This is a genomic window from Streptomyces sp. NPDC047869, from assembly GCF_040704065.1.
Taxonomy (GTDB): Bacteria; Actinomycetota; Actinomycetes; order Streptomycetales; family Streptomycetaceae; genus Streptomyces.
In genome coordinates this window covers 57,672-115,342 of record NZ_JBEYRK010000024.1, presented here as the reverse complement: position 1 = coordinate 115,342, position 57,671 = coordinate 57,672, and the positions used below count along the sequence as shown (strand labels likewise).

The window sequence follows — 57,671 nt, the reverse complement described above, 5'->3', positions numbered from 1 at the left end:
GAAGTGGTTGGCCGGGCCGGACGAGTAGTGGACGTCGACGCCGCCGATCCCCGAGTACCAGCTGTCCTTGGACGCGCCGTCCTTGCTGGGCTTGTCCATGTAGCGCAGCGGGGTGCCGTCGCCGTTGATGTCGATCTTCTCGCCGATGAGGTAGTCGCCGACGTCGGAGGAGTTGTTGGCGAAGAACTCCACGCCGGTGCCCATGATGTCGCTGGTGGCCTCGTTCAGGCCGCCGGACTCACCGCTGTAGTTCAGGTTCGCGGTGTTGGAGGTGACGCCGTGGCTCATCTCGTGCCCGGCGACGTCGAGGGCGGTCAGCGGGTCGGCGTTGCCGGAGCCGTCGCCGTAGGTCATGCAGAAGCAGCTGTCGTCCCAGAAGGCGTTCACGTACGAGTTGCCGTAGTGGACGCGGGAGTAGGCGCCGACGCCGTTGTTCTTGATGCCGCTGCGGTTGAAGGTGCTCTTGTAGAAGTCCCAGGTGACCGCGGCGCCGTAGTGGGCGTCCGCGCCCGCGGTGGCGGCGTTGGACGTGGTGCCGTTGCCCCAGGTGTCGTTGGTCTGGGAGAACAGCGTGCCGGTGCCCGAGCTGCCGTGGTTCAGGTTGTACGTCTTGTGGCCGCCGCGTGCCCCGTCGGTCAGCGTGTAGTTCGAGCCCGACTGGGTCGTGGTCAGCGTGACCTGGCCGCTGTACTGGGTGTTGCCGATGCCGTTCTTGATCCCCTGGTACTCGAACAGCTTCTTGCCCGTGGCCGCGTCGGTGACGACGTGGAGCTGGTTCGGGGTGCCGTCGTCCTGGAGCCCGCCGACGACCGTCTCGTAGGCGAGGACGGGCTTGCCGGAGCCGGCCCAGACGACCTTCCGCACGCTGTCCGCCGCCGACCGGGTGCCGCCGAGGCTCCTGGCCCGCTGGACGGCCTGCTTCTCGGCCGCGGCCTTCGACACGGACGGGGTGAGGTCCGCGATCCTCAGTGTGGCCCGGGTGGCCTTGACGACCGACTTCGTGGCACCGGACCCGGCCGTGTCGACGACGAGGTCGCCGCCGAGCACCGGCAGTCCGGCGTAGGTGCGCTCGTAGCGGGTGTGCAGGGTGCCGTCGGCGTCCTTGACGACGTCCTTGACGACCAGCTTCTCCTTGGCGCCCAGGCCGATCGCCCGGGCCGTCGCGGCCCGCTGGGCGTCGGCGTGCCGGATCAGCTCGGTGCGCTGCGACGGCGTGAGCCGGAGGGCCACATGGTCCGGATTGACCTTGCCGGCCCGCGGCTGGGCGGGGGCGGCGGTCGCGGCGCCGGACTGGACGGCCGCGGCGATCAGGGCGGCGACGCCGGCGAGGGCGACGGTGGCGGTGCGGTGGTGCCCGGTGTGGGGGGTGCGTCTGCGAGAGGTGCTGCTCACCACTGACTCCTTCTGCATGACCGCGGGTCGCGCGGCCAGGGGAGACCGGACGGTGGGTTGGGACGTCCGGGCCGAACAGGGCGTTACGCGGAACCACGTGCAGGTGCGCGGCGGGCTCACCCGGTGCGTGCGAAGCTGTGCGTTCGCTGTGGGCCGGCCGTTGTGAAGAGTGACAGGGAATCACCTGACCTGTCAGGACCACGTCACGAACTTGGCCGGAAATCGTACGTAGTCCGGATATTCGTGTTCGATATACGAACCGTTGGCCGCGTGGCGGAACGCGGCCCGGCCGGATCGTGCAGGGACGCGTCCCCGGCCGTGCCGTGCGGGGACGCGGGCCGTGCGGGGACGCGGGCCGTGCGGGGCGCGGCCGTGCAGCCGTACGTACCGTCACGGGCCGCCCGCGTCCCGCCGGATCAGTCCGCCGCGGCGTCCCCGTGCCAGGTCCGCCACAGGGACGCGTACGCACCGTCCGCCCGCACCAGCTCCTCGTGCGTGCCCAGTTCACTGAGCCGGCCGTCCTCCATCACGGCCACCCGGTCCGCGTCGTGCGCGGTGTGAAGGCGGTGGGCGATGGCGATGACCGTACGGGACTCGAGGACCGCGGCCAGGGCGCGTTCGGCGTGGCGGGCGGTGCCGGGATCGAGCAGGGCCGTGGCCTCGTCGAGGATCAGGGTGTGGGGGTCGGCCAGCACCACGCGCGCCAGCGCCAGCTGCTGGGCCCGCGAGCCGTCGGTGGGGTGGCCGTTCGGCCCGAGCACGGTGTCGAGCGAGGCGGGCAGGCCACGCACCCAGTCGTCGGCGCCCACCGCGGTCAGGGCCGCCCACAGCGCGTCGTCCGTGGCGTCCGGTTCGGCGATCAGCAGGTTGTCCCGGACCGTGCCGAGGAACACGTGGTGCTCCTGGGTGACCAGGACGACCTGGCGGCGCAGCAGCTCCGGTTCCAGGGACGCGATGGGCACCCCGCCGACCGTCACCGAGCCGGCTCCGGGGGTGTCGATGCCCGCGAGGAGTCTGCTGAGGGTCGTCTTCCCGGCGCCGGACGGGCCGACCACGGCCAGCCGTTCACCCGGCCGCACCGTCAGGTCCACCCCGCGCAGCACCTCACCGCCCCGCTCGTAGGCGTACCGCACCCCGCGCACGTCGATCCGGTCGTCCCCCGGGGCCGGGCAGGCGGCTCCCGGATCCGTCCGGGGGGCCCGCGCCAGACCCTCCACGCGTGCGAACGAGGCGCCGCTGCTCTGCAGTTGCTCCACCCGCATCAGGATCTGGTCCAGCGGCTCCGTGAACTGCCGCAGATACAGGGCCGCCGCCACCACCGCGCCGACCCCCACCGCCCCGCGCTGGTGCAGCCAGCCGCCGAGCAGCAGCACGCCCACCACGGGGACGGTGTACGTCACCTCGACCGCCGGGAAGAACACGGTCCGCAGGTAGAGGGTGTGGAAGCGGGCCCGGCGGGACCGCTCCAGCGCGTCCCGGCTCGCGGTGATCCGCCGCCCGCGCAGCCGGAACGCCTCGACCGTGCGGGCCCCGGCCGCCGTCGACGCCACGATCTCGGCCACCTCGGAGTTGGCCGCGCCCTCGGCGAGGTAACCGTCCCGGGCCCGGCGCAGATACCAGCGCAGCGCCGGCCAGATGGGCGTCAGGCACACCACGCCGAACAGGCCCAGCAGCGGATCGAGCGCGAACACCGCGCCCAGCACGAACAGCGCCTGCACGGTGCTGACGAGCAGCTCCGGGCCGACGTCCCGCAGGGTGGTGCCGACCGTCGCCACATCGGCCGTGCCACGCGCGGTCAGATCACCCGTGCCGGCCCGCTCCACCGCCGACGCGGGCAGCGCCAGCACCCGGTCGACGTACTCCTCGCGCACCCGGGCCAGCGTCCGCTCCCCGAACCGGTGCCCCACGTACCGCGCCCAGCGCGCCAGCAGCAACTGGGCGAGCGCGCACACCAGGATCAGCAGCGCGGGCCCGTCCACCGCGTCCACCCCGTGCCCCGCCCGGACCTCGTCGATGATCCGCCCGACCAGCCACGGCCCGGCCAGCCCCGCCGCGGCCGCCAGCGCGTTGAGCACCAGCGCGGCGGTGAACGCCCGCCCGTCGGCCCGCACCAGCCGCAGGGTCGCCCGCCGTACCCCGGCCCGGTCCGCGACCGGCAGCAGCCCCTCGCCCGCCGTCACCGTACGGCCTCCTCGGTGTTCTCCGTGCTCTCGGTGTTCTCGACGTCGCGCGCCACCAGCGCCCGGTAGCCCGGCTCCTCGGCCAGCAGCCGCCGGTGCGGGCCGCCGGCCGCCACCTTGCCGTCGGACAGGAACAGCACCGTGTCCGCGCGGTCCAGCACCAGTGGCGAAGTGCTCGTCACCACCGTCGTACGGCCCTCGCGCGCCGTCCGCAGCCGCTGTGCGACGGTGGCCTCCGTGTGCGCGTCCAGCGCCGAGGTCGGCTCCACGGCGAGCAGCACCTCGGCGTCGGCCAGCAGCGCCCGCACCAGCCGGATCCGCTGCCGCTGGCCGCCGGAGAGGCTGCGGCCCTGCCCGGCGACGGCCGAGTCCAGACCGTCCGGCAGCCCCCGTACGACGTCCTCGGCGGCGGCCGCGTACACCGCCCGGCGCAGCGCGGCCTCATCGGCCGGCTCCGCGGTGGCCACCGTCTCCCTGAGCGGCCCGGCGAACAGGTCCGCCTCGTTGTCGGCGACCAGGATCCGGGACCGCACCTCGGCCAGCGGCACCGCGTCCAGTCGGACCCCGCCCCAGGTGGCGTCGGTCGCCCCGTACCGGCCGAGCCGGTCCACCACCGCCGCCGCCTCGGCGGGACGCGCGGCGGCCAGCACGACCAGCCGGCCGGCCGGAACCCGCACCCCGGACGCCGGGTCGTGCAGTTCGGCCGGACCGTCCGGCGCGGGCAGCGAGCCCTCGTCCGGCTCCGGCTCCAGCCGCAGCAGCGCCACCACCCGGCGGGCCGCCACCACACCCCGGTTCAGCTGGTAGGTCAGCTCGATGAAGAACGCCACCGGCACGATCAGCACCGCGACATAGCCGTACACCGACACCAGCTCACCGATGCTGATGCCGCCCTCGGCCGCCTGCCGCGCCGCCAGCCAGGTCACCACCGCCAGGAACAGCGTGGGCACGCCCATGCCCAGCGCCTGCACCCAGCTCGCCACCGCCCCCACCCGGTACCCCTGGGCGCGCAGCCGTTGCGAGTCCCGGCGGAAGGCGTCCGCGAACAGCCCCTTGCCACCGAAGCCGTTGAGGACCCGCAGCCCGCCCGCGAGATCCCCGATACGGGCCGCCAGCACGCCCTGGCGCTCCCGGTACTCGCCCTCCGCGCCCTGCAGCCGCAGTGTCAGCGGCCCGGTGAGCAGCGCGATCACCGGCACCCCGAGCAGCACCACGGCGGCGAGCGGCGCCGAGATGGACAGCAGCACCCCGGCCACCACCACGTAGACCACCAGCGAGCCCACCCCGGGCCCGACCACGGTCAGCGCCTGCGCGATGGTCTGCACGTCACCGACCCCGATGGTGACGACCTCCCCGGCCCCGGCCCGGCGCGGCAGCGCCGCCCCCAGCCGCGCCGCGTGCTCCACGACCAGCTTCACCGTGCGGAAGTTGGCGTCCATCCGCACCCGGGTCATGGTGCGGTGCCGCATGATGCTCACCCAGGAGTTCACCCCGCCGACCACCAGCATCACGCCGGCCCACGCGGCCAGCACCCCGGTCCGGCCGGGCACCAGACCGTCGTCCACCGCCCGCGCCATCAGATACGGCTGCGCGGCCATCAGCACCATCCACACGCTGCCCAGCAGCGCGCCCACCAGCGACCGCACCTGCTGGCGCAGCACCAGCCAGCCCAGGAAGTGCCAGCCGCCGCGGATGTCCGGTGTGCCCGGATCCTCGTACGCGTCGATCAACCTGCCGCCCCCGTCCCGTCCGTCCCGCTACGCCAGACTGTCCCGCCACGCCTTGTGCAGATCGGCGAACCTGCCGGTGCCCGCGATGAGTTCGCCCGGGCTGCCGTCCTCGACAATCCGGCCGTGCTCCATCACCAGCACCCGGTCGGCGATCTCCACGGTCGACAGCCGGTGCGCGATCACCACGGCGGTACGGCCGCGCAGCACCGTGGCCATGGCCCGCTGCACGGCGCGCTCGCCCGGCACGTCCAGGGAACTGGTCGCCTCGTCCAGGATCAGGACCGCCGGATCGGCCAGCAAGGCGCGGGCGAACGCGACGAGCTGGCGCTGTCCGGCTGAGATGCGGCCGCCGCGCTTGCGGACGTCCGTGTCGTAGCCGTCGGGCAGGGCGCTGATGAACTCGTGCGCGCCGATCGCCTTCGCGGCCCGCTCGATGTCCTCCCGCGTGGCTTCGGGCCGGCCGATCGCGATGTTGTCCGCCACCGTACCGGAGAACAGGAACGCCTCCTGCGTCACCATGACGACCCCGCGCCGCAGCTCGGGCGTCCCCAGTTCGCGCAGGTCGACCCTGTCGAGCAGCACCCGCCCGTCGGACGGGTCGTAGAACCGGGCGAGCAGCTTGGCCAGCGTCGACTTGCCGGCGCCCGTGGAGCCGACGACGGCGACGGTCTGCCCGGCCGGCAGCGTCAGATCGAAGCGGGGCAGCACCTCGCCGCCGGTGCGGTAGGCGAAGCGGACCCCGTCGAAGACCACCTCGCGGCCCGGGAACTCGCTTTTCGGAGCCGGTAGTTCGCGCGGCTCCGACGGCTCCGGCACGGACGGCGTCTGCGCCAGCAGCCCGGCGATCTTCTCCAGGGACGCGGCCGCGGACTGGTAGGAGTTCAGGAACATGCCGAGCCGGTCGATCGGGTCGTACAGCCGCCGCAGGTACAGCACGGCCGCCGCCAGCACACCCAGCTCCAGCGAGCCGGACGCCACCCGGTAGGCGCCCCACAGCACGATCCCGGCGACCGCGGTGTTGGCCACCAGGCGGGAGCCGACCACGTAACGGGCCATCTCCAGCAGGGCGTCGCCGTTGGTGCGTTCGTGCCGCTGGTTCAGCACGGCGAACTCGGCGTCGTTCGCCGCCTCCCGGCGGAAGGCGCGCACCGGGCGGATGCCGTTCATCGTCTCCACGAACTTCACGATCACCGACGCGATGGCCGTGGACCGCGCCCGGTACACCCGTCCCGCGCGCCGCTGGTACATCCGCACCAGCAGGTACAGCGGCACGAAGGAGGCCACCGCGACCGCGCCGAGGCCTAGATCCAGCCACAGCAGCATCGCCGCGATGTAGACGAAGGACAGCACGACGGTCACCAGCTCCTGCAGCCCCTCGTCGAGGAGCTCGCGCAGCGATTCGACGTCCGTCGTGGAGCGGGAGATCAGGCGGCCGCTCGTGTACCGCTCGTGGAAGTCGACGCTGAGGGCCTGCGCGTGCCGGAAGATCCGGCCCCGCAGGGCCAGCAGCACGTCCTGGTTGACCCGCGCGGAGGCCTCGATGAACGCGAACTGCAGTCCGCCGGAGAGCAGCGCGCACAGCAGATAGCCGGCGCCCACCGCGATCAGCGGCCCGTGGTCGTGGTCCCGGAACGCCGGAACGGCGTTGTCGAGGGCGTACGCCACCAGCAGCGGGCCCGCCTGCACGGCCGCCTGCTGGAGCAGCAGCAGGAGCGTGGTGACGGCGACCCGGGACTTCATGGGCGCGAGCAGCGAGTGCAGCAGCGCGGCCGTCGCACCGGGCGGGGCGGGCAGGACGTCGTGGTCGAACGGGTCGCCGTCGCCGGTGTCCCGCGCCCGTGGTGGCCGGTCGTCGTCCTCCGTGGCCGGGGCGGCGGTCGTCGTGCTGGTCATCGGTGGTCCTCCCGGTCCCCGGCCGCAGCGCCCGACATCAGGTGCGCGTACTCGGCGTTCGTGCGCAGCAGTTCCTGGTGGGTGCCGACGGCGGCGATCCGGCCGCCCGACAGCAGGGCGACCCGGTCGGCGAGCAGCACCGTGGACGGCCGGTGGGCCACGATCAGCGCGGTGGTGTCCGCCAGCACCTGCCGCAGCGCGGCCTCCACTGCTGCCTCCGTGTGCACGTCCAGCGCGGACAGCGGGTCGTCCAGCACCAGGAACTCAGGCCGGCCGACCACCGCGCGGGCCAGGGCCAGGCGCTGGCGCTGCCCGCCGGACAGGCTCAGCCCCTGCTCGCCGACCTGGGTGCCGGTGCCCTGCGGCAGCGCGTGCGCGAAATCGGCCTGGGCCACCGCGAGCGCCCGGTCCAGGTCCGCCTCGCCGGCGCCGTCCGCCGCGCCCATCAGCACGTTCTCGCCGACGGACGCCGAGAACAGCGTGGGTTCCTCGAAGGCCACGGCGACCCTGGCGCGCAGCTCCTCACGGGGCATGGCGGCGATGTCCACGCCGTTCAGGCTGATGCGCCCCGAGGTCACCTCGTGCAGCCGTGGGACGAGCGCGGTCAGGGTCGTCTTGCCGCTGCCGGTGGCCCCGACCAGCGCCATGGACTCACCGGGGCGGATGTGCAGGTCGATGCGGTCGAGCAGGGGCGGGGAGTCCGGGGGCGCGTCGGGGTAGCGGAACCGGACGTCGTGGAAGCGCAGTCCGGGTTCGGACCCGGCGCCTGCGCCGACCGCGGACGCCCCGGCGCTCTCCGGTTCCTCGTCCATCACCTCGAAGTACCGCTCGGTGGCGGTCGCCGCCTCCTGGCTCATGGCCAGCAGGAAGCCGATGGAGTCCACCGGCCAGCGCAGCGCGAGCGCCGTGCTCAGGAAGGCGACCAGCGTGCCCGCGGACAGCTCGCCGTCGGCCACCTGCAGCGCGCCGACCACCAGCGCGGCACCGATCGCCAGCTCCGGGAGCGTCACGATGACGCCCCAGATGGTGGCCAGCAGCCGCGCCTTGCGCAGTTCCGTGCCGCGCAGCCGGCCCGACAGTTCGTGGAACGCCCGCGCCTGGCTGCGGTGCCGGCCGAAGCCCTTGATGATGCGGATGCCGAGCACGCTCTCCTCGACGACCGTGGTCAGATCGCCGACCTGGTCCTGGGCGCGCCGCGCCACCTCGGCGTAGCGCCGCTCGAAGACCACGCAGGTCCACAGCACCGGAATCGCGGGCCCGAGGACGATCAGGCCGAGCACCCAGTCCTGCATCAGCATGATCACCACACCGACGAGGATCGTCACGCCGTTGACCAGCAGGAAGGTCAGCGGGAACGCCAGGAACATGCGCAGCAGCATCAGATCGGTCGTGGCCCGGGAGAGGAGCTGGCCGGACGCCCACCGGTCGTGGAAGGACACGGGCAGCCGTTGCAGCCGGCGGTACAGGGCCGCCCGAAGCTCCGCCTCGACGTGCGACAGCGGCCGGGCCACCAGCCAGCGTCTTATGCCGAACAGGACCGCCTCGGCGATGCCGAGCAGCAGCAGGCACAGCGCGCCGAGCCAGACGCCCGCCGGGGTCCGGTCGGCGACCGGGCCGTCGACCATCCACTTCAGCACCAGCGGGATCACCAGGCCCACGCAGGAGGCCACTATCGCGACGAACGCGGCCGTGAACAGCCGCGCCCGCACGGGCCGCACGTACGGCCACAGGCGCAGCAGGGTGCGGACGGCCGACCGCTCGGGGCGGACTTCTTCTGCGGTGGTTGCACGTGTCGTGGGCATCAGGAGTGAGCCTACGGATCGCCACTGACATCGCCCACCGAGTTTTGGCCGGACCCGGCTCCGCCGCTGGACCTACGACCTGCGGCTTCGGCCGGCCGGACCCCGCCGGGGCCGCGCCCGGCCGGTGCTCACCCCGCCCTCAGGAACAGCACCGACCGGGCGGGTACCGTGACCGCCGTGCCCGCCGGGTGGACCGTGCCCGGCGCCTCGGACTGCTCCTCGTACGAGGTGTCGACCACGACCTCGTAACGCTCCGCCCACGGCGGCCCCGGCAGCACGAAGGCCGTAGGACGGTCCCCGGCGTGCAGCACCGCGAGAAAGCTGTCGTCCAGGACCGGCGCGCCCCGCTCGTCCCGGCCCGGGATGTCCTGACCGGACAGATACATGCCAAGCGTGGCGGCGGGGGCGTACCAGTCGCCCTCGGTCATCTCCTCGCCCCGCGGGGTGAACCAGGCCAGATCGCGCAGCCCGGCCGCCGAGTGGGCGCGCCCGGAGAAGAACGCCCGGCGGCGCAGCACCGGATGGCGGTGGCGCAGGGCGATCAGCCGGGAGGTCAGTTCGTACAGGGAGCGCCAGGCGGGGTCGTCCAGCAGGGACCAGTCCAGCCAGCCGATCTCGTTGTCCTGGCAGTAGGCGTTGTTGTTGCCGCGCTGGGTGCGGCCCAGTTCGTCACCGGCGACCAGCATCGGCACACCGGTGGACAGCAGCAGGGTCGTCATCAGGTTCCGCAACTGCCTGCGCCGCAGCGCCCGTATCCGCTCGTCGTCCGTCTCCCCCTCCGTCCCGCAGTTCCAGGAGCGGTTGTCGTCGGCGCCGTCCCGGTTGCCCTCGCCGTTGGCCGCGTTGTGCTTGCCGCCGTACGAGACCAGGTCGCGCAGGGTGAAACCGTCGTGCGCGGTGACGAAGTTGACGGAGGCGTAGGGGCGCCGGCCGCCCCAGGCGTACAGGTCGCTGGAGCCGGACAGCCGGTAGCCCATCTCCCTCACGTCGGGCAGCGCATGCCGCCAGAAGTCCCGCACGGTGTCCCGGTAGCGGTCGTTCCACTCGGTCCACAGCGGCGGGAAGGCGCCCACCTGGTAGCCGCCCGAGCCGATGTCCCACGGTTCGGCGATCAGCTTCACCCGGCGCAGTACCGGGTCCTGGGCGATGACCGCCAGAAAGGGGGACAGCATGTCGACGTCGTGCATCGAGCGGGCCAGCGCCGCCGCGAGGTCGAAGCGGAAGCCGTCCACGCCCATCTCGGTCACCCAGTAGCGCAGCGAGTCCGTGATCAGGCGCAGCACCTGGGGCTGGACCACGTGCAGGGTGTTGCCGCAGCCGGTGTAGTCGGCGTACCGGCGGGCGTCGTGCTGGAGCCGGTAGTAGCCCCGGTTGTCGATGCCCTTCAGGGAGAGCGTGGGCCCCAGTTCGCCCGCCTCGGCGGTGTGGTTGTAGACCACGTCGAGGATGACCTCGATGCCGGCCGCGTGCAGCGCGCGGACCATCCGCTTGAACTCGCCGACCTGGCCGCCCGTCGTCCCCGAGGCCGCGTACGCCGCGTGCGGGGCGAAGTAGCCGATGGAGTTGTAGCCCCAGTAGTTCCTCAGGCCCCGGCGCAGCAGGTGGTCCTCGTGCGCGAACTGGTGCACGGGGAGCAGTTCCACGGCCGTGACACCCAGCCCGGTGAGGTGCTCGACCGCCGCCGGGTGGGCGAGCCCGGCGTAGGTGCCGCGCAGCTCCTCGGGGATGCCGGGGTGCAGCCTGGTGAAGCCGCGCACGTGCAGTTCGTAGATGACCGAGTCCGCCCACGGCGTCTTGGGGCGGCGGTCGTCGGACCAGTCGTCGTCGTCATGGACGACGACGCCCTTGGGGACGTGCGGCGCGGAGTCCCGGTCGTCGCGGACGGTGTCGGCGACATGCTGCTCCGGCCAGTCCCGGACATGCCCGTAGACCTCCGGCGGCAGACGGAACTCCCCGTCCACCGCGCGCGCGTACGGGTCGAGCAGCAGCTTGGCCTGGTTCCAGCGGGCACCGGTCCACGGGTCCCAGCGGCCGTGCACGCGGTAGCCGTAGCGCTGCCCGGGCATCACGCCGGGCACGAAGCCGTGCCAGATCTCGTGCGTCAGTTCGGTCAGCGGAACCTGCGTCTCCCGGCCGCGCTCGTCGAACAGGCACAGCCGCACCGCCTCCGCCCCGGCCGCCCACAACGCGAAGTTGGTGCCCGCGACCCCGTCCGGGCCGACCCGGAACCGGGCCCCCAGCGGGGTCGGCGCACCGGGCCACACGGGCGGCGCGGGCGGCACGCCGCGACGGGCGCCGCTCACCGCGGCCGCCGCCGGCCCGCTCCCGGCGGCCGGCTCCTCGGCCCGTGCCCGCTGCTCGGCTGCGCTCGTCACCAGTCGGCCCCTCTTTCAGTGGCTCGCCCGCGGGGCGCAGCGCGCCGCGCCGAACGGCCGGGCGCGCGCGCAGGCGCACGCCCGGCCGCCCGGTACGGCTGCGCCCCGGCGGCTCCGACGCGGGCTGGGGGAGCCTTCCCCCGCGGGCGAAGGCTCCCCTTCGTGTCGTCCTCCCCACTGTTCTGCCCAGCCCGGGCGTCGCACTCACGTTTCCCCGGAGCGTGCCCGCTCGTTGAGTCCTGCGTGAGGCACGCACAAGGACGCGCACGGCGCGCGGGGGCCGCGCTGGCCGCCGTACTGACATGGGTGGGACTGCTGGCCGGCTGCACCGCGGGCGGCTCCGGTGGTCTGGACATCGACCGGATGCTCGGCGGACCGCCGGCCCCGAAGGACGCCATCCGGGTCACCCCGGAGGACGGCAGTACCGCCGTCCGGCCCGGAGAGCGGCTACGGGTCCGGGTGTCCGACGGGCGCCTGGAGAAGGTGAACGTCGTGATGTCCCAGGACGCACAGGACGCCCCGGTTCCGGGGCACATCACCGCCGACGGGCTGGGCTGGGAACCGGACGGCGAACGGCTGGCGCTGGCCGCCAAGTACACCGTCGACGCGGTCGCCCTCGACTCCGAGGGCCGCCGCTCGGCCCGGCACGCCACGTTCACCACGTATGTGCCCGACGAGCGGTTCATCGGCTACGTCACCCCCGAGAACCGGGCCACCGTCGGCACCGGGATGATCGTCTCCCTCTCCTTCAACCGGGAGATCACCGACCGCGCCGCCGTCGAGCGGGCCGTGCGCGTGAGCGCGAACCCGCCGGTGGAGATCCGCCCGCACTGGTTCGGCAAGGACCGGCTCGACTTCCGTCCCGAGCGCTACTGGAAGCCCGGCACCGAGGTCACCGTCGACCTCGGCCTCCGGGACGTGGAGGGCGCGCCCGGCGTCTACGGCCTTCAGGACAAGACGTTCACGTTCACCGTCGGCCGCGGCCAGGTCTCCCTGGTGGACGCGGCCCGGCACATGATGGAGGTGCGGCGCGACGGGCAGTTGCTGGCCACCGTGCCGATCACCGCGGGCGCCCCGAAGACCACCACCTACAACGGGAAGATGGTGGTCATGGAGATGCTCGAGGTCACCCGCATGAACAGCCGGACGGTCGGCTTCGGCGGCGAGTACGACATCCCCGACGTCCCGCACGCCATGCGGCTCACCGACTCCGGCACCTTCCTGCACGGCAACTACTGGTCGCCGGACGCCCCCGGCAACGTGAACGTCAGTCATGGCTGCGTCGGGCTCCGGGACGTCAAGGGTGGCGGCTCGGACACGCCCGCGGGCTGGTTCTTCGACCGCAGCCTCATCGGTGACGTCGTCGAGGTCGTCAACAGCAAGGACAAAACGGTATCTCCCGACAACGGGCTCGGAGGGTGGAACATGGCATGGAAGGAGTGGAAAGCGGGCAGTGCCGTCAAGTGAGCTGAACGGGCCGGGGTTTCGGGCCGCGGCGGTCGGTTGAAGTTGCGACGGAACGGTGACCTTCGGCCGACTCCCCGCTCGAATTCCTCCGGTTACCATGCGCACACCAAATGTGGTGGGGAGCGGGCCTGACCTGGCCCGGCGAGGGGAGTGCAAGGTGATCGTGCGGCCGATATCGGGGGCATCGGTGGGGGGCCGGGGGTTCGGCCGCAAGGGGTTGGTGCTGATATCCGGCGCCCTGCTCGTGGCCGTCACCGCGTGCGGTGGGAGCGGTGACACGAAGTCCGGGTCCGGATCCGGCAACGGAAAGGACGCGGGCTCCGGCACGCGGCAGGGCGAGCAGTCCACGGCCGCCGTCAGCATCTCGCCCAAGTCCGGCGCCACCGGCGTCGACACCAGCGGCGCCCTGAAGGTGAGCGTCGCCAAGGGCAAGCTGACCGAGGTCACCGTCAAGGACGCCAAGGGCGCGAAGGTCGAGGGTGCCGTCACCGGTGACGGTGCCGCCTGGAAGCCGTCGACCCACCTGGCCGCCGGCACCAAGTACAGCGTGCACGCGGTCGCGAAGGACTCCGCCGGCCGTGAGGCCGCCGAGGACTCCAGCTTCACCACGCTCACCCCGCGGAACACCTTCGTCGGATACTTCACCCCCGAGGACGGTTCGACCGTCGGCGTGGGCATGCCGTTCTCCGTCCGCTTCACCCGGGGCATCACGAACCCGGCGGACGTCGAGAAGGCCGTCAGCATCAGGACCGAGCCGGCCGTCGACGTCGAGGGCCACTGGTTCGGCAACGACCGCCTGGACTTCCGCCCGGAGAAGTACTGGAAGGAAGGCACCAAGGTCACCGTCGACCTCAACCTCGACGGTGTCGAGGGCCGCGACGGCGTCTACGGCAAGCAGCGCAAGACCGTGAAGTTCACCGTCGGCCGCAACCAGGTGTCCGTCGTGGACGCCAAGAAGCACACGATGAAGGTCACCCAGGACGGCAAGGTCGTCAAGACCATCCCGGTCACCACCGGCAAGCCCGGCTACGACACCTGGAACGGCCAGATGGTCATGAGCGAGAAGCTCACCGTGACCCGCATGAACGGCGAGACCGTGGGCTACGGCGGCGAGTACGACATCAAGGACGTCCCGCACGCCATCCGCCTGACCAACTCCGGCACCTTCATCCACGGCAACTACTGGGGTGGCGGCGCCTTCGGCAACTACAACGCCAGCCACGGCTGCGTCGGTCTGCGCGATGTGCGCGGCGGCTACGACAAGGGTGTGCCGGCGGCCTGGTTCTTCAACCACTCGATCATCGGCGACGTGGTCGTCGTGAAGCGCTCCCACGACCGGACGGTGGCCCCGGACAACGGGCTCAACGGCTGGAACATGTCGTGGGAGGACTGGAAGAAGTGAGTTCCGGCTCTCCGCCGCGGTGAGGGCTTTCCGCCGCGGTGAGAGGCCGGGCCACCGGCCCGCCTCCGGGCGCGGGGGCGCTGTGGCTGGTCGCGCAGTTCCCCGCGCCCCTTCCTGGCGCCTGCGACCCCCGGACCCCGGCCGGTTGTGACGGACCGCACCGCGTCAACCGCCGTTAGTCCCCGTTAACCTGCTCGGCATGACCGTGAATCTCGAAGTCGCCGAAGGTGTCGGAACCATCCGCCTGGACCGGCCGCCGATGAACGCGCTGGACGTGGCCACGCAGGACCGGCTGAAGGAGCTCGCCGAGGAGGCCACGCGCCGCGAGGACGTGCGCGCCGTGGTGATCTACGGCGGCGAGCGGGTGTTCGCGGCGGGCGCGGACATCAAGGAGATGCAGGCCATGGACCACACCGCGATGGTCCTGCGCGCCCGCGCCCTGCAGGACTCCTTCACCGCCGTCGCCCGCATCCCCAAGCCCGTCGTCGCGGCCATCACCGGCTACGCGCTCGGCGGCGGCTGCGAACTGGCCCTCTGTGCCGACTTCCGCATCGCCGCGGAGAACGCCAAGCTGGGCCAGCCCGAGATCCTGCTCGGCCTGATCCCGGGCGCCGGCGGCACCCAGCGCCTGCCCCGGCTGGTCGGCCCCTCCAAGGCGAAGGACCTGATCTTCACCGGCCGCCAGGTGAAGGCCGACGAGGCGCTCGCCATCGGCCTGGTGGACCGGGTCGTCCCGGCCGCCGAGGTGTACGAGCAGGCGCACGCGTGGGCGGCGAGGCTCGCGCAGGGGCCGGCGATCGCGCTGCGCGCGGCGAAGGAGGCCGTCGACACCGGTCTGGAGACCGACATCGACACCGGTCTCGCCGTCGAACGCAACTGGTTCGCGGGCCTGTTCGCCACCGAGGACCGCGAGCGCGGCATGCGCAGCTTCGTGGAGGAGGGGCCGGGCAAGGCCAAGTTCCTGTGACCTCCGGGGGTGTGAACTGCCGCACACACTCTTGCAATTGACACGTTGTCTGATCCGGGTCCCTCGATGGGGCGGTTCATGGGAGCCTTGACTCCACTTGAGTCTGCCTCGTCGAGGGAGCCTGACGATTGCCCGAAAGTGAGTCGTCTCCGCAGGTCGGACGGGCTTTCGTCGACCCTGTAATGCCTTCGGCATATGCCGGAGGGCCGACGCGGGACGGGAGCGCGCAGGGGGTGTATTCCTCCGGAACGCCCACGGAGACGGCCCCGGACGGCCATCATGGGGGCATGGCGGGGCTGGAGGGCATCGGACAGCCGCGGGGACACAGCCGTGCGCCCGCGGCGCGCTGGTCGCCCGCGGTCGAGGACGAACGGGCGCTCAAGGCGCTCGAACTGTTCGGCAACCCGACGGAGTCGGAGGTGCCGCTGCCGTCCCGCCCGGAGTCCGCGGCCACCGCGCGCCGGCTGGCCCAGGTCGTCGTCCTGCGGCACTGGGGGCTCACCCCCAAGATGACCGAGGACGCGGTCCTGCTGGTCTCCGAGCTCGTCGGCAACGCCGTACGGCACACCGGGGCCCGGGTCTTCGGCCTGCGGATGCGCCGGCGTCGCGGCTGGATCCGCGTGGAGGTCCGTGATCCCTCCCGCGGACTGCCCTGCCTGATGCCGGTTCAGGAGCTGGACGTCAGTGGCCGCGGCCTGTTCCTGGTGGACAAACTGGCCGACCGCTGGGGTGTGGACCTGCTGCCGCGCGGCAAGACCACCTGGTTCGAGATGCGCGTCGCCGAGCGCGAGCCCGGCCGCTGAGGCCGGCGCGACCGCCGCCCCCCGCTCGGCCGGGGCGACCCGACATCCTCCTCCGATCGGGCCAATCGGGCGTTTTCTTACCCTTCCCCCCTTAAATGGTGCGGGTGACCACGACCAACCGTCGCGAGGTGCTGCGTGCGGGCGCCGGGCTCGTCGCCGGGGGCGCGTTCGCCGCCGGTTGCGCGGGCGCCCCGGCCGAACCGAGCGCCACCGCCTCCGCCGACCCGTCCGCCCGCGCGTCCGGCCACCCCGCGGCCACCTCCCGAACCGCCCCCGCCCCCCGCTCCTATCCCGGGCAGCCCGCCCAGATCACCCACGGCCCGCGCGGCCGCCCCGGGGTCGCCCTCACCTTCCACGGGCAGGGCGACCCGGAACTCGCCACCTCCCTGCTCGGCACGGCCGAACGGCACGGCGCCCGGCTGACCGTGCTGGCCGTCGGTACCTGGCTGGACGAGCACCCCGACCTCGCCCGCCGCATCCTCGACGGCGGCCACGACCTCGGCAACCACACCCAGCGGCACATCGCCGTCAACGCCATGTCACCGGCCGCCGCGGGCAGGGAGATCACCGACTGCGCGGACCGGCTCGAGCGGCTCACCGGATCCATCGGCACCTGGTTCCGGCCGTCCCGTTCCCCGACCGCCTCTCCGGAGGTCGCCGCACTGGCCCGCGCCGCGGGCTACCCGCACGTGCTGTCGTACGACGTCGACTCGCTCGACTACACCCGGCCCGGCGCCGACGCCATCACCCGCAAGGTCGCGGCCGAGGTGCGCCCCGGCTCGGTGGTGAGCCTGCACTTCGGCTACCCCGGCACGGTCACCGCCCTCCCCGCCGTACTCCACGAACTCGACCGCCGCGGACTGCGCGCGGTCACCACCACGGAGCTGCTGAGCTGATGCGAACCACGAAAGCCGCCCGCCTGCTGGCCGCCGGAGCCGCCCTCACCGCCCTGACCCTGCTGTCCGCGTGCGGCGGCTCCCAGCACCGCGAGAACGAGGCCATCGCCAGCAAGGCGCCGGTCCGACCGCAGGTGAGGAAGCCGCAGGTGGACGTGTTGCCGGGGATGCCGCCGGTGGAGGACCCCACCGACATCTACGCCGCCGATCGCCCGGGCAGGCTCTCCCCGGTGGTCGAGGGCTTCCCCTCCCGGGTCTACGTCCCCAACACCAACTCCGACACCGTCACGGTCATCGACCCGAAGACGTACAAGATCATCGAGACGATCCCGGTGGGCCGCCAGCCGCAGCACGTCGTGCCCTCCTGGGACCTGAGGACGCTGTGGGTCAACAACGACCTCGGCAACTCCCTCACCCCCATCGACCCGAGGACCGGCAAGGCGGGCAAGCCGGTCGACGTGCACGACCCGTACAACCTGTACTTCACGCCCGACGGCAAGTACGCCGTCGTCATGGCCTCCAAGGACCGCCACCTGGTCTTCCGCGACGCGCACACCATGAAGCAGGTCAAGGCCGTCCCGGTCGACTGCGCCGGCGTCAACCACGCCGACTTCTCCATCGACGGCCGCTACTTCATCGTCTCCTGCGAGTTCAGCGGCGAGCTGCTCAAGGTCGACACCGCGAAGATGGAGGTCATCGGCGAACAGAAGCTGGCCGTGAACGGCGCCATGCCGCAGGACGTGAAGGTCGCGCCCGACGGCAAGCGGTTCTACATCGCCGACATGGTGGCGAACGGCGTCTGGGTTCTGGACGGCGACACCTTCGGCAAGCCGGCGTTCCTCGCCACCGGCAAGGGCGCGCACGGACTGTACGTCAGCCGCGACTCCCGCGAGATGTACGTCTCCAACCGCGGCGAGGGCTCCATCTCCGTCTTCGACTTCCCGCAGAACCGGCTCACCAAGAAGTGGCACCTGCCCGGTGGCGGCAGCCCCGACATGGGCGGGGTCTCGGCCGACGGCAAGGTGCTCTGGCTCTCCGGCCGCTACAACGCCGAGGTGTACGCCATCGACACCCGCACCGGCACCGAACTGGCCCGCATCAAGGTCGGCAGCGGCCCGCACGGACTCGCCGTCTACCCCCAGCCGGGCCGCTACTCCCTCGGCCACACCGGCGTCTTCCGCTGAGCCCGGGCCCGTCAAGGGGCCAGCAGCAGCGCCTCCGCGCCCACCACGCGATAGCCGGCCGCCTGGAACGCCCGCATGCTGCGGGCGTTCCCCGGCGCCGTCTGCGCCCACAACGGCTCCGCCGCCAGATGCCGGGCCGCCGTCACCAGGGTCCGGCCCAGCCCCCGGTGCCGCGCCCCTTCGTCCACCTCGACGCCCACCTCCAGCCGCCCGCCGACCCCGCGCCCCATGACCAGCACCCCGCCGTCCGCCGTCCACGCCCGCACCTCGTCGCGCCGGCGGCGGGCGTAGGCGATGCGCGGATGGCCGGCGTCCTCGATCTCCGTCAGCGCGAGCGGCGGCGCGCCGGGCAGGGGCGATCCGACCAGCAGCGCGTCGACGGTCTCGGCCCGGCGCCCGGTACGGGCCAGGAAAGCGGCGAGGAAGACGGGGTGCAGCGCCGTGGACAGCGGATCGCAGTCCACGGCGTCCAGCGTCTCGCGCACCCACCGCGGGTCCTCGTCCGTGAAGACGACGGAGTGCGCGGTGAAGGCCAGCACCCCGGCGTCCCGCGCCCCGTGCTGCGGCACGACCGTCGTACGGCCGTCGGCCGGCGGGAACACCCCGCGCGCCGCCGCGTCCAGTATGTTCCGCAGGGTCCGCAACCCACCGCTCCTCGAGTCTCCACCGGCTGAAAGGCCCAGACTCGCAGACGTGATCGACGACGGCACCGGACTTCTCACCATCGGCGGGCCGGGCGCGGGCCACCGGCCCCTCCGCCCGCGGGGAGGACTGCGCCTGGGTGGTCGCCGCACTGGAGGCGCACACGGACCGTTAATCTGACCAGCGTCAGTACGCCAGCAGGGCATGAGCAACACGAACATAAGGGGCGGATCGGTGGCGGACATCGAGGAAGCACGCAAGCAGTTCCAGCGGATCGACGCGGACGGTGACGGTTTCATCACCGCGGCGGAGTTCAAGTCCGCCCTCGCCCAGGGGGGTGACTGGAACGTCACCGACACGGTGGCGGAGGCCGTCATCCGGACCCGCGACCTCAACGGCGACAAGGTCCTGTCGTTCGACGAGTTCTGGGCCTACCTGGGCAAGTGACGTGCCCGAAGGGGGTGCCGTCCCGCAGCGGGACGGCACCCCCTTCGTCGTAGGCCCCACCGATCCCCGGCCCCGGCCACCGGCGCGCGCGTACCCCCATTTGCCGTACCGGCCGGAATAGCCCGCCGCCGCCCGGGGTTGTCGCCCACGTCAGAAGCATGCACATGCATGGACTGGGAAGGTCTGTCATGAAGATCGGCATCATCGGCGCGGGCAACATCGGCGGCAATCTGACCCGGCGGCTCACCTCGCTCGGGCACGAGGTGTCCGTGGCCAACTCCCGGGGTCCCGAGACCCTGAAGGCACTGGCCGAGGAGACCGGCGCGACGGCGGTACGGGCGGAGGAGGCCGCCGAGGGCGCCGAGGTCGTCGTGGTCACCGTGCCCCTGAAGGCGGTCCCCGGCCTCCCCTCCGGCCTGCTGTCCGGCGCCGCCGAGGGCGTGGCCGTGATCGACACCGGCAACTACTACCCGCGGGAGCGGGACGGCCGGATCGCCGGTATCGAGGACGAGGGTTTGACCGAGAGCCGCTGGACCGAGCGGCACCTCGGGCACCCCGTGATCAAGGCGTTCAACGGCACCTACGCCCAGGACATCCTGGACCGCCCCCGGCCGGCCGGTGACCCCGAGCGGATGGCGCTGCCGGTCGCCGGTGACGACCAGGCCGCCAAGCGGACCGTCCGCGGCCTCATCGACGAGCTGGGCTTCGACACGGTCGACGCGGGTGGCATCGACGACTCCTGGCGCCAGCAGCCGGACACCCCGGTCTACGGCCTGCGGGCGGGTGCCGAAGCGGTCCGCAAGGCCCTCGCGGAGGCGTCCCCCGAGCGGCCGGCGGCCTTCCGCGGCTGACCGCCCACGGCATCGTCAGGGCGTGGCCCACTTCCGCAGGGCGGCCTTGTCCGCGAAGGCGGCCACGTCCTTGTCGTGGGGTTCGCTGCTGTACTGGTGGAAGCGCCACTTGGCCTGGATGCGGGGGTGGCCCGCGCTCACGTAGTCGGCGATCCACAGGCCGTCCCCGGCGTACGAGGTGCGGTCCTTGTTCAGCCAGTAGTCCCGGTTGGTGTACAGCAGCACCTTGTTGTGCGGGCGCAGTTGCTTCACCGTCCGGATGAACTGGTCCTTCTCCGCGTTGCTCGCGTGGTTGCCCTCGCTGGTGGTCTCCCAGTCGACGGCGAGCAGTTCGCCCGCCTTCTCCGGTGCGTGCCGGACGAAGTACTCGGCCTGGGCGGTGATGTGCCCCGGCCACAGGAAGTGGTAGTAGCCGACGACCAGTCCCGCGTCGCGGCCGTGCCTGGTCTGCGCGGAGAGCCGGGGGTTGACGTACGAACGCCCCTCCGTCGCCTTGATGAAGACGAAGGAGAGGCCGTCCGTGCCGTAGGACGAGGACTGGTACGCGCTCACGTCGATGCCGTGCAGCATGGGGGACCCCCCTGGGGTGCCGTGGGGTTTCAGGAGTCGACTCATATATGCCCCGTCCGGCACGAGAGATCCGCGGGTCCGCTGTGCCGCGTCAGCCCCGGGTCGTCACCGAGCCCAGTACCGAGGCCGGCTCGGCTGCCCAGTCGGAGGTGATGACGCTGGCGTGGTTCTCGGCCAGCAGGGCGAGCCGGGCGGCGACTTCGGCGGCCGTGGGGTCGGTCGAGGAGATCGCGGGGGACACCCCGTCGGCACCCGTGGTGATCAGGATGTAGTGGTTCGCGGAGTAGAACGAGGTGTCGTAGCCCTTGTTCACGTACGTCGCCGCGTCCCCGTCGAAGAACACGAACCACGGCCGGATCCAGGCGTCGTACCGGCCGGCGCGCGGGTCCCCGTTCTCGGCGCCCAGCACCGCCGGGAACGCCTGGGCCTCGGAGATCCGCCCGGCCGCGGACAGGTCCCGCAGGTGGTCGCCGTACTCCTTGTCCGTCCAGTAGTGGTCGAACGGGTTGGACTGCTCCACCGTGCCCGGGATCAGCTCGAACAGGAACTTGCCCCGCATGGCGTCCCGGGAGGGCCAGGCGTCCGCCCTGGCGGCCGCGTCCAGGGTGGGGTACGAGCCGCCCAGCAGGTCGGCCGGCCGGAACACGCTGCCGCCGAGCTTGCGCGACACCAGCGTGTCGAACTCGTCCGCGCCCATCCCGGCCCGGTCGTTGAAGCCCACCTTCATCTCCACCTTGATGACGATCGGCGGGTGATCGGGGTGGAGCCGGTTCCAGGCCGCGATGTTGTCCAGGCAACCGCCGAGATCCTGGTTGCGGCTCTTGCCGTAGAGCTCGTCCGGGCTCTTCGCGGCCTCGCAGTTGTTGTCGTTGCCGAGCGGGTTGCTGTGGCTGACCCGCCACCGGTGGCTCAGGCTGTCCACGTACACGTCCAGTTCGAGCAGCGAGGCCCCCGAGTCCAGCGCCTGCGCGAAGTACGGGTACTTGTCCTTCTCGTACGCGTTGTGCGTCCCGATCGCCGTGACCCCGGAGAACTTGGGCACCTCCGCCTGCGCGTTGCCCGCCCCCATCGCCAGCACCGCGGCGGCCCCGACGGACGCCACCACCCGTCTCGCTCCGCGCATCCGCCAACTCCCCTGTAGTGCGGTCAAGTTGGCGGAAGCGTAGAAGCGCGCGGTTACCGCGGGGTAGCCCCTGGAGGAACATCATTCCCGTGAGCGCGGGCGTGCGGGCCGATCTGCGGGCGCAGGACGAACTGCTGCGGATCGTCGGCCGGCGCGGTTGCGGTGGTGGCCGGCCGTCGGGCGTGACTCGGCGAAGCCATGCCGAGATCAGCGTGGCCGTGACCGGCCTCAGTGACACTCAGGGGGGTGGGCCGACGCGGGCGGGCTCCGGATCAGCTCACCAGGCCCAGGCGGGCGGCGGTGACTCCGGCCTCGAAGCGGCTGGAGGTGCCGAGTTTCTCCATGATCTGGTTCATGAGGCGGCGCAGGGTGCGGTCCGAGCAGGCCAGCCGGCGGGCGATGGTCTCGTCCTTGGCGCCGGTGGCCAGCAGAGCCAGTACCTCGCGTTCCTGCGCGGACAGTTCGCAGCCGGTGCCGCCACGCCCGCGTCCGGGCTGGCGTTCGATGTGCGGCCGGGCGAGGTCCCAGGCGTGGGTGAAGACCTTGCAGAAGCACCGCGCGACGGGCGTGCTGTGCAGGATGACGTCGCCGCCCTCTCCCTGCGGCCCGGGCCCCGCCCCGATGATGACGATCGCCCGGTCCAGGATGTTCATGTGGAGCGGCACCGTCGGGGCGACCCGCACCTCGACCCCGGCGTCGGTCAGCGCGTTCAGGTAGCGGGCCGACGCCTGTGAGCGGACGGCCTGCTGGGACGTCAGCATGCGCATCCGGACGCCGTTCGCCAGCATGTCCAGGTCCCCGGCGAGGCTGGACTCAAGAACCTGCGCGTCGGGGAAGGAGTTGCGCATCGCCAGGAACTCCTCCCGGTTGAGCGCGTCCAGTTCCTCCAGCCGCTTCCGGGTGCGCTCGCGATCCGTGAAGTACTCGATCTCGGCCGCCTCCCGGGCGTCGAACCGCGGGGCCGTGAGCACGGACAGCACGTCGTCCAGTGCCTCGGCGTCCCGGCCGGCGCGCTCGGCCGTCTCCCGCAGCCGGCGACCGTGCTCCGAGACGATGTGCCGCAGGGCCCGGTCCGGAGTGCTCAGCCGATCACCGCCGGGATCGAGGAGTCGCCGGTCGGCGAGCCACCTGGCCAACTCGGCGGAGATCCCCCCGAGTTCCTCCCGCTCGGCGGTGGCGTCCCGGGCCCCCGACGCCGTGATCCGCTCGACCATGGCCAGGTAGGCCGCCCGTGCCTCGGCGGCGGTCGGCGGCCGGCCATGCGAAGGGTTCTGCGCCGCATGCATGGGCGCACGATACGGGGCCCTCCCGGAGGAGGCCAGGGACGTCACTCGGGCGGACCGGACCGGCGGCCGTACTGGCCGAAAGCGGACGTGCCGGAATCGGACAGGAGCGGACGGACCGTGCGGCGGTTAACCTCGTCGCCGCCCGCCCAACTCCTCGTGGCCCTCGGTGCGCCTCCCCGGCCCACCCCGCGCCGGGAGCCGTCGAGGAGTCGGACCCGGGCCCCTGGATCCGGCCGGTTCCGCACGGCGAGGCTTGATGTGCGCTTGGCATGCGCATGCTCAATACGCAGTGCGGGACCGCTCACCCGGGTCCCCACCCCCACCCGCATCGGCCGGGAGGCCCGGCACCACCACGCCCCGCCTCCCGTTTCCTCCCACCCCACAAAGGAGACACGGTGCTTCGAAGAATCTCCCCGACCGGCCTGTCCCTGACCGGTGTCACCCTGGCCGCCGCACTGGGCCTGGTGGCGCTCCCCGCGAGCGCCGCGCCGGCCCCCGAGGGCACCAGTACCGCCGCCGCTCCGGCCACCCTCACCGCGGCCGCGCCCGACATCGACGTCACCAAGGTCCAGGCGCACCTGACCGAACTGAACGCCATAGCGACCCGCAACGGCGGCAACCGCAGATCGACCACCCAGGGCTACCGCGACTCGGTCGCCTATGTGAAGGGCAAGCTCCAGGCGGCCGGTTACACGGTCACCGAGCAGGCCTGCACCTCCGGCTGCACCAGCGGCGCCGGACCCAACCTGATCGCCGAGTGGCCGCACGGCGACGCGTCGAAGGTGTACATGTTCGGCTCGCACCTCGACAGCGTCTCCGCCGGGCCCGGCATCAACGACAACGGCTCCGGCAGCGCCACCCTCCTGGAGGTCGCGCTGAAGCTCGCCGAGACCAACCCGTCGATGGCGGGGCGCGTCCGCTTCGGCTGGTGGACGGACGAGGAGCAGGGCCTCAACGGCTCGGACTTCTACGTCCGTTCACTGACCTCCGCCCAGCGCTCGGCGATCAGGGCGTACTACAACTTCGACATGGTCGCCTCGCGCAACGGCGGCTACTTCATCAACCACATCACCTCCGCGGCCGCCGCTCCGATGAAGGCGTACTGGGACTCGCTGAACCTGCAGCCGGAGGAGAACACCGAGGGCGCGGGCCGCTCCGACGACTACTCCTTCGAGAACTACGGCATCCCCACCTCCGGCTACGCCATGGGCGCCAGCGCCCGCAAGACCTCGGCGCAGGCGGCCAAGTGGGGCGGCACGGCGAACGCCGCGTACGACAGCTGCTACCACTCCTCCTGCGACACCACGAGCAACATCAACGCCACCGGGCTGAGCCGCAGCGCCGACGGCGTCGCCTACACCCTGTGGTCGCAGGCGGTGTCGGCCACCGTCCCGGCCGACGACTTCTCGCTCTCGGCGAGCCCCGCCACGGGCAGCACCGCCCCGGGCACCTCGCTGACCACCACCGTGTCCACCGCCACGACCAACGGCTCGGCCCAGACGGTCAACCTGTCCGCCTCGGGCGCCCCCGCGGGGGTCACGGTCGCTTTCAGCCCGGCCTCGGTGACCTCCGGCGGCTCGTCCACGGCGACGGTCTCCGTCGGCTCCTCCGTGGCGCCGGGGACGTACAACCTCACCATCACCGGCGCCGGTTCCACCACGCACACCGCGCAGTACACGCTGACCGTCACCGGCGCCGGCGGCTGCACGGCCTCGCAGGCGGTCACCAACGGCGGCTTCGAGAGCGGCACTTCGCCGTGGACCGGGGACACCGGCGCGATCGGCGCGTTCAGCGGCCAGTCCGCGCACTCCGGCACCCGGTACGCGTGGCTGGCGGGTTACGGCTCCACGGCCACCGACACGGTCAGCCAGACGGTGACGATCCCGGCCGGCTGCACCAGGGCGACCCTGAAGTACTGGCTGCACATCGACACCAGTGAGTCGGGCTCCACGGCGTACGACACCTTCCAGGTCAAGGTCAACGGGACCGCGAAGCAGACGTACTCCAACGCCAACGCGGCCACGGGCTACACCGAACGCACGCTGGACCTGAGCCAGTACATCGGCCAGCAGATCACGCTGACCTTCACCGGCTCCGAGGACTCCAGCCTCCAGACCAGCTTCGTCGTCGACGACGTGACCCTGACGACCGGCTGAGCACCGCACGAAAGGACCCGAGGGGGAGGCGGCGCTCCAGCCCGCCTCCCCCTTCCTCTGTTCATGAATAATGACGCCACGCCGCTACGTCTGGCCTGAGCTGCGATGTCACCGGGTGTGCGGAGGCAGGTTCAATGATCGGACAGACAGAGGCGGAAGTCCTGGCCGAGGAGTTCGGCAGGTCCATGGTCCAGCAATGGGGTGAGTGGCGGTGCGAACTCAGGACTTGGACGCCGCCCAACCTGAGCGGCTGCTTCGCGTTCACGTGGCGACCCACCGTGCTGGATTCCCTCGGAAGACCGATGAGGGTCGGCGGAAACATGCCGATTCTGGTCGACGAGAATTCCGGGGAGTGCCGTTTCGTTCGCGGCATGAGGGAGTACCGCGAGCTCAGCGGCAAGTGACGAACGAGCTCGGCGAGTAGCCCTGACGGGCCACGAACGCCGTCGTGGCGGGCACCTGTTCCTCGGGCGCCCGCCACGACGGGGTCTCTAGCACTCGATGATGTTCACCGCCAGCCCGCCCCGGGCCGTCTCCTTGTACTTGACCGACATGTCCGCGCCGGTGTCCTTCATCGTCTTGATGACCTTGTCCAGGGACACCTTGTGCGAGCCGTCGCCGCGCATCGCCATCTTCGCCGCGGTGACCGCCTTCACCGCGGCCATGCCGTTGCGCTCGATGCAGGGGATCTGGACCAGGCCGCCCACGGGATCGCAGGTCAGGCCGAGGTTGTGCTCCATGCCGATCTCGGCCGCGTTCTCCACCTGCTCGGGGCTGCCGCCGAGCACCTCGGCGAGGGCGCCCGCGGCCATGGAGCAGGCGGAGCCGACCTCGCCCTGGCAGCCGACCTCGGCGCCGGAGATGGAGGCGTTCTCCTTGAAGAGCATGCCGATGGCGCCGGCGGCGAGGAGGAAGCGGACCACGCCGTCCTCGTCGGCGCCCGGCACGAAGTTGATGTAGTAGTGCAGGACCGCCGGGATGATGCCCGCCGCGCCGTTGGTCGGAGCGGTGACCACGCGGCCGCCGGCCGCGTTCTCCTCGTTCACCGCCATCGCGTAGAGCGTGATCCACTCCATCGCGTGCGCGAGCGGGTCGCCCTCGGCGCGCAGTTGGCGGGCCGAGACGGCCGCCCGGCGGCGCACCTTCAGGCCGCCGGGCAGGATTCCCTCCCGGGACATGCCCCGCTGGACGCACTCGCGCATGACCCGCCAGATCTCCAGCAGGCCCGCCCGGATCTCCTCCTCGGTGCGCCAGGCGCGCTCGTTCTCCAGCATCAGGGAGGAGATCGAAAGACCCGTCTCGCGGGTCAGGCGCAGTAGCTCGTCACCGGTGCGGAAGGGGTACTTCAGGACCGTGTCGTCCAGCACGATGCGGTCCGCGCCGACCGCGTCCTCGTCCACGACGAAGCCGCCGCCGACCGAGTAGTACGTCTTGGAGAGCAGCTCCGTGCCGGCCGAGTCGAACGCCCACACCGTCATGCCGTTGGCGTGGTAGGGCAGCGCCTTGCGGCGGTGCAGGACCAGGTCGTCGTCGAAGGAGAACGCGATCTCGTGCTCGCCGAGCAGCGAGATCCGGCCCGACCGCCTGATCCCCTCCACGCGCTCGTCGGCCGACTCCACGTCCACCGTGCGCGGCGAGGCGCCCTCCAGACCGAGCAGCACCGCCTTCGGGGTGCCATGGCCGTGGCCGGTCGCGCCGAGCGAGCCGTACAGCTCGCAGCGCACCGCGGCGACGGAGCCCAGCAGGTCCTCGTTGCGCAGCCTGCGGGCGAACATGCGCGCCGCGCGCATCGGGCCGACCGTGTGGGAGCTGGACGGGCCGATGCCGATCGAGAACAGGTCGAAGACCGAGATGGCCACGGAAACTCCTCAATACGGGGTGGTGCGGGTGCGGCACCGCGCACACCTTCCAGTGTGCGCGGTGCCCGGTGAAACGGACTTAGCTGTTCAGACCCGGGTACAGCGGGTGCTTGTCGGCCAGGGCCCTCACCCGGGCCTTCAGGCTCTCCACGTCGGCGCCCTCGAAGGGGGCGGGCGCCTTCAGGGCCTCGGCGATCACGTCCGCGACCTCGGCGAAGTCCTCGGCCGTGAAGCCTCGGGTAGCCAGGGCCGGCGTACCGATGCGCAGACCAGAGGTCACCATCGGGGGACGCGGGTCGTTCGGGACGGCGTTGCGGTTGACCGTGATGCCGACCTCGTGGAGGCGGTCCTCGGCCTGCTGCCCGTCCAGCTCGGACTCACGCAGGTCCACCAGGATCAGGTGCACGTCCGTACCGCCGGACAGCACGTTGACCCCGGCCCCGCGGGCGTCGGCGGCGGTCAGCCGCTCGGCGAGGATGCGGGCGCCCTCCACCGTACGGCGCTGGCGCTCCTTGAACTCCTCCGAGGCGGCGACCTTGAAGGAGACCGCCTTGGCCGCGATCACGTGCTCCAGGGGACCGCCCTGGAAGCCCGGGAAGACGGACGAGTTCAGCTTCTTCGCGAAGTCCTTCTTCGCCAGGATGATGCCGCCGCGCGGGCCGCCGAGGGTCTTGTGGGTCGTGGAGGTGACCACGTCCGCGTGCTCGACCGGGTTCGGGTGCAGCCCCGCCGCGACCAGGCCCGCGAAGTGCGCCATGTCGACCCACAGGTACGCCTCGACCTCGTCGGCGATCCGGCGGAACTCGGCGAAGTCGAGCTGACGCGGGTACGCCGACCAGCCGGCGATGATCACCTTCGGGCGGTGCTCCTTGGCCAGCCGCTCGACCTCGGCCATGTCGACCAGACCGGCGTCGTCGACGTGGTAGGCGACCACGTTGAACTGCTTGCCGGAGAAGTTCAGCCGCATCCCGTGGGTGAGGTGGCCGCCGTGCGCCAGGTCCAGGCCGAGGATGGTGTCCCCGGGCTGGGCGAGGGCGAACAGCGCCGCCTGGTTCGCGGAGGCGCCGGAGTGGGGCTGGACGTTGGCGTACTCGGCGCCGAACAGCTCCTTGATCCGGTCGATGGCGATCTGCTCGGCGACGTCGACGTGCTCGCAGCCGCCGTAGTAGCGGCGGCCCGGGTAGCCCTCCGCGTACTTGTTGGTCAGCACCGAGCCCTGGGCCTCCATGACCGCGAGCGGCGCGAAGTTCTCCGAGGCGATCATCTCCAGCGTCGACTGCTGGCGGTTCAGCTCGGCGTCGACCGCGGCGGCGATCTCCGGGTCCAGCTCGTGCAGGGACGTGTTCAGGACAGTCATACGGCTACGACTCCTCAGCCGGCGTTCTGGGCGGTGTACTCGTCGGCGGAGAGCAGGTCGGCCGGCTCCTCGGTGACGCGTACCTTGAACAGCCAGCCGCCCTCGAAGGGGGCCGAGTTCACCAGCGACGGGTCGTTGACGACGTCCTCGTTGACCTCGGTGATCTCACCGGTGACCGGCGAGTACAGGTCCGAGACCGACTTGGTCGACTCCAGCTCGCCGCAGGTCTCACCCGCGGACACCGTGGAACCGACCTCGGGGAGCTGGGCGTAGACCACATCGCCGAGCGCGTTGGCCGCGAACTCGGTGATGCCGACCGTCGAGACGCCGTCCTCGGCGGCCGACAGCCACTCGTGCTCCTTGCTGTAGCGCAGCTGCTGGGGGTTGCTCATGGCCTGAATTCTCCTGTACGCGCGGGAGTGCTGATGAATGGGGGACTGCTGGACCCGCTGCTGAACAGCGGGGATGTGCGCAGGGTCACGTCCGGTGGACGGACCGCGCCCAGTGTCTACTTCTGGCGCTTGTAGAAGGGGAGCGCCACGACCTCGTACGGCTCGTGGCTGCCCCGGATGTCCACGCCGACACCCTCGGCGCCCGGCGCCGCGTGCGCCGCGTCGACGTACGCCATCGCGATCGGCTTGCCCAGGGTGGGGGAGGGGGCGCCGGAGGTGACCTCGCCGATCACCTCGCCGCCCGCGACGACGGCGAACCCGGCCCGCGGCACCCGGCGGCCCTCGGCGACCAGGCCGACGAGCTTGCGCGGCGGGTTCTGCTCGGCCCTGGCGGCGGCCTCGGTGAGCGCCTCGCGGCCCACGAAGTCGCCCTCCTTCTCGAACTTCACCACCCGGCCGAGCCCGGCGTCGAAGGGGGTCAGGGAGGTGGTCAGCTCGTGCCCGTACAGCGGCATGCCCGCCTCGAGGCGCAGGGTGTCCCGGCAGGACAGGCCGCACGGGACCAGGCCGGCGCCCTCGCCCGCCTTGGTCAGCGCCTGCCACAGCTCCACGGCGTGCTCGGGCTTCACGAACAGCTCGAAGCCGTCCTCGCCGGTGTAGCCGGTGCGGGCGATCAGCGCGGGGACGCCGGCGACGGTGCCCGGCAGGCCCGCGTAGTACTTCAGGCCGTCCAGGTCGGCGTCCGTGAGGGACTTCAGGATGCCGGGGGACTCGGGGCCCTGGACCGCGAGCAGCGCGTAGGCGTCCCGGTCGTCGCGCACCTCGGCGTCGAAGCCCGCGGCACGCTCGGTCAGCGCGTCCAGCACCACCTGGGCGTTGGAGGCGTTGGCGACGACCATGTACTCGTGTTCGGCCAGCCGGTAGACGATCAGGTCGTCCAGGATGCCGCCGTCGGCCTGGCAGATCATGGTGTAGCGGGCCCGGCCGACACCGACCGAGGCGATGTTGCCCACCAGCGCGTAGTTCAGCAGGTCGGCCGCCTGCGGCCCGGTCACGGTGATCTCGCCCATGTGGGAGAGGTCGAAGAGACCGGCCTTGGTCCGCACCGCGAGATGCTCGTCGCGCTCGGATCCGTAGCGCAGCGGCATGTCCCAGCCGGCGAAGTCGGTCATCGTCGCGCCGAGCGAGCGATGCAGGGCGTCGAGCGCGGTACGGCGCGGTCCAGTGGGTTCGGTACTGCTCATCGGTCGGTCGTCTCCCAGGGTGCAGGTATGACAGGCGAGGAACGTTCCTCCCCATCTGTCATCGGAACCTGAGAGGTTCGCCATGATCCTCGCGAGGAGTGGTCACGGCTTGCACCTTGGGTGGAGCCACTGTCGCAGCGGCCCGCTTTTCAGATGTGCCTCGCCCGCGCGGTAACGGGGCCTGAGAGATTCAAGGGAGGGACTTGCTCCTTCGGCGTCCCAGCGGAGCTGGCTGGGAACTCTCCCGCGCGGATTCAAGCGGCCGGTATGCAGTTGGCGCGCACATCATTGCACGCCGCGCCCCGCCCCGTCAGGGGCCGCATCTGTAACCGAGCTGTGGCAGTACGCGCACCCAACCGCTGGACCGGCGCATTACCTTCTCTTTACATTCAATGGGCAAAGGGTCTCCGAGCCCACAAGGGGAGGACGATGACGGTGAACAGGACCACGGCCTACGCCGCCACCACCGGTCTCGCGGTGCCGAAGCAGCCCTCCGCTCCGGCCCGTGGGCGCTGCGCGGAGCGTCCGGCCCCGGTCGTCCGCGACCTGCGCGAGCGCGCCGGGCGCAGCCCGCACGACCTGGCGTTCGGCCCCCGCGACCTGGTGGTGATCACCGGCCTGCCCGGCAGCGGCAAGTCCACCCTGATGCACCGCGCGGTCCCCGGCCACCGCGTCGACTCCCAGGACACCCGGGACCGCTGGGACGCCCGGATGCCCCGCCTCCTCCCCTACGCGCTCTACCGCCCCCTGGTCCGGCTCGCCCACTACGCCGCGCTGCGCCGCGCCCTCGGCACCGGCGAGGGGGTCGTCGTGCACGACTGCGGCACCCAGGCCTGGGTGCGCGGCTGGCTGGCCCGCGCGGCCCGGCGCCGCGGCGGCACCCTGCACCTGCTCCTGCTCGACGTCACCGCGGACACCGCCCGCGCGGGCCAGCGCGAGCGCGGCCGCGGTGTCTCCCGCTACGCCTTCCGGCGCCACCGCCGTACGGCGGCCCGTCTGCTGCGCGCGGTGGAGCGGGGAGAACTGCCCGCCGGCTGCGGCTCGGCGGTGCTGCTGGACCGGGACGCCGCGGACGTGCTGCGCCGCATCGGCTTCGCCGGCCGATCCGGCTGAGCGCTGTCACGGCCACCCGCTAGCCTTTTGGACCACAGCAGTGGTTCCCAGCAGGCGGCAGGCAGATGGACTTCTCGGCGGCGGACCTTCCCGCGGACTTCCCGGCACAGACGCACCCCCACCCGCACGGCGGTTGGCCCGGCAACGAACTGGAGGAGGCGCTCTCGGCCTCCCTCGGCATACCCGGCGCGGGCGGCCGGATCGCCGAGGTGCTCGGCCGCAGCCTGCTGTGGGTCCCGCTGCCCAACGGCGGCGGCCCGCACAGCGGCCCGCTGGACCTGCCCACGACGGAGATCGAGGGCCAGGTGTACGTCCCGGTCTTCAGCTCCGAGGAACAGCTCCGCCTGGCCGCCGGCCCCCACATGTCGTACACCGTGGCCCCGGCGGTGGAGTTCGCCCGCGGCCTGCCCCCGCAGGCGGGCATCCTCCTGAACCCCGACGGCGTGGTCGGCCTGCCGCTGCCGCCCGAGGCGGTGGCCGAACTCTGCCGCACCGGCCACACCCCGCTGGACGGCCCCGCCACCGGCGGCCGGGTCCGTCTCTTCGAGCCGGACTGGCAGGACGACCCGGTCGACTTCCTCTCCGCCGCCTCCGCCGAGTTCGCCGGCACCGGCGTGGTGGTCACCGCCCGCCGCTGCCTCGCCTCCGTCGAGACGGCCGACCCGGTGATGTTCGTGGGTGTGGAGCTCTCCCAGTGGGAGGGCGACCTGCGGGCCCTCTCACTGGAGGCCCTCGGCCGGGCCCTGGGTAAAGCCCCGGTCAAATGGCAGGTCAACCTTGTCCTCCTCGACGTCACGGACGACCCGGTGGCCACCTGGCTCAAATCCAACGTCCGCCCCTTCTACCAGTACGGCCACTGACCAGCGGGCTCGGGGGCGGCGGGCCCGAGGGGCACGGGGCCGTGCCGATCGGCGGCTCCGCCGACGGGCGCGCTCAGCCCTCACCCGCACCCGCGCAGGAACACAGGGCCCCGAGCCGATGGGCGCTTAAGCTGTCCCCACACGCGGGGCACTGACAGAAGGGCCGGTAAGACAGGTGAGCGCGAGCCACAGCGGCAGCGTCGAGCACATGCTGCGCCAGGTCACCCCCGGCCGCTACGACGCCTACGAAGAACTGCTGCGCGCCCTCGCCACTCCCTCCTCCGGCCAGATCTGGATGCTGCTGTGGCACGGCCAGGCCGGCTCGCCGGACGCCCAGTACGGGAACATGGAGGTCGACGGCTACGGCTACGCCCCCTGTGTGACCTCCGCGCAGGAACTCTCGGCGAGTGGCTGGAACCGCTCCTACGAGGTGGTCGACGGGCTCGACGTGGCCCGCACCCTCTATCCCGACCACTACGGCCTCTGGCTCAACCCGCACGCCCCGGGCGGCGGCGTCGGCATCCCCTGGCTGGACCTGCGCCGCATCGCCACCGGCCTGGACCGCCGGCCGGCCGGCCCGCTGCGGCTGTCGGAACCCGGTATCGACGTCGCGCAGTTCTACGCCCTGCTGGTGCAGAACGCCCACCGCACCCCGGCCCTGCGCTCACTGCGCCGCGCCTGGGTGCAGCCCGCGCTCGGCGCGCCGTACCTCGCCATCGGCCTGGACGTGTACGACACCTCGCCCGCCGCCGTCGACTCGGTGCGCGCGATGATGCAGCAGTCCGTCGGCGCGGTCCCCGAGGGGCTGCCGGTGTCGACGGTCGCGATGACCGACGACTACGACCCGGTCGTGCTGTGGATGCGGGCCAACGCACGCCCGTTCTACGATCGCGACGCCCACGCGGCCGTTCCCCAGCCGCAGCCGCAGGGCCCGCCGCAGCCCCAGGCGCCGGCCCCCGGTTACGGCTACCCACCGGTCCACGGGGGCTACTGAACAACCGGACCGGGGAGTCCGCCACTTGGACGGTGGTGGAGAAATCGTGTGGGGTGCGGACTTCTCCGCGCGTAGAAGAGCGGTGATTCGTCCGATTGGGGTGGAAGCGCCGCTATGTCCCAAGTGTCCCCCGTTCGGTGGCCGTTACCCCGTGATCGGATAACGGAATCCCCTGGACTGCATCACGGTTGCGCATACTTTCCCCGTCAGCTCTGGCGGGTGATCGCGAAGAAGCAGAAGACTCGCGATTCAGACGTGAGGTGGAACCTCGCGATCGAGGCAAGTCGACAAAGCCGCAAACCGCGGCAGGCGCAAGCCGGTCACCACCGGCGAGAGGGGTCGGGTCACTGTGACCGCACCGATCGAGACCACCGGGGCGGCAGCCGAGGCACAGCCGGAAGCTGTGCTCGAGGGTGCCGATAAGGGGCGGATCGAGGGTCGTTCTCTCGGGCAGATCGCCTGGTCGAGATTCAAGAGGGACAAGGTCGCCGTGGCGGGTGGCGTCATCGTCGTCCTGCTCATCGCGCTGGCCGTCCTCTCCCGGCCTCTGCAGGCCCTGCTCGGACTCGACCCCAACGCCTTCCACCAGGACCTGATCACTCCCGACACCTCGCTGCCCAAGGGCAGTTGGGGCGGCATGAGCGCGGACCACCCGCTCGGCGTGGACCCCAAGTTCGGCCGGGACATCGCCACCCGCGTCCTGGAGGGCTCCTGGGTGTCGCTGGTGGTCGCCTTCGGCGCCACGATCCTGTCCAACGTGATCGGCGCCATCATGGGCGTCGTCGCGGGTTACTACGGCGGCCGGGTCGACAACGTCATCAGCCGCCTGATGGACACCTTCCTCGCCTTCCCCCTCCTGCTGTTCGCCATCGCGATCTCCGCCACGCTCCAGGGCGGCGCGTTCGGCCTCAACGGGCTCCCGCTCCACCTGAGCGTGCTGATCTTCGTCATCGGCTTCTTCAACTGGCCCTACCTGGGCCGGATCGTGCGCGGCCAGACCCTCGCCCTGCGTGAGCGCGAGTTCGTGGACGCCTCCCGCGGCATGGGTGCCAAGGGCCCGTACATCCTGTTCCGGGAGCTGATGCCCAACCTGGTCGGCCCGATCATCGTCTACTCGACGCTGCTCATCCCGACCAACATCCTCTTCGAGGCGTCCCTGAGCTTCCTCGGTGTCGGCATCCAGCCCCCGCAGGCCTCCTGGGGCGGCATGCTCCGCGAAGCGGTCACCTACTACCAGGTCGATCCCCAGTACATGATCGTGCCCGGTCTCGCCATCTTCGTGACCGTCCTGGCGTTCAATCTGCTGGGCGACGGTCTCCGCGACGCTCTCGACCCGCGCAGCCGTTGACGCCTGCCACCGCCCGAGAGCCCGAAAAGTTTCCGACTATGGAGGGGAAAGCGCCCATCATGCGAAGGTCAGCGCTGGCCGCTATCGCGGCCATCGGCTCCGCCAGCCTGCTCGTTGCAGGTTGCAGCAAGGCCGATGACAACAAGGACAACAACGGCTCGTCCGCCGGGGCCAACGCCGCGACCAAGGGTGTGGTCAACGCTTCCGCCAAGAAGGGCGGCACGGTCACCTACGAGCTGTCCGACGTGCCGGACTCCTTCGACCCCGGCAACACGTACTACGCGTACATGTACAACCTCAGCCGGCTCTACGCCCGCCCGCTGATGACGTTCCAGCCCGGCGCCGGCGAGAAGGGCAACACCCTCGTCCCGGACCTCGCCGCGAGCAAGGGCGTCCCGAGCGACGGCGGCAAGACCTGGACGTACAAGCTGCGTTCGGGCCTGAAGTACGAGGACGGCTCGCCGATCACCTCGAAGGACGTCAAGTACGCCGTCGAGCGCTCCAACTTCGCGCGTGACGTGCTCTCCCTCGGCCCGAACTACTTCCAGCAGTTCATGGCGAAGGGCGACAAGTACAAGGGCCCCTACAAGGACAAGAGCGCCAAGGGCCTGTCCTCCATCGAGACGCCGGACGACGGCACGATCGTCTTCCACCTGAACCAGGCGTTCCAGGAGTTCGACTACCTCGTCGCCGCCCCGCAGACGGCCCCGGTGCCCCAGTCCAAGGACAAGGGCGTCGACTACGTCAAGCACATCGTGTCGTCGGGCTCGTACAAGTTCCAGAGCTACGAGGACGGCAAGCAGGCCGTGCTCGTGCGCAACGAGAACTGGGACGCGAAGACCGACCCGCTGCGCAAGCAGCTGCCGGACAAGATCGTCGTCAAGCTGAAGGTCAACCCGGAGACCATCGACCAGGACGTCCTGGCCGGTGACGCGATCGACCTGGCCGGTGCCGGCGTCCAGGCCTCCACGCAGGCCAAGGTGCTCACCGACACGGCGAAGAAGGCCGGCACGGACAACACCTACGGTGGCCGCCTCGTCTACATGGCGATCAACACCAAGGTGAAGCCGTTCGACAAGGTCGAGTGCCGCAAGGCCGTGCAGTACGCGATCGACAAGGTCTCGGTGCAGACCGCCGAGGGCGGCCCGATCCGCGGCGACATCGCCTCCACCGTGCTGCCCCCGGACATCCCGGGCTACGAGAAGTCGGACGTCTACGCGACCTCCGGCAACAAGGGTGACGCGGCCAAGGCCAAGGAGCAGCTGAAGGCCTGCGGCAAGTCGTCGATCAGCACCAACATCTCGGCCCGCTCGGACCGTCCGCAGGAGATCGACGCCGCCACGGCGATCATCAACTCGCTGAAGAAGGTCGGCATCAACGCCAGCCTGAAGCAGTACCCGTCCGGCAAGTACTTCACCGACTACGCCGGTGTCCCGAAGTTCACCAAGAAGCAGAACGTCGGTCTGATCATGATGCAGTGGGGTGCCGACTGGCCCTCCGGCTACGGCTTCCTGCAGCAGATCCTGAACGGCAAGGCGATCAGCCAGTCGGGTAACACCAACCTGTCGCAGTACGACAACAAGGACGTCAACTCCCTGCTGGGCAAGGCGATCGGTACCCAGGACGACACCGAGCGCAACAGCCTGTACACGCAGATAGACAAGAAGACCATGGACGACGCCGTCCTCGTTCCGCTGACCTACTTCAAGGTCCTGCTGGCCCGCCCGCAGAACTACACCAACCTGGTTTCCACGGCGGCCTTCAGCGGTCAGTACGACTACCTCAACATCGGCGTCGCGTCGAAGTAGCAGCCCCGGAAGGCAGGTGAAGGCATTGGTGCCCGCGGGCTTCGCGGCCCGCGGGCACCAGCGCCGGTCCCCGTGATCTCGTACATCCTCCGCCGGACGTTCGCGGCAGTGATCCTGCTGCTGGTCGTCTCCGCGGTCACCTTCGCCATCTTCTTCCTGCTGCCACGGCTTGCCGGCCAGACAGCGGACCAGCTGGCGCAGCAGTACATCGGCAAGAGTCCGTCGAAGGCGGACATCGTCGCTGTCAAGCACAACCTCGGTCTGGACCAGCCTGTCTACGTCCAGTACTGGCACTTCATCAAGGGGATCGTGGCCGGCGCCACCTACGACCTCGGCCCCACCACGGTGCACTGCGACGCACCCTGCTTCGGTTACTCCTTCAAGAACCACCAGGCAGTGTGGCCGGAGCTCACCTCCCGTCTTCCGATCACCCTGTCGCTGGCCGTCGGTGCCGCCGTGCTGTGGCTGGTCTCGGGCGTCGTGGCCGGTGTCATCTCCGCGCTGAAGCCGCGTTCGTTCCTCGACCGGACCTTCATGGGCATCGCGCTCACCGGCGTCTCGCTGCCCATGTTCTTCACGGGCAACCTGGCGATCCTGCTCTTCACCTATCAGTGGCCGATCTTCGGCAAGACCTACGTCCCGCTCACCGAGAACCCGGCACAGTGGGCCAACACCCTCATCCCGGCGTGGTGTTCGCTCGCCCTGCTGTACTCCGCCATCTACGCGCGGCTGACCCGCTCGGGCATGCTGGAGACGATGAGCGAGGACTTCATCCGCACGGCCCGCGCCAAGGGCCTGCGGGAGCGCACCGTCGTCACCCGGCACGGACTGCGCGCCGCCCTGACCCCGATCATCACGGTGTTCGGCATGGACATCGGTCTGCTGCTCGGCGGTGCCGTGATCACCGAGTCGGTGTTCTCGCTGCCCGGCATCGGCCAGTACGCGGTGCAGGGCATCACCGACAACGACCTGCCGAAGATCCTCGGCGTGACGCTGCTCGCCGCCGCCTTCGTCGTCTTCGCAAATCTCCTGGTGGACGTGCTCTACGCCGCCGCCGACCCGCGGGTGAGGCTCTCGTGACCGAACTCTCCAAGACCGGCGCCGCCGTGGGCGAGCCCACCTCCGCGTCCCAGCCCCCCAAGGCCTTCCTCGAGGTCCGCGACCTCAGGGTGCACTTCCCGACCGACGACGGCCTGGTCAAGTCCGTCGACGGGCTCAGCTTCTCGCTGGAGAAGGGCCGCACCCTCGCCGTCGTCGGTGAGTCCGGCTCCGGCAAGTCGGTGACCTCGCAGGCCATCATGGGTCTGCACCGGCTCGGCACCCGCGGCAAGAACGTGCGGATGACCGGCGAGATCTGGCTGGACGGCAAGGAACTGGTCTCCGCCGCCCCGGACGAGGTGCGCAAGCTCCGCGGCCGCGAGATGGCGATGATCTTCCAGGACCCGCTGTCCGCGATGCACCCGTACTACAAGGTCGGCGACCAGATCGTCGAGGCCTACCGGGTGCACCACGACGTCAGCAGGAAGGTCGCCCGCAAGCGCGCCATCGAGATGCTCGACCGCGTCGGCATCCCCGAGCCCGCCAAGCGCGTGGACGGCTACCCGCACGAGTTCTCCGGCGGTATGCGCCAGCGCGCCATGATCGCCATGGCGCTGGTGAACAACCCCGAGCTGCTCATCGCGGACGAGCCCACCACCGCCCTCGACGTCACCGTCCAGGCGCAGATCCTCGACCTGATCCGGGATCTGCAGAAGGAGTTCGGCTCCGCGGTCATCATGGTCACCCACGACCTCGGTGTGGTCGCCGAGATCGCCGACGACGTCCTCGTGATGTACGGCGGCCGGTGTGTCGAGCGCGGGCCGGCCGCCCGGGTCTTCGAGGAACCGCAGCACCCCTACACCTGGGGTCTGCTCGGCTCGATGCCCCGCATCGACCGCGACACCTCCGAACGGCTCATCCCGGTCAAGGGCCAGCCGCCGAGCCTCATCAACGTCCCCTCGGGCTGCGCCTTCCACCCGCGCTGCCCGTACGCGGACATCCCCAAGGGGAATGTCACCCGCACCGTGCGCCCCGAGCTGGAGCAGGTGAGCACCGGGCACTGGTCCGCCTGCCACCTCCCGGCCGAGGACCGTGAGCGGATCTGGACCGAAGAGATTGCGCCGAAGCTGTGAGTGAGACCAAGAAGACGGACGAGGCCGTGATCCCGCAGCAGGCGCAGGCCCCCGCGGCCGACTCGGCGGACCGTGAGGTGCTGCTCAGGGTCGAGGGCCTGAAGAAGCACTTCCCGATCAAGAAGGGCATCCTCCAGCGCCAGGTCGGCGCGGTGAAGGCCGTCGACGGGATCGACTTCGAGGTGCGCAAGGGCGAGACCCTGGGCGTGGTGGGCGAGTCGGGCTGCGGCAAGTCGACCATGGGCCGGGTCATCACCCGCCTCCAGGACCCGACCGGCGGCACGATCACCTTCGATGGCCGGGACATCACGACGCTGCGGACCGGGCAGATGCGCCCGCTGCGCCGCGACATCCAGATGATCTTCCAGGACCCGTACGGCTCCCTGAACCCGCGCCACACCATCGGCTCGATCGTCTCCGCGCCGTTCCGGCTGCAGGGCGTCGAGCCCGAGGGCGGGGTGAAGAAGGAGGTCCAGCGGCTGCTGGAGCTGGTCGGTCTGAGCCCCGAGCACTACAACCGCTACCCGCACGAGTTCTCCGGCGGCCAGCGCCAGCGCATCGGCATCGCCCGCGCGCTCGCCCTGAAGCCGAAGCTGGTCGTGGCCGACGAGCCGGTCTCCGCGCTGGACGTGTCGATCCAGGCGCAGGTCGTGAACCTCATGGACGACCTCCAGCAGGAACTCGGTCTCACCTACGTGATCATCGCGCACGACCTGTCGGTCGTCCGGCATGTCTCGGACCGGATCGCGGTGATGTACCTCGGCAAGATCGTCGAGCTGGCCGACCGCACCTCGCTGTACGAGGCGCCGATGCACCCGTACACCAAGGCGCTGATGTCGGCGGTGCCGGTGCCGGACACCAAGCGCCGGGGCCAGAAGAGCGAGCGCATCCTGCTCCGCGGCGACGTGCCCTCGCCCATCGCCCCGCCGCCCGGCTGCCGGTTCCACACCCGCTGCTGGAAGGCGACGGACATCTGCCGGACGACCGAGCCGCAGCTCCTCGAGCTGAAGCCCGGCCAGCGCGTCGCCTGCCACCACCCGGAGAACTTCGCCGACCAGGCCCCGCAGGACACGGTGCTGCTGTCGGTGGCGAAGGAAGCGTCGGAGCTGGTCCCGGACGTCGTGCTGGAGGAGTCGGCGGCAGCCGCCGCCGAGGCCGCCGGGACGGACGCCGCGGAGAAGCCCGCGGCTGCCGGGGGCGACGCGACGGGGACGGCCGAGGCCGCCGCGGAGGAGAAGTCCGGGGCCGACGCCACGGTCAAGCCCGAGACGGACGCCGCGGACGAGCCCGCGGCCGACGCCGAGGGCAAGCCCGCGGCCGACGCTCAGGAGGAGCCCGCGAGCGCCGAGGCCGACGCGCCCGCCGAGGCCGACGCGCCCGCCGAGGCCGACGCGGCCGCGGAGCCCGAGGCCGACGCGGAGGAGTCCGACGCGGTGAAGGAGTCGGCGAAGGCCGCCGAGGCCGTCGCCGAGGCCGGTTCCGTGAAGACCGGGCCCGGTGCCAAGACCTCGGCCGGCGAGGCCGGGACCGAGGCCGTCGTTCCCGCCGAGGAGCCCGCCGCCGACACCGACTCCCAGGAGTCAACCGGCAAGTAGCACATGACAGAACTGCAAAGTCATGTACATGTCTGAGCGGGAGAGTGCAGAGTCGTCCGTGCCCGACCACTGATCGGCACGCTCGAAGGGACGACCATGGCACTCTCCCGTTCGGCACGGTTAGGGGCCCTCGCCACCGCGGCGGCCTCCTTCCTCCTCATCGCGGCGTCACCCGCCCCGACCGCCGGCGCGCCCGGCATCGGCGACACCTACTTCCCCGGACTCGGCAACGGCGGCTTCGACGCCCGCCACTACGACCTGGACATCGCCTACGCTCCCGGCACCGGCCGACTGGACGGCCGTACCACCCTCACGGCACGCGCCACCCGGAACCTCTCCTCCTTCGATCTCGACCTCCAGCGGCTGGAGATCACCCGGGTCGAGGTCGACGGCTCGAGCGCGCGCTTCACCCGGGACGGCGACGAGGTCACCGTCACCCCGCGCCACACCCTGCGCAAGGGCCGCGAGTTCACCGTCTCGGTCACCTACGGCGGCATACCCGAACCGCTCGGCGGCCCCATCATCTTCGGCTCGGACTACGGCTGGATGAAGACGCCCGACGGCGTCTTCGTGGCCTGCGAACCGAACGCCGCCTCCACCTGGTTCCCGTCCAGCGACCACCCTTCCGACAAGGCCACGTACGACATCCGGATCAAGGCGCCCAAGGGCCTGACCGGTGTCTCCAACGGGCGGCTCGTCTCCACCCGCGACCGGGGCGGTTCGACGTACACGCACTGGCGGGAGAGCCGGCCGATGGCCACGTACCTCGCGACCGCCACCATCGGCAGGTTCGACGTGCGGACGGGCCGCACCCCGGGCGGCATCCCCGTCTACGTCGCCATCGACCCCGTGCTGAAGAACAGCAACAACGTCGACGTCTACGCAGTCACCGCCGCCGCCACCGACTACTGGTCCCAGGTCTTCGGCCCTTACCCCTTCGAGGAGACCGGCGCCATCGTGGACGACATGCCCGAGGCCGGGTTCTCGCTGGAGGTGCAGAGCAAGCCCGCCTACTCGGCCGTGCGCAACGAGTCGACGATCGTGCACGAACTGGCCCACCAGTGGTTCGGCGACTCGGTGAGCGTGGCGCGGTGGAAGGACATCTGGCTCAACGAGGGCTTCGCCACCTACGCCCAGTGGCTGTGGGCGGAGCACCAGGGCACCCGCTCGGCCCACGACTCCTTCCGCGCCGCCTACGACGCCCGGCCCGCCGACTCCTCCTTCTGGCAGATCAAGGTGGCCGACCCGCAGCGGGACACCATGTTCGCCTCCGCCGTGTACCAGCGCGGCGCGATGACCCTGCAGCTGCTGCGCGAGCGGATCGGCGACCGGGCGTTCTTCAGGCTGCTGCCCGCCTGGACCCGGCTGCACCGGTACGGCAACGCGGACACGGCCGACTTCGTCCGGCTCGCCGAGCGGATCAGCGGGCAGCGACTGGGCGATCTGTTCGGCACCTGGCTCTATACGACAGGCAGGCCGACCCTCTGAACCTGTACTTGTAAGGTGCACACCCGCTGACAGGTGAGAATGTCAGGGTGCAGCTCCAGCAACTCTTCAGTCCCTCCGTCCAGCACACGCTCGATGTCATCGGCATCTTCGTGTTCGCGATCTCCGGTGCTCTGCTGGCCGTCCGGAAGAACTTCGACATCTTCGGGATCGCCGTGCTCGCCGAGGTCACGGCGCTGGGCGGGGGGCTGTTCCGCGACGTGGTCATCGGGGCCGTGCCCCCGGCGGCCTTCACGGACCTCGGGTACTTCCTCACCCCGCTGATCGCCACGCTCGTGGTGTTCTTCCTGCACCCGCACGTGGAGCGGATCCAGACGGGGGTGCTCGTCTTCGACGCGGCCGGTCTCGGCCTGTTCTGCGTCAGCGGCACCACCAAGGCGTACTCCTACGGGCTCAACCTGACCGCGTCGGCGACCCTCGGCCTCGCCACGGCGGTCGGCGGCGGTGTGCTGCGGGACGTGCTCGCCAACGAGGTCCCGTCACTGCTGCGCTGGGACCGCGACCTGTACGCGGTCCCGGCGATCGTCGGCGCCACCATGGTGGCCCTGTGCATCCGCTACGACGCCCTGACCCCGCTCACCAGCGGGCTCGCGGTCGTCACCGCCTTCGTCCTGCGGCTGCTCGCGATGAAGTTCCACTGGCGAGCGCCGCGTGCGTGGAACCGGCGCTCGACAGTGACCGAGGAGTAGCCCCGGCGGCCCCGTTTCCGCTGCCGGTGCCGCTCAGGGGTGCCGTGCCGGCCCCGGCGAGCGAGCCGTCCTCGCCCCTGGCGCGGTTCTGGCCCATCTGCAGGGTCAGCCAGCGGAACACCTCGGGGACCTGTGGCCGCCACAGCGCCATGGTGTGACCGCCGGCGCTGCGCGGCAGGAACACCACGTGCACGGTCGTCGGCGCCTTGGCGACCGCCTGCAGTGCCGCGCCCGCCTGGTAGCCGTCGCCGGACTCGCCGGAGACGTAGAGGGCGATCCGGGGCGGCTCGGCCGCCTTCCGCAGCAGCAGGTAGGGGTTGTTCCGGGCGCGCAGGGCGGGACTCTGGGCGGCCAGCGAGTTCCGCTCGCCGATCGGGTCGTTGTAGCCGGACAGGCTCACGGCGGCCCGGTAGCGGTCGGGGTGGGCCACGGCCAGTTTGACCGCGCAGTGCGCGCCGGCCGAGTAGCCGGCCACCGCCCATCCCGACGGCGCCGGCTGGGCGCGGAAGTTGTCCAGCACCATCCTCGGCACGTCGACGCTGAGCCAGCTGTCGGCGTTGACCTGCCCCGGGACGTTGGCGCAGCCCGTGTCGACGCCGGCCAGCAGGTTGGTGCGCGGCGCGACCAGGATGAAGGGCGCCACCCGGCCGTCGCGCATCAGCGGCAGCACCTGCTGGTGCGCCCCGAGCGCCCCGAACCAGGCCTTCGCCGAGCCCGGGTAGCCCGGGAGCAGCTCCACGACCGGGAACCTGCGGTGGCGGTAGGCGGGTTCGCCGTACTGGGGCGGCAGCCAGACGTAGACCTCGGCGTTCACGCCGGAGACCCGCCCCCGGAGCTGGGTGACGCGCACCCCGCCCGCCGCGCGCATCCCGGCGCCGTCGGCCGGCCGGAAGACCTGCGCGACCCTGGGCAGCCGCTTCAGGGCGATCCCGCCGGTGCCGTCCCGGCCGAGGTCGGCGGCCCGCTGGACGTGGTCGCCGGTGCCGATGAGGTCGGCCCAGTTGTCGTACAGGCCGTTCTGGTTGTTGACCAGCACGAAGACCAGCGTGACGGCCGTGCCCTGGGTGAACAGCAGCATCAGCACCCGGGCCGCGGCGCGCAGCGGCTTCGGCCCGGGCGTCCTCGACCACAGCAGGAGCGGCAGTATGAGGGCGACCACGGAAAGCACGACGACCGTGCAGAGGAACGGAGTCCCGGTGAGGCTCATGTCCCCATAGAGGGTGATCACCGGCCGGGGGTTGTGGACGTGTCCGGACACTTACCTGGAAATTGCCGGAATCTCACCCGGGGGGCCCTCTTGCCAGGGCCGAGTGGCCGGATCGCGTTCACCCGCCCCGACCATCAAAAGCTACCGCTTAGTAATTTCCTGTTGTACCGTTCACCCATGCCAGAAGCAGCTTCCGCACCCTCCCCCACTCTCGGCTTCGCTCGAGCGGGGGGACCCCCATCGTCGCGGGCCGTGATCGGCGACAGCGAGTTCGACCGTGACACGGCGGTCACCCGGCGCGAGACCGGCGTCTACGACATCGACCTCTCGGCCGGCTGGACCATCATCAACGCCGTCAACGGCGGCTATCTGCTGGCCGTCCTCGGCAGGGCCCTCGCGGACACCCTTCCGCACCCGGACCCCTTCACCGTCTCCGCGCACTACCTGACCGCGTCCCAGCCGGGCCCGGCGGTCGTCCGCACGCAGACCGTCCGCACCGGCCGCACCCTCTCCACGGGCCAGGCCTCGCTCGTCCAGTTCGACGACGAGGGCAACGAGGTCGAGCGGATCCGCGTCCTCGCCTCCTACGGCGACCTCGCCGGCCTGCCCGACGACGTCCGTACGACGGCCGCCCCGCCGGCGATCCCGCCGCTGGACCAGTGCTTCGGCCCGGAGGACGGCCCCGCCCCGGTCGATGGCAGCTCGGCCATCGCCGACCGGCTGATGCTCAAGCTGGACCCCGCCACCCTCGGCTGGGCCCTCGGCGCGCCCTCCGGCAAGGGCGAGATGCGGGCCTGGTTCGGGCTGGCCGACGGCCGCGACGCCGACCCGCTCTCGCTGCTGCTCGCGGTGGACGCGCTGCCGCCCACCGCCTTCGAGATCGGCCTCAAGGGCTGGGTGCCCACGGTGGAACTCACCGTCCACGTCCGGCACCGCCCGGCCCCCGGACCGCTGCGGGTGTCGATCACCACCCGCAACCTGGCCGGCGGATTCCTGGAGGAGGACGCCGAGGTCTGGGACAGCGCGGACCGGCTGGTCGCCCAGTCCCGGCAGCTCGCCCGGGTCAGGCTCGGCTGAGCGGGGTGCGGCCCAGCCAGGCCGCCAGTTCCTCGTAGACACCGGCGCCCTCGGGGGCGCCGGTGCGGGCGGCGAACGGGGTGGCGGCGTCCCTCGGCCTGGAGTCGGGCAGCACCCGGCGGGCGTTGGCGAGTGAGAACTCGGCCAGCTCCGGGTCGAGCTCCAGCGGATGGCCGAGGGCCTCGGCGAGGTCCCAGGTGTGGGTCACGATCTCCATCACGTAACCCGACAGCGCCGCGTGGCCCGGGACCTCGCCCCACGGCACGCGCACGGTCGTCACCATCCGCTCGTCGCTCTCCCAGGCCCTGAGCACCCGGACCCTGACCTCGTCGTAGGCGGCGGCCCAGCCGTCGTCGGCGACGCCGTCGGTGGACGGGTCCACGGCGAGCCCGTCACCACCCTCGCCGACCACCGCGATCCGCCGGGTGCCACCGACGACATGGCCGAACAGGCCACGGACGTCGAACTCGGAACAAGGGGTCGGCCGGGTGAGGTCCTCGGGGCGCACGGTCTTGATGAGCGCGGCCGCCTGCTCGGTGGCGCGGACGTAGTAGGGGCGCGGGTCGGTGAACTCGTTCGTCATGACATGCCTCTCGGTGAGTCGGTGCGCCGAGCATCCCCGGATAACCTGACACCTGCCGTCAACATTTGCGTGGACCGGGACGCGGCGGGATTCTGGGCCCGTGAAGTCCGACCGGCTGCTGTCGATCCTGCTGCTCCTGCAGACCCGCGGGCGCGTTCCGGCGCGCGAACTGGCCGACCGGCTCGAGGTGTCGGTCCGCACCATCTACCGGGACGTCGAGGCCCTGTCGGCGTCCGGTGTGCCGGTGTACGCCGAGCGCGGCCGGCACGGCGGCATCGAACTCCTCGCCGGTTTCCGCACCGACGTCACCGGCCTGACCGCGGACGAGTCCCGGGCGCTGTTCATCCTGGCCGCGCAGGGCGCCCACGCGGCGCTCGGCCTCGACACCGCGCTCGGCTCCGCCCTGCGCAAGGTGATGGCCGCCCTGCCGGCGCCGCACCGGCCCGCAGCCGAGATCACCAGCCGCCGCATCCTGGTCGACGCCACCCGCTGGCTCGGCGGCCCCCAGCAGGCCGTGGACCTGGAGGTGCTGCAGGACGCGGTCTTCTCCGACCGGCGGCTGCGGCTGCGCTACCGGCACAGCGGGGACCGGGAGCCGTCGACGTACACGGTGGACCCCTACGGTCTGGTCGCCAAGGCCGGGGTCTGGTACCTCGTCGCCGACCGCCGGGGCACGCCCCGGCTGTTCCGCGCCGACCGGGTGCGCTCGGCCCGGCTGCTCGACGATCCCGTGCGGCGGCGGCCGGGCGTCGAACTCGCCGACGTCTGGGAGGTGCTGCGCCGGCAGGTGGAGGAGCGGCCGGGGGACGGTGTCGACGTCACCGTGCGGGTGCGGCGCGAACGCCTCGACATGTTCCGGCGGATGGCCGCCGCGCAACTGACCGAGGTCCCCGACGACGACGGTGTGAGCGACTGGGTCACCGCCCGGCTGTCGTATCCGGTGCTGCGCGCGGTGCGCCAACTGCTCGGTTTCTCGGACCAGGTGGAGATCCTGGGCCCGTCCGAGGCGCGCGCGGAACTGCTGCGGGCGGTCCGCTCCGTCACGGCCCTGTACCAGGAGACCGGTTCGGACGGTGGCCGAAGTGCCTGATGAACCGCGGTACTTGTGGCGCGCTTTGCCCGATTGACAGCGCGGGGACAGGGCAGGCCCAAGCGCGCCCTATGCGCCGCTGGTTCAGTGCCCGCCTCAGGTCTTCCTCATCCTCCGTGGAGCTGTCTCTCATGAAGCGTGCCCGTCTCCTCCCCGCCGCCGTCCTGCTGGCGTTCTCCCCGCTGCTGCTGACCGCGTGCGGCTCGGACGACTCGTCCTCCTCGACCGGCGGCTCCGGGCAGCAGGCCTGCCGGGCGCCGTCCGGCAGGCCGGCCGGCACGGCGGGATGCCGTCCGGCGCGCCCTCGGGGGCCTCCACCGCGAGGCCGAGCGGCGCGCCCACGGGGATGCCCTCCGGTGCGCCCTCGGGGAGGCCCAGCGGTGCGCCGAGCGGAGCGCCCGGTGGCGGCCAGGGCGGCCCCGGTGGCGGGCAGGGCGGCGGCTGCGGCGGGCCCGCTGGGGGAGCGGCCGGGGGACAGGCGGAGGGGCAGGCACAGCAGGGCTGACGAGCCGACAGGCGCCGGGCCGGCGGGGGCGGGTCAGTCCAGCCAGTGGTGGCGGCCGATGCTGATGAGCCGCAACTGCCGCCGGGCCAGCAGGGTGACGCGTTCCCGCTCGTCCTCCGGCGCCTCCAGCGACTCCAGGAACAGGGAGGCGGTCAGCAGCATCTGGTCGACGTAGAGGTGCGCGAGCATCCGCAGGTCGTCGTCGTCCCAGCCGCGCGCCTCCGGGTCGCCCGCCAGCTCGGCCTTCACCTCCTCGGCGAAACGGGCCAGTTGGTCGCGGATGGCCTCGCGGACCGGCTGAACTCCGCCATGTCGCTCACGGGCGATGAAACGGACGTGTGCGGGGTACGCGTCTACGTGGCGGGCGATCAGCTCGACGGCGCGCGTGATGCGTTCCCCGCTGTCGCCGGCCGCGGACACCGTCGTCCGCACCATCGGATGCAGGCTGCCCAGCGCCTCGTCGACCAGGGCCACACCGAGGTCGGCGGTGGAGCGGAAGTGCCGGTAGAAGGCGGTCGGAGCGACCCCGACGGCACGGGTGACCTCGCGCAGGCCGAGGCTGCTCAGGCTCTGCTCCTCCAGAAGAGCGAGCGCCGCGTCCAGAAACGCCTGCCGCGTCTTCTGCTTCTGGGCCTGCCGGATGCCGAGGGTGTGACTCATGTCATCCAGTTAACAACTGTTCTCCGGAATTGGGAAGCCGCGAGAAGCGCTAGACTCGAAGTCAGTGAACAACTGTTACTACAACTGTTCACCGAAGGTTCACAAGCGAACAACACGAGGCAACTCGGAGGGGGGATCTCATCCCATGCTGTTCCTCGTCGCCGCACTCATGCTCCTCGGTGTCGTGCTGGGCACCGTCGCCCACGCGCCGCTGACCGTCACCGCCGCCGCGGCCGCCGTCATCGCCGTCTGGCTCGGCATCTTCGCGATCCGCGAGCGCCACGGCCGCCGCCGCCACACCTCGGCCAACTGACCGTCGGCCGACCGTCCGCACCGACTTCCTGGAGCTGAGCACCATGCAACTCACCGCACCGGCCTCGGGCCGCACGGAGAACCGCCCGCGCACGCGCGACGCCGACGGCATGGCCGTGGCGTCCTTCATCCTCGGCCTCCTCGGCCTGCTCGTCCTCAACGTCTTCCTCGGCCCGGTCGCCATCGTCCTGGCCGCCGTCGCCCTGTGGCGCGGCACGTCCCGCCGCGGACGCGCCTGGCTGGGCCTGAGCCTGGGCATCGCCGACCTGGCGGTCCTGGGCCTCGCGATGGACCTGTCCAACACGGTGTCCTGGAGCCTGTGAGGCGACCGGCGTGCCGCCGTCGCGGCCGGGGGCGCCGTGAGGGCGCCGTAGAATCGGCGTCACCATGGCTTACCTCGACCACGCCGCGACGACCCCGATGCTCCCGGAGGCGGCGGAGGCGCTGACCGCCCAGCTGAGCATCACGGGCAACGCCTCCTCCCTCCACGCGTCCGGCCGCATGGCCCGCCGTACCGTCGAGGAGTCCCGCGAGACCCTGGCGGAGGCGCTGGGTGCCCGCCCCAGCGAGGTGGTGTTCACCTCGGGCGGCACCGAGGCCGACAACCTCGCGGTGAAGGGCCTGTACTGGGCCCGCCGCGCCGCCGACCCGGCCCGCACCCGGGTCCTCGCCAGCCCCGTCGAGCACCACGCCGTCCTCGACGCCGTGCACTGGCTCGGTGAGCACGAGGGCGCCGTCGTCGAGTACCTCCCCGTCGACTCCCACGGCCGCGTCCACGCCGACGCACTGCGCGAGGCCATCGCCCGCGACCCCGGCAGCGTCGCCCTGGCCACCGTGATGTGGGCCAACAACGAGATCGGCACCGTCATGCCGGTCCGTGAACTGGCCGACGTCGCCGCCGAGTTCGACGTGCCGCTGCACGCCGACGCGGTCCAGGCCTTCGGTCAGGTCCCGGTCGGCTTCGCCGACTCCGGCCTCGCCGCGCTCACCGTGTCGGGCCACAAGATCGGCGGCCCTTACGGCATCGGCGCGCTGCTCCTCGGCCGCGAGTACACCCCGGTGCCCGTCCTGCACGGCGGCGGCCAGGAGCGCCATGTCCGCTCCGGCACCCTCGACGTGCCCGCCGTGGCCTCCTTCGCGGTGGCCGGCCGGCTCGCCGCCGAGCAGCGCGAGTGGTTCGCGCGGGAGATCGGCGCCCTGCGGGACCAGTTGGTGGACGCCGTCCGTACGGCCGTACCGGACGCGATCCTCGGCGGCGACCCCGCACCCGGTGGCCGGCTCCCGGCCAACGCGCACTTCACCTTCCCCGGCTGCGAGGGCGACTCCCTGCTGCTCCTGCTGGACGCCCAGGGCATCGAGTGCTCCACCGGCTCCGCCTGCACCGCGGGCGTCGCGCAGCCGAGCCACGTCCTGCTCGCCACCGGCACCGACCCGGACCTGGCGCGCGGCACCCTGCGCTTCTCCCTCGGGCACACCTCGACGGAGGCGGACGTGGAGGCGGTCGCCAAGGCCATCGGCCCCGCGGTGGAACGCGCGCGGGCGGCCGGGCTCAGCTGACGCGCGGGCCGCCGGGCTCAGCCGACGCACGGGCCGCCGCCGTGGGGCGCGCCGCCCGGCCCGGCGCACGCGAAAGACCTACGAAACAAGTTCCCTTCGCCGGCATTGTCCGGATCAGGTGCTGGGGGTCGCCTTCGGTCCAGTCCTTGCGACCTTCCGGCCTCTCAGTCCTAGCGTCGACGTCGGCCTCGGCGGAAGCCTCGTGCCTCTCGCAGAAGTCGGCTACGCCGCTGTAACTCCCTCACTCATCCCGTAGGCCTGCTCTCACCATAGAACTTCTCGTTTCGGACAAAAAGGGGCTGAACCTTGATTCTTTTCCAGGCCCTCATCTCGCCTGCCGCACCAGCCCCATGTAGCGCTTCCAGTCCCAGTGCGGCCCCGGATCCGTGTGATCCGTCCCCGGCACCTGCGCGTGCCCTATGACGTGCTCCCGGTCGACGGGTATGCCGTACCGCCCGCAGATCGCGGCCGTCAGCCGGGCCGACGCGGTGTACATCGCGTCCGTGAAGGAGGAGGCGTCCTCCACGAAGCCCTCGTGCTCGATGCCGACGCTGCGCTCGTTGTACTCCCGGTTGCCGGCGTGGAACGCCACGTCCAGCTCCCGTATGAGCTGGGTGACCCGTCCGTCCCTGCGCACGATGTAGTGCGCCGCGGCGCCGTGCGCCGGGTCCTGGAAGGCCCGTACGGCGCTCGAATAGCCGCCCTGCGTGACATGGACGACGACACGGTCGACGGCGTAGTCGTCCGGGCGGTCCGCGCGGCGGTAGTTCGCCGGGTCCGCCGCCGTCCAGCGCGCGCCCCGGAAGTCCACCGCCCCGGCCACCCGTGACTTCTCCACCCCTGGCAGCCGCCACCAGAGGTGGGACGGCTCCTCCCGGGCCAGCGCGGCCGTGCCCACGGCGGCCGCCAGCCCGCCGATGAACAGCGCCCGCCGCCCCGGCCGCCGGTCCGTGTCGGTCATGGTCCCCCCGCCTCGAGCCTGCCCCGCCCACTGTGATCCTCAACGGATGTCCGGCGGTCCCGGTTCCCGCGGCCCCGTACCCTGGAAGCGTTATGACTGAGACCCCGCAGCGCCCCCTCCGCGTCCTCGCCGCCATGTCCGGCGGCGTCGACTCCGCCGTCGCCGCCGCGCGTGCCGCGGAAGCCGGGCACGACGTCACCGGCGTCCACCTCGCGCTCTCCGCGAACCCGCAGTCCTTCCGCACCGGCGCGCGGGGCTGTTGCACCATCGAGGACTCGCGCGACGCCCGCCGCGCCGCCGACGTCATCGGAATCCCGTTCTACGTCTGGGACCTCGCCGAGCGCTTCCGTGAGGACGTCGTCGAGGACTTCATCGCCGAGTACGAGGCCGGCCGCACCCCCAACCCCTGCCTGCGCTGCAACGAGAAGATCAAGTTCGCCGCGCTGCTGGACAAGGCGCTCGCCCTCGGCTTCGACGCCGTCTGCACCGGCCACTACGCCCAGGTGATCACGCGCGAGGACGGCTCCCGCGAGCTGCACCGGGCGTCCGACATGGCCAAGGACCAGAGTTACGTCCTCGGCGTGCTGGACGAGCGGCAGCTCGCCCACGCGCTGTTCCCGCTCGGCGACACGGTCACCACCAAGGACGAGATCCGCGCCGAGGCCGAGCGCCGGGGCCTGGCCGTCGCCAAGAAGCCGGACTCGCACGACATCTGCTTCATCGCCGACGGCGACACCCAGGGCTTCCTGGCCGGCCGGCTCGGCAAGGCCGAAGGGGACATCGTCGACGAGTCCGGCGCGGTCGTCGGCTCCCACGACGGCGCCTACGGCTTCACCATCGGCCAGCGAAAGGGCCTGCGGCTCGGTACGCCGGCCCCCGACGGCAAGCCGCGCTACGTCCTCGACATCTCCCCGGTGAACAACACCGTGACCGTCGGCCCGGCCGCCGCCCTGGACGTCACCGCCCTGACGGCGGTCAAGCCGCGCTGGTGCGGCACCGCCCCGGCCGGCCCCGGCACCTACACCGCCCAGCTGCGCGCCCACGGCGGCGAGACCGAGGTGACGGCGGAACTCGTCGACTCCACCCTCGAGGTGTCGTTCACCGAGCCGGTCAGGGGCGTCGCCCCCGGCCAGGCGATCGTGCTGTACGACGGCACGCGCGTGGTCGGCTCGGCGACGATCGCGTCCACGGTGCGGGTGCAGGCTCCGGTGACCTGAGAACGCCCGTCCCGGGACGGGCCGCGCCTACTCCCAGTCCCAGGTCACGCCCACGTGCCCGGGCTGGATCTCGGGCTCCACGATGTGCACCGTGCCGTGCGCGTTCAGCGTGAGGTCGCCGAGGAACTCGGGCGGCGCCTGCACCGTGGGCCGCCCGAACCGCCGGCACCGCACCGGCAGCGCCGCCCGGTCGAAGGCGACCTGCAGCACGTAGGCGCCGCCCGCGTAGCTGAAGCCCCGGTGGTACTCGTTGCTCGGCTCGCCGGTGCCGTCCTCGAACCGGTACCGCATCATCGCCGTCTCACCCGTCGCGAGCCGCGCGTCGAAGAGCAGCTCCACGGCCACCATTCCGGCCTCCGGCGCCCGGCGCACCCGCCCCACCCGGCAGTTCTCCAGGCCCACCACCCGCATCCGTGCGGTGTCGCAGCCGATCTCGCCGCAGTGGATGGCGACGTAGCGGTCCATGCCCTCCCGGTGCGCCCGCACCACGTGCTCGGCCTCCCGGCTGGCCAGCCGGCGCTCTGCGTCGATCCGCACCCGCTCGTACTGCAGCACGGTGTGCAGCCCGCCGTCGCGCGGTGCCTCCAGCTCGGCGAGCAGCCGTTCCAGCGCCGAGTCCGGGCCGACCAGCATCCGGAACGGCCGGGCCACCGGCTGGTCGGCCGGCGTACGCGGTCCGAGCAGCCGGGTCAGGGCGTGCTCCGGCAGCTGCAGCACCTCCTCCAGCGCGGTCACCGCCCGCAGTGACTCGGGCCGGTCAGGCCGGCGGACGCCGCGCTGCCAGTAACTCAGGCTGGTGACGCCCACGCTGACTCCGCGTTGCTCCAGCCGGTGCCGCACCCGGTGCAGCGCCAGCCCGCGGGCCGACAGCGCCGCCCGCAGGGCCACGGCGAAGGGGCCGGTCCGCAGCGCCTCGGCGAGCCGTGCCTCCGCGTCCGATCCGTCGGGCTGTGCTTTCACCAAGGGAGCCTCCCTCCGCTCCGTCGTGAATGTTCACTTCCCGGACCGCGGCCGGGCCGAGGGCGCCGCGATGCTACCAGTGGTAAATGCCCCGTGTTCACACTTGTCCGCAGTCTGTTCACACCGGCGCCCGCACCGGGACGACGGGCGTTGACCATGCACCGTCACTCCTCGATGCTCATCCGCAAGCGTCCGGACGCGCTGCTTCCGCCCCAGCCCCGACCTCTCATCAGGGAGGACCGCTCCATGTCTCCCACCGTTCTCCGCCCGGCGCGCCCACCCGGCAGGCGCGTACTGGCCGTCGCGGGCTGTCTGTTCGCCACCGCCCTCTCGCTCACCACGGCGACCGGTGCCGCTGCCGCCGGTACGACAACCGCCGCGGCCGGCGCCGACCAGCTGGACATCGACATGCAGGCCCAGCAGAAGAGCAACTGGTGCTCTCGCCCTCACCGGGCGACGGCGAACCGAAGACCCCGGAACGCGGTGACCTGGCCCCACCGTGTTCCGAGGGGTGCGCGTACGACGACGGCCCCACACGTCGCCGGCACGCACCCAGGGGTGGGTCCGGGGAACGGCCCCCACGGGGCCCGGACCCACCCCGAAGGCAGGGCCCGGACGGCCCTCACAGGGCTCCGGTCATCCGGGAGGCGTCCCCCCACAGGGCGCGGTTCCCGCCCGGAGGATGAGTCCGGGAGGCGGCCCTCAAGGCCGTCCGGGCCAGCTTTGCCGGGCGGGCCGGGGCAAGTGCCCCTGGCCCGCAGGCTGCCGGTCGCGGGAGCCGGGTCCCGGACGGCGTCCTCCCCAGGGGACGCCGGTCGTCCGGGAGGCGTTCCCCTCACGGGACGCCGTTCCCGCCCGCACGGCGCGGGTCAGGCTCGGCGGGTGAGTCCGGGAGGCGGCCCTTGCTCCGCCCGGGCCCACCCCGAGTGATCGGCCGGCTGCAACCCCACCGCAGCGGGCCGGTCGCGGGAGCCGGGTCCCGGACGGCGTCCTCCCCACGGGACGCCGGTCGTCCGGGAGGCGTTCCCCCACGGGACGCCGTTCCCGCCCGCAGGGCGCGGGTCAGGCTCGGCGGGTGAGTCCGGGAGGCGGCCCTTGCTCCGCCCGAGCCCACCCCGAGGGCGGGCCGGGGTGGCGCGTCCCCCCACGCAGGGTCCCGGTCCCGCACGGAGGGGAGCGAGGCCGGGGGCGACCCTGACGCTGCCCGGACCCACCTCGGGGGATGGGTCCGGGCAGTGACCCCTAGGACGAGGACGGGTCCGGAGCACCGCCCCACCGGGCCGGGCCCGTCCTCACCCGACCGGTCAGCCGGTGAAGAACTCCGCCAGGACCGGGGCCAGTACCTCGGGCTCCACCGCGTGGGTCTGGCCCTCCAGGGCGCGGTACGTGCCCCGCGGCACGGCCCGGGCCACCGTCCCGGCCGCCTCGCGCAGCCAGCCGGGGCTCGCCCCGCCCGCCACCGACAGGACCGGCACGGAGACCGCGGCCAGCCGCTCCCGGGGCAGCAGTCCGTCACCCAGGACCGCGTCGTCGTACGCCAGACTGGGCGCGACGGACTCCATGCCGGCCCACATCGGTGACTCGCGCGCGCTGCGGATCGTCTCCTCGCCGAGACCCGTCAGCCGCAGGAACAGTTCCACCGCGTCCCCGCGCCGGCCGGCCGAGAGCGCCTCCCGCAGACGCTCGGTGTACGCCCGCTTCCCGGCCCCGCCGTCCAGGAAGTCGGCGAAGGGCACCTCGTACACGGCGGCCTGACGGACCGGCAGGCCGCTCGCCGCCGCCTCGAGCACCAGCGCGCCGCCCGAGGAGACCCCGAACAGACCCGCCGCGCCACCCACCGCGTCGACCAGCGCGGCCAGGTCCTCGACCTCGCGCTCCACCGAGTACGGCGCCGTGTCACCGCTCTCGCCGCGGCCCCGGCGGTCGTAGACCACGGCCGTGCAGTCGCCGGCGAGCCGGTGCGCCAGGGGCGCCACGGTGCCGCCGGTGGACATCGCGCCGCTCACCAGGATCACCGTCGGCCCCCGGCCGATCACTTGGTACGCGAGGGAGGTGCCGTCGCGGGAAGTCGTCTTCTTGTCCATGCCCGTGCAGACTGCCGCACGGCGCGGGACTCACCGGTCACGACACGTCGGTGTCGGGGAGAGTCACGCCTCTTCGACCTCTTCCACCTCGTAGAAGCACATGTGGTCCTTGATCGCGGCCACGTCCGGCTTCGGGTCCGGGTACGCCCAGACCAGGTCGGGCGCGCCCGGCAGCGACCAGTAGGAGGCGGTGCCCTTGAAGGGGCAGACGGTGTGGGTGCCGGACGGCGTCAGCAGATCCAGCCGGACGTCCTCGGCGGGAATGTAGTACCGCACCGGACAGCCCGTCTCGCGCAGCAGCAGGGGACGGCCGGTCTCCGCCAGCACCTGGCCGCCGTGCACCGCCCGCACGCGCCGCTCGCCCTGTTCGATGGTGATCGTGTGTCCTCGGGTCATACCAGGACAGCGCCGGCGGGCCCGGACTTCTTCCCGCGTACGGTGGACGGCATGAACATCTGCGTCTTCCTCTCCGCCGCCGACCTCGACGAGCGTTACACCCGGCCCGCGCGCGAGTTCGCGGAACTGCTCGGCAAGGCCGGCCACACCCTGGTCTGGGGCGGCTCCAACGTCGGCCTGATGAAGGTCGTCGCCGACGGGGTGCAGGATGCGGGCGGAAGGCTGCTGGGCGTCTCCGTGGAGTTCCTGGCGGCGAACGCACGCCCCGGCGCCGACGAGATGGTGATCGCCGCCGACCTCGCCGAGCGCAAGAGGCTGCTGCTGGAGAAGGCCGACGCGGTGGTGATCATGGTGGGCGGTACCGGCACCCTGGACGAGGCCACCGAGATCCTGGAGCTGAAGAAGCACGGCCGCACCGACAAGCCGGTGGTGCTGCTGAACACGGCCGGTTTCTACGACGGGCTCCAGCAGCAGTTCCGCCGCATGGACGCGGAGGGCTTCCTGCCCCGCCCGCTCGCCGAGCTGATGTTCTTCGCCGAGGAGCCGGCGGCCGCTCTGGCCCACCTCGAGGAGTCACTGGCGGCCGGCTGATGCGAGCATGGCGGACATGGCTACTCATGTGATCACCGGGGCAGGTTCCGGCATCGGCGCGGCCGTCGCCCGCCGGCTGCACGCGCGCGGGGACGAAGTCGTCCTGCACGCGCGCGACGCGGGCCGCGCCAAGGAACTGGCGGCCGAGTTCCCCGGGGCGCGCACCCTGGTGGGCGACCTCGCCGATCCCGACAAGCTCTCCTGGGCCTTCTCCCACCAGACGCTCCCGGAGCGGGTCGACTCGCTCCTGCACATCGCCGGAGTGGTCGACCTCGGCGAGGTCGGCGAGCTGACCCCCAAGTCCTGGCGCCACCAGCTCAACGTCAACCTGATCGCTCCCGCCGAGCTGACCCGGCACTTCCTGCCCCAGCTCCGCGCCGCCCGCGGCCATGTGATCTTCGTCAACTCCGGGTCCGGCCTGAACGCCCACGCGGGCTGGTCGGCGTACGCCGCCTCCAAGCACGGTCTGAAGGCGCTGGCCGACTCCCTGCGCCAGGAGGAGCACGGCAACGGCGTCCGCGTCACCTCCGTCTACCCCGGGCGTACGGCCAGCCCCATGCAGGCCAAGGTGCACCACCAGGAGGGCAAGGAGTACGAGGCCTCGCGGTGGATCGACCCCGAGTCGGTGGCGACCATCATCCTCACCGCCCTGGATCTGCCGAGGGACGCGGAGATCAACGACCTGACGGTGCGCCCGGGCCGCTGACCGCCGGTCACCCGGGGGCGCGAAGGCTACGTAGGCTTCACCCCGTGGACGACAACATTCGCTTCGGTGGGGCCACCGGGATCGGGTCGATGCCCGGCGGGGACGCCCGGGAGGCCGCCAGGACCGTCACCGGCAGCTTCGAGGACTTTCCGTTCCTGCCCGAGCTGCCCGCGCGCGGGCCCGGCGCGGACATGATCGGGCGCACCGCCGGGCTGCTGGTCGAGCTGTACGCGCGCGTGGAGCCCAGCGGCTGGCGGCTCGGCGACCGGCCCGGCCGGGACACCAAGCGGGCCCGGTCATGGCTCGGTGAGGACCTCGACGCGCTGGAGGAGTTCACCCAGGGCCACGAGGGCGACCTCAAGGTGCAGGCCGTCGGGCCCTGGACCCTGGCCGCCGCCCTGGAGCTGAGGAACGGGGAGGCCGCGCTGTCGGACCCGGGCGCCTGCCGCGACCTCGCCGCCTCGCTGGCGGAGGGGCTGCGGCTGCACCTCGCCGAGGTGCGGCGCCGCGTCCCCGGCGCCCGCCTCGTGCTCCAGCTCGACGAGCCCTCGATCACCGCCGTACTGCGCGGGCAGGTGCGGACCGCCAGCGGCTACCGCACCCACCGGGCCGTGGACCGGCAGCTGGTCGAGGCCACGCTCCGGGACGTGATCGCGGTGCACGACGACGGCCCGGTCGCCGTCCACTCCTGCGCCCCCGACGTGCCGTTCGCCCTGCTGCGCCGGGCCGGCGCCGACGCCGTCTCCTTCGACTTCTCACTCCTCACCGAACGTGACGACGACGCCATCGGCGAGGCCGTGGAGGCCGGCATCCGCCTGTTCGCCGGTGTCGTGCCGGGCACGGACGGCCCATTGTCAGACCCTGCCGGTAGCGTCATGGGTGTCAGGACGCTGTGGCGCAGGCTGGGGCTGCGTCCCGGGCTGCTCGCGGAGGCGGTCACGGTGACCCCGGCATGCGGTCTCGCGGGCGCTTCTCCCGCGTACGCACGCCAGGTGCTCGCCCACTGCGTCCGGGCGGCGAGATCCCTCGCGGACAACCCAGAGTAACGGGAGGACGACACGGTGGCCGGCGACAAGCAGCAGGCGGAGACGGCAGTGCCCGCCGAGGCACGGGAGAAGCACGCGCAGCTCGCTGAGCAGATCGAGGAGCACCGCTTCCGGTACTACGTGAAGGACGCCCCGGTCGTCAGCGACGCGGAGTTCGACCAGCTCCTGAAGAGCCTGGAGGCACTGGAGGGGCGCTACCCGGAGCTGCGCACGCCGGACTCGCCGACCCAGAAGGTCGCCGGGTCCTACGCGACGGAGTTCACCGCGGTCGAGCACCGCGAGCGGATGCTGTCCCTGGACAACACCTTCAACGACGACGAGCTGGCCGCCTGGGCCGACCGCATCGCCAGGGAACTTGGCGAGCAGGAGTACCACTTCCTGTGCGAGCTGAAGGTCGACGGCCTCGCCGTCAACCTCACCTACGAGAACGGCCGCCTCACGCGCGCGGCGACCCGCGGCGACGGCCGCACCGGCGAGGACATCACACCCAACGTCCGCACGATCGCGGACATCCCGGACCGTCTCAAGGGCGACGACGTCCCCGCTCTGGTGGAGATCCGCGGCGAGGTCTACTTCCCGATGGAGAAGTTCCTCGAACTCAACGAGCGCCTGGTCGC

51 protein-coding genes and 2 riboswitches (2 of these 53 cut by a window edge) are annotated in these 57,671 nt (G+C 71.9%); of the genes, 30 read left to right on the top strand and 21 right to left on the bottom strand.

The genetic code is table 11. The features are described from left to right. The 6 genes from AB0924_RS27295 to glgX all read right to left on the bottom strand — a co-directional run. Positions 1-1,395 carry the 5' portion of a M4 family metallopeptidase gene (locus tag AB0924_RS27295; protein WP_366912777.1) on the bottom strand. It extends 645 nt beyond the left edge of the window, so 1,395 of the gene's 2,040 nt are visible here — the first part of the coding sequence; it begins with the start codon at positions 1,393-1,395; the stop codon falls past the left edge of the window. Positions 1,396-1,808: 413 nt separating this feature from the next. Beyond that, complete coding sequence (locus AB0924_RS27290) at positions 1,809-3,572, bottom strand: ABC transporter ATP-binding protein (protein WP_366912776.1); 1,764 nt, start codon at positions 3,570-3,572, stop codon at positions 1,809-1,811. Next, on the bottom strand, positions 3,569-5,302 hold the full coding sequence (locus AB0924_RS27285) for an ABC transporter ATP-binding protein (RefSeq protein ID WP_358935523.1): 1,734 nt from the start codon (positions 5,300-5,302) through the stop codon (positions 3,569-3,571). Before AB0924_RS27285 ends, AB0924_RS27290 begins: the two co-directional genes overlap by 4 nt. Before the next feature lie 27 nt (positions 5,303-5,329). Further along, entirely contained in the window at positions 5,330-7,195 is a 1,866-nt protein-coding gene (locus AB0924_RS27280) for an ABC transporter ATP-binding protein (protein WP_358935525.1), read from the bottom strand. Next, complete coding sequence (locus tag AB0924_RS27275) at positions 7,192-8,997, bottom strand: ABC transporter ATP-binding protein (RefSeq protein ID WP_358935527.1); 1,806 nt, start codon at positions 8,995-8,997, stop codon at positions 7,192-7,194. The genes AB0924_RS27280 and AB0924_RS27275 overlap by 4 nt, the downstream gene beginning before the upstream one ends. Positions 8,998-9,125: 128 nt before the next feature. Further along, positions 9,126-11,372: a glycogen debranching protein GlgX gene (glgX, locus tag AB0924_RS27270; protein WP_366912775.1), complete on the bottom strand. Its 2,247-nt coding sequence runs from the start codon at positions 11,370-11,372 to the stop codon at positions 9,126-9,128. 243 nt (positions 11,373-11,615) lie between these two features. Here glgX and AB0924_RS27265 point away from each other — a divergent pair, with 243 nt between their 5' ends. From AB0924_RS27265 to AB0924_RS27240, 6 genes are all read left to right on the top strand, one after another. Further along, the gene (locus AB0924_RS27265) at positions 11,616-12,839 is read left to right on the top strand and encodes an Ig-like domain-containing protein (protein WP_358935531.1); all 1,224 of its coding nucleotides are present in this window, start codon (positions 11,616-11,618) and stop codon (positions 12,837-12,839) included. Between the two features lie 157 nt (positions 12,840-12,996). Continuing rightward, positions 12,997-14,241, top strand: a complete 1,245-nt coding sequence (locus AB0924_RS27260) for an Ig-like domain-containing protein (RefSeq protein ID WP_358935533.1) — start codon at positions 12,997-12,999, stop codon at positions 14,239-14,241. 199 nt (positions 14,242-14,440) lie between these two features. Further along, positions 14,441-15,208 carry an enoyl-CoA hydratase-related protein gene (locus AB0924_RS27255; RefSeq protein ID WP_359553201.1) on the top strand — a complete coding sequence of 256 codons (768 nt, stop codon included), beginning with the start codon at positions 14,441-14,443 and terminating at the stop codon, positions 15,206-15,208. Positions 15,209-15,390: 182 nt separating this feature from the next. Next, on the top strand, positions 15,391-16,011 hold the full coding sequence (locus tag AB0924_RS27250; RefSeq protein WP_358935537.1) for an ATP-binding protein: 621 nt from the start codon (positions 15,391-15,393) through the stop codon (positions 16,009-16,011). A 95-nt stretch (positions 16,012-16,106) separates the two neighbouring features. Next, on the top strand, positions 16,107-16,907 hold the full coding sequence (locus tag AB0924_RS27245; RefSeq protein WP_358935539.1) for a polysaccharide deacetylase family protein: 801 nt from the start codon (positions 16,107-16,109) through the stop codon (positions 16,905-16,907). Further along, positions 16,907-18,091: a beta-propeller fold lactonase family protein gene (locus AB0924_RS27240; RefSeq protein ID WP_358935541.1), complete on the top strand. Its 1,185-nt coding sequence runs from the start codon at positions 16,907-16,909 to the stop codon at positions 18,089-18,091. The genes AB0924_RS27245 and AB0924_RS27240 overlap by 1 nt, the downstream gene beginning before the upstream one ends. Before the next feature lie 11 nt (positions 18,092-18,102). Here AB0924_RS27240 and AB0924_RS27235 read toward each other — a convergent pair whose 3' ends face one another. Further along, positions 18,103-18,735 carry a GNAT family N-acetyltransferase gene (locus tag AB0924_RS27235; protein WP_358935543.1) on the bottom strand — a complete coding sequence of 211 codons (633 nt, stop codon included), beginning with the start codon at positions 18,733-18,735 and terminating at the stop codon, positions 18,103-18,105. A 232-nt stretch (positions 18,736-18,967) separates the two neighbouring features. Between AB0924_RS27235 and AB0924_RS27230 the strand changes: the two genes are divergently transcribed. Together AB0924_RS27230 and AB0924_RS27225 are read left to right on the top strand one after the other, a co-directional pair. Continuing rightward, the gene (locus AB0924_RS27230) at positions 18,968-19,180 is read left to right on the top strand and encodes an EF-hand domain-containing protein (RefSeq protein WP_358935701.1); all 213 of its coding nucleotides are present in this window, start codon (positions 18,968-18,970) and stop codon (positions 19,178-19,180) included. Positions 19,181-19,344: 164 nt separating this feature from the next. Then, positions 19,345-20,031: an NAD(P)-binding domain-containing protein gene (locus tag AB0924_RS27225; protein WP_358935546.1), complete on the top strand. Its 687-nt coding sequence runs from the start codon at positions 19,345-19,347 to the stop codon at positions 20,029-20,031. 15 nt (positions 20,032-20,046) lie between these two features. On the opposite strand, the gene AB0924_RS27220 is transcribed toward AB0924_RS27225, so the two are convergent. From AB0924_RS27220 to AB0924_RS27210, 3 genes are all read right to left on the bottom strand, one after another. After that, positions 20,047-20,601: a GH25 family lysozyme gene (locus AB0924_RS27220; protein WP_358935548.1), complete on the bottom strand. Its 555-nt coding sequence runs from the start codon at positions 20,599-20,601 to the stop codon at positions 20,047-20,049. Between the two features lie 91 nt (positions 20,602-20,692). Next, entirely contained in the window at positions 20,693-21,724 is a 1,032-nt protein-coding gene (locus tag AB0924_RS27215) for a phosphatidylinositol-specific phospholipase C domain-containing protein (RefSeq protein WP_358935550.1), read from the bottom strand. Positions 21,725-21,996: 272 nt separating this feature from the next. Continuing rightward, positions 21,997-23,010: a LuxR C-terminal-related transcriptional regulator gene (locus tag AB0924_RS27210; RefSeq protein ID WP_366912774.1), complete on the bottom strand. Its 1,014-nt coding sequence runs from the start codon at positions 23,008-23,010 to the stop codon at positions 21,997-21,999. Positions 23,011-23,405: 395 nt separating this feature from the next. Here AB0924_RS27210 and AB0924_RS27205 point away from each other — a divergent pair, with 395 nt between their 5' ends. Then, complete coding sequence (locus AB0924_RS27205; RefSeq protein WP_366912773.1) at positions 23,406-25,166, top strand: M28 family peptidase; 1,761 nt, start codon at positions 23,406-23,408, stop codon at positions 25,164-25,166. A 134-nt stretch (positions 25,167-25,300) separates the two neighbouring features. Further along, complete coding sequence (locus AB0924_RS27200) at positions 25,301-25,570, top strand: hypothetical protein (protein ID WP_366912772.1); 270 nt, start codon at positions 25,301-25,303, stop codon at positions 25,568-25,570. An 87-nt stretch (positions 25,571-25,657) separates the two neighbouring features. Here AB0924_RS27200 and AB0924_RS27195 read toward each other — a convergent pair whose 3' ends face one another. From AB0924_RS27195 to gcvT, 4 genes are all read right to left on the bottom strand, one after another. Continuing rightward, on the bottom strand, positions 25,658-27,025 hold the full coding sequence (locus tag AB0924_RS27195; protein ID WP_358935556.1) for an L-serine ammonia-lyase: 1,368 nt from the start codon (positions 27,023-27,025) through the stop codon (positions 25,658-25,660). Between the two features lie 79 nt (positions 27,026-27,104). Continuing rightward, entirely contained in the window at positions 27,105-28,382 is a 1,278-nt protein-coding gene (glyA, locus tag AB0924_RS27190; protein ID WP_358935558.1) for a serine hydroxymethyltransferase, read from the bottom strand. Between the two features lie 14 nt (positions 28,383-28,396). Next, positions 28,397-28,774: a glycine cleavage system protein GcvH gene (gene gcvH, locus AB0924_RS27185; RefSeq protein ID WP_351664555.1), complete on the bottom strand. Its 378-nt coding sequence runs from the start codon at positions 28,772-28,774 to the stop codon at positions 28,397-28,399. Between the two features lie 116 nt (positions 28,775-28,890). After that, a complete protein-coding gene (gene gcvT / locus AB0924_RS27180) occupies positions 28,891-30,018 on the bottom strand; it encodes a glycine cleavage system aminomethyltransferase GcvT (protein ID WP_366912771.1) in 1,128 nt (375 codons plus the stop codon). A 159-nt stretch (positions 30,019-30,177) separates the two neighbouring features. Further along, a riboswitch (glycine riboswitch) is annotated at positions 30,178-30,275 on the bottom strand. 178 nt (positions 30,276-30,453) lie between these two features. On the opposite strand from gcvT, the gene AB0924_RS27175 reads away from it, so the two are divergent. The 10 genes from AB0924_RS27175 (at position 30,454) to AB0924_RS27130 (ending at position 42,102) form a co-directional block, all read left to right on the top strand. Further along, positions 30,454-31,131 carry an AAA family ATPase gene (locus AB0924_RS27175; RefSeq protein ID WP_358935703.1) on the top strand — a complete coding sequence of 226 codons (678 nt, stop codon included), beginning with the start codon at positions 30,454-30,456 and terminating at the stop codon, positions 31,129-31,131. 65 nt (positions 31,132-31,196) lie between these two features. Then, the gene (locus tag AB0924_RS27170; protein ID WP_366912770.1) at positions 31,197-31,991 is read left to right on the top strand and encodes an enhanced serine sensitivity protein SseB; all 795 of its coding nucleotides are present in this window, start codon (positions 31,197-31,199) and stop codon (positions 31,989-31,991) included. Between the two features lie 175 nt (positions 31,992-32,166). Next, positions 32,167-32,985, top strand: a complete 819-nt coding sequence (locus tag AB0924_RS27165; RefSeq protein WP_358935565.1) for an enhanced serine sensitivity protein SseB C-terminal domain-containing protein — start codon at positions 32,167-32,169, stop codon at positions 32,983-32,985. A 349-nt stretch (positions 32,986-33,334) separates the two neighbouring features. Continuing rightward, positions 33,335-34,333 carry an ABC transporter permease gene (locus AB0924_RS27160; protein ID WP_358935567.1) on the top strand — a complete coding sequence of 333 codons (999 nt, stop codon included), beginning with the start codon at positions 33,335-33,337 and terminating at the stop codon, positions 34,331-34,333. A 38-nt stretch (positions 34,334-34,371) separates the two neighbouring features. Beyond that, complete coding sequence (locus AB0924_RS27155) at positions 34,372-36,141, top strand: ABC transporter substrate-binding protein (RefSeq protein WP_358935569.1); 1,770 nt, start codon at positions 34,372-34,374, stop codon at positions 36,139-36,141. Positions 36,142-36,213: 72 nt separating this feature from the next. Beyond that, complete coding sequence (locus AB0924_RS27150) at positions 36,214-37,221, top strand: ABC transporter permease (protein WP_358935572.1); 1,008 nt, start codon at positions 36,214-36,216, stop codon at positions 37,219-37,221. Further along, positions 37,218-38,312 carry an ABC transporter ATP-binding protein gene (locus tag AB0924_RS27145; protein WP_358935574.1) on the top strand — a complete coding sequence of 365 codons (1,095 nt, stop codon included), beginning with the start codon at positions 37,218-37,220 and terminating at the stop codon, positions 38,310-38,312. The genes AB0924_RS27150 and AB0924_RS27145 overlap by 4 nt, the downstream gene beginning before the upstream one ends. A 26-nt stretch (positions 38,313-38,338) precedes the next feature. Next, on the top strand, positions 38,339-39,907 hold the full coding sequence (locus tag AB0924_RS27140) for a dipeptide ABC transporter ATP-binding protein (protein ID WP_358935705.1): 1,569 nt from the start codon (positions 38,339-38,341) through the stop codon (positions 39,905-39,907). 96 nt (positions 39,908-40,003) lie between these two features. Continuing rightward, positions 40,004-41,395, top strand: a complete 1,392-nt coding sequence (locus tag AB0924_RS27135) for a M1 family metallopeptidase (protein WP_358935577.1) — start codon at positions 40,004-40,006, stop codon at positions 41,393-41,395. A 47-nt stretch (positions 41,396-41,442) separates the two neighbouring features. Beyond that, complete coding sequence (locus AB0924_RS27130) at positions 41,443-42,102, top strand: trimeric intracellular cation channel family protein (protein ID WP_358935579.1); 660 nt, start codon at positions 41,443-41,445, stop codon at positions 42,100-42,102. On the opposite strand, the gene AB0924_RS27125 is transcribed toward AB0924_RS27130, so the two are convergent. Beyond that, positions 42,011-43,309, bottom strand: a complete 1,299-nt coding sequence (locus tag AB0924_RS27125) for an alpha/beta hydrolase-fold protein (RefSeq protein ID WP_358935581.1) — start codon at positions 43,307-43,309, stop codon at positions 42,011-42,013. The genes AB0924_RS27130 and AB0924_RS27125 overlap by 92 nt on opposite strands. 177 nt (positions 43,310-43,486) lie before the next feature. Between AB0924_RS27125 and AB0924_RS27120 the strand changes: the two genes are divergently transcribed. Next, on the top strand, positions 43,487-44,386 hold the full coding sequence (locus AB0924_RS27120) for a thioesterase family protein (RefSeq protein WP_366912769.1): 900 nt from the start codon (positions 43,487-43,489) through the stop codon (positions 44,384-44,386). Here the strand turns inward: AB0924_RS27120 and AB0924_RS27115 are convergent. Then, entirely contained in the window at positions 44,373-44,969 is a 597-nt protein-coding gene (locus tag AB0924_RS27115; protein WP_358935585.1) for a TIGR03086 family metal-binding protein, read from the bottom strand. The genes AB0924_RS27120 and AB0924_RS27115 overlap by 14 nt on opposite strands. A 100-nt stretch (positions 44,970-45,069) precedes the next feature. On the opposite strand from AB0924_RS27115, the gene AB0924_RS27110 reads away from it, so the two are divergent. Further along, positions 45,070-46,059 (top strand): YafY family protein, encoded by a 990-nt coding sequence (locus AB0924_RS27110; protein WP_358935587.1) that lies wholly within the window; start codon positions 45,070-45,072, stop codon positions 46,057-46,059. Between the two features lie 538 nt (positions 46,060-46,597). On the opposite strand, the gene AB0924_RS27105 is transcribed toward AB0924_RS27110, so the two are convergent. After that, on the bottom strand, positions 46,598-47,224 hold the full coding sequence (locus AB0924_RS27105) for a TetR family transcriptional regulator (protein ID WP_358935591.1): 627 nt from the start codon (positions 47,222-47,224) through the stop codon (positions 46,598-46,600). Positions 47,225-47,369: 145 nt separating this feature from the next. Between AB0924_RS27105 and AB0924_RS27100 the strand changes: the two genes are divergently transcribed. The 3 genes from AB0924_RS27100 (at position 47,370) to AB0924_RS27090 (ending at position 49,093) form a co-directional block, all read left to right on the top strand. Continuing rightward, positions 47,370-47,537, top strand: a complete 168-nt coding sequence (locus tag AB0924_RS27100) for a hypothetical protein (RefSeq protein ID WP_199212098.1) — start codon at positions 47,370-47,372, stop codon at positions 47,535-47,537. Between the two features lie 43 nt (positions 47,538-47,580). Then, a complete protein-coding gene (locus AB0924_RS27095) occupies positions 47,581-47,859 on the top strand; it encodes a DUF4190 domain-containing protein (protein WP_358935593.1) in 279 nt (92 codons plus the stop codon). Between the two features lie 64 nt (positions 47,860-47,923). Next, positions 47,924-49,093, top strand: coding sequence for a cysteine desulfurase family protein (locus tag AB0924_RS27090; protein WP_358935595.1), 1,170 nt, complete (start codon positions 47,924-47,926; stop codon positions 49,091-49,093). Between the two features lie 74 nt (positions 49,094-49,167). After that, positions 49,168-49,346, bottom strand: a riboswitch (TPP riboswitch). Positions 49,347-49,418: 72 nt separating this feature from the next. Here AB0924_RS27090 and AB0924_RS27085 read toward each other — a convergent pair. Next, positions 49,419-50,054, bottom strand: coding sequence for an N-acetylmuramoyl-L-alanine amidase (locus AB0924_RS27085; protein ID WP_366912768.1), 636 nt, complete (start codon positions 50,052-50,054; stop codon positions 49,419-49,421). 92 nt (positions 50,055-50,146) lie between these two features. Here AB0924_RS27085 and mnmA point away from each other — a divergent pair, with 92 nt between their 5' ends. Continuing rightward, entirely contained in the window at positions 50,147-51,271 is a 1,125-nt protein-coding gene (gene mnmA / locus AB0924_RS27080; protein ID WP_366912767.1) for a tRNA 2-thiouridine(34) synthase MnmA, read from the top strand. Positions 51,272-51,298: 27 nt separating this feature from the next. Here mnmA and AB0924_RS27075 read toward each other — a convergent pair whose 3' ends face one another. From AB0924_RS27075 to AB0924_RS27065, 3 genes are all read right to left on the bottom strand, one after another. Continuing rightward, on the bottom strand, positions 51,299-52,234 hold the full coding sequence (locus AB0924_RS27075) for a hypothetical protein (protein ID WP_366912766.1): 936 nt from the start codon (positions 52,232-52,234) through the stop codon (positions 51,299-51,301). Positions 52,235-53,535: 1,301 nt separating this feature from the next. Next, positions 53,536-54,315 (bottom strand): alpha/beta hydrolase, encoded by a 780-nt coding sequence (locus AB0924_RS27070; protein ID WP_366912765.1) that lies wholly within the window; start codon positions 54,313-54,315, stop codon positions 53,536-53,538. A gap of 63 nt (positions 54,316-54,378) precedes the next feature. Next, positions 54,379-54,711: a DUF427 domain-containing protein gene (locus AB0924_RS27065; protein ID WP_366912764.1), complete on the bottom strand. Its 333-nt coding sequence runs from the start codon at positions 54,709-54,711 to the stop codon at positions 54,379-54,381. Between the two features lie 51 nt (positions 54,712-54,762). Here AB0924_RS27065 and AB0924_RS27060 point away from each other — a divergent pair, with 51 nt between their 5' ends. The 4 genes in view from AB0924_RS27060 to ligA are tightly spaced (at most 44 nt apart) and all read left to right on the top strand, a layout consistent with a single transcriptional unit that may run on beyond the window. Beyond that, on the top strand, positions 54,763-55,302 hold the full coding sequence (locus AB0924_RS27060) for a TIGR00730 family Rossman fold protein (RefSeq protein ID WP_358935607.1): 540 nt from the start codon (positions 54,763-54,765) through the stop codon (positions 55,300-55,302). Positions 55,303-55,309: 7 nt separating this feature from the next. After that, positions 55,310-56,008 (top strand): SDR family oxidoreductase, encoded by a 699-nt coding sequence (locus AB0924_RS27055; RefSeq protein ID WP_358935609.1) that lies wholly within the window; start codon positions 55,310-55,312, stop codon positions 56,006-56,008. A gap of 44 nt (positions 56,009-56,052) precedes the next feature. Next, the gene (locus AB0924_RS27050) at positions 56,053-57,054 is read left to right on the top strand and encodes a methionine synthase (RefSeq protein ID WP_358935611.1); all 1,002 of its coding nucleotides are present in this window, start codon (positions 56,053-56,055) and stop codon (positions 57,052-57,054) included. A 15-nt stretch (positions 57,055-57,069) separates the two neighbouring features. Continuing rightward, on the top strand, positions 57,070-57,671 hold the start of the coding sequence (gene ligA / locus AB0924_RS27045; protein ID WP_366912763.1) for an NAD-dependent DNA ligase LigA. It continues 1,594 nt past the right edge of the window; 602 of the gene's 2,196 nt are visible here — the first part of the coding sequence; it begins with the start codon at positions 57,070-57,072; its stop codon lies off the right edge, out of view.

Coding starts and splice junctions, on each gene's coding strand:
- AB0924_RS27280 (WP_358935525.1), bottom strand. CDS start 7,195: ATGACCAGCACGACGACCGCCGCCCCGGCCACGGAGGACGACGACCGG.
- AB0924_RS27275 (WP_358935527.1), bottom strand. CDS start 8,997: ATGCCCACGACACGTGCAACCACCGCAGAAGAAGTCCGCCCCGAGCGG.
- AB0924_RS27255 (WP_359553201.1), top strand. CDS start 14,441: ATGACCGTGAATCTCGAAGTCGCCGAAGGTGTCGGAACCATCCGCCTG.
- AB0924_RS27250 (WP_358935537.1), top strand. CDS start 15,391: ATGCCTTCGGCATATGCCGGAGGGCCGACGCGGGACGGGAGCGCGCAG.
- AB0924_RS27245 (WP_358935539.1), top strand. CDS start 16,107: ATGGTGCGGGTGACCACGACCAACCGTCGCGAGGTGCTGCGTGCGGGC.
- AB0924_RS27240 (WP_358935541.1), top strand. CDS start 16,907: ATGCGAACCACGAAAGCCGCCCGCCTGCTGGCCGCCGGAGCCGCCCTC.
- AB0924_RS27225 (WP_358935546.1), top strand. CDS start 19,345: ATGCATGGACTGGGAAGGTCTGTCATGAAGATCGGCATCATCGGCGCG.
- AB0924_RS27220 (WP_358935548.1), bottom strand. CDS start 20,601: ATGCTGCACGGCATCGACGTGAGCGCGTACCAGTCCTCGTCCTACGGC.
- AB0924_RS27215 (WP_358935550.1), bottom strand. CDS start 21,724: ATGCGCGGAGCGAGACGGGTGGTGGCGTCCGTCGGGGCCGCCGCGGTG.
- AB0924_RS27210 (WP_366912774.1), bottom strand. CDS start 23,010: ATGCATGCGGCGCAGAACCCTTCGCATGGCCGGCCGCCGACCGCCGCC.
- AB0924_RS27200 (WP_366912772.1), top strand. CDS start 25,301: ATGATCGGACAGACAGAGGCGGAAGTCCTGGCCGAGGAGTTCGGCAGG.
- glyA (WP_358935558.1), bottom strand. CDS start 28,382: ATGACTGTCCTGAACACGTCCCTGCACGAGCTGGACCCGGAGATCGCC.
- gcvH (WP_351664555.1), bottom strand. CDS start 28,774: ATGAGCAACCCCCAGCAGCTGCGCTACAGCAAGGAGCACGAGTGGCTG.
- gcvT (WP_366912771.1), bottom strand. CDS start 30,018: ATGAGCAGTACCGAACCCACTGGACCGCGCCGTACCGCGCTCGACGCC.
- AB0924_RS27170 (WP_366912770.1), top strand. CDS start 31,197: ATGGACTTCTCGGCGGCGGACCTTCCCGCGGACTTCCCGGCACAGACG.
- AB0924_RS27155 (WP_358935569.1), top strand. CDS start 34,372: ATGGAGGGGAAAGCGCCCATCATGCGAAGGTCAGCGCTGGCCGCTATC.
- AB0924_RS27135 (WP_358935577.1), top strand. CDS start 40,004: ATGGCACTCTCCCGTTCGGCACGGTTAGGGGCCCTCGCCACCGCGGCG.
- AB0924_RS27125 (WP_358935581.1), bottom strand. CDS start 43,309: ATGAGCCTCACCGGGACTCCGTTCCTCTGCACGGTCGTCGTGCTTTCC.
- AB0924_RS27120 (WP_366912769.1), top strand. CDS start 43,487: ATGCCAGAAGCAGCTTCCGCACCCTCCCCCACTCTCGGCTTCGCTCGA.
- AB0924_RS27115 (WP_358935585.1), bottom strand. CDS start 44,969: ATGACGAACGAGTTCACCGACCCGCGCCCCTACTACGTCCGCGCCACC.
- AB0924_RS27105 (WP_358935591.1), bottom strand. CDS start 47,224: ATGAGTCACACCCTCGGCATCCGGCAGGCCCAGAAGCAGAAGACGCGG.
- AB0924_RS27100 (WP_199212098.1), top strand. CDS start 47,370: ATGCTGTTCCTCGTCGCCGCACTCATGCTCCTCGGTGTCGTGCTGGGC.
- AB0924_RS27095 (WP_358935593.1), top strand. CDS start 47,581: ATGCAACTCACCGCACCGGCCTCGGGCCGCACGGAGAACCGCCCGCGC.
- AB0924_RS27090 (WP_358935595.1), top strand. CDS start 47,924: ATGGCTTACCTCGACCACGCCGCGACGACCCCGATGCTCCCGGAGGCG.
- AB0924_RS27085 (WP_366912768.1), bottom strand. CDS start 50,054: ATGACCGACACGGACCGGCGGCCGGGGCGGCGGGCGCTGTTCATCGGC.
- mnmA (WP_366912767.1), top strand. CDS start 50,147: ATGACTGAGACCCCGCAGCGCCCCCTCCGCGTCCTCGCCGCCATGTCC.
- AB0924_RS27070 (WP_366912765.1), bottom strand. CDS start 54,315: ATGGACAAGAAGACGACTTCCCGCGACGGCACCTCCCTCGCGTACCAA.
- AB0924_RS27065 (WP_366912764.1), bottom strand. CDS start 54,711: ATGACCCGAGGACACACGATCACCATCGAACAGGGCGAGCGGCGCGTG.
- AB0924_RS27060 (WP_358935607.1), top strand. CDS start 54,763: ATGAACATCTGCGTCTTCCTCTCCGCCGCCGACCTCGACGAGCGTTAC.
- AB0924_RS27055 (WP_358935609.1), top strand. CDS start 55,310: ATGGCGGACATGGCTACTCATGTGATCACCGGGGCAGGTTCCGGCATC.